The 57,671-nt window shown below is 71.0% G+C and carries 51 protein-coding genes and 1 riboswitch (2 of these 52 cut by a window edge); of the genes, 29 read left to right on the top strand and 22 right to left on the bottom strand.

Going from position 1 to position 57,671, the window contains the following annotated elements:
- The 8 genes from recN to AB0L00_RS16945 form a co-directional block, all read left to right on the top strand.
- Positions 1-1,259: the 3' portion of a DNA repair protein RecN gene (gene recN, locus AB0L00_RS16980; RefSeq protein WP_364434487.1), read on the top strand. The gene continues 439 nt to the left of window position 1, outside the view; the window shows 1,259 of its 1,698 coding nt (coding positions 440-1,698); its start codon lies beyond the left edge, outside the window; its stop codon occupies positions 1,257-1,259.
- A gap of 100 nt (positions 1,260-1,359) precedes the next feature.
- Positions 1,360-2,589: a putative cytokinetic ring protein SteA gene (gene steA, locus AB0L00_RS16975; RefSeq protein ID WP_345347384.1), complete on the top strand. Its 1,230-nt coding sequence runs from the start codon at positions 1,360-1,362 to the stop codon at positions 2,587-2,589.
- The gene (locus AB0L00_RS16970; RefSeq protein WP_345347381.1) at positions 2,586-3,557 is read left to right on the top strand and encodes a copper transporter; all 972 of its coding nucleotides are present in this window, start codon (positions 2,586-2,588) and stop codon (positions 3,555-3,557) included. The genes steA and AB0L00_RS16970 overlap by 4 nt, the downstream gene beginning before the upstream one ends.
- Before the next feature lie 6 nt (positions 3,558-3,563).
- Positions 3,564-4,460: a hypothetical protein gene (locus AB0L00_RS16965; RefSeq protein WP_364434402.1), complete on the top strand. Its 897-nt coding sequence runs from the start codon at positions 3,564-3,566 to the stop codon at positions 4,458-4,460.
- Entirely contained in the window at positions 4,457-6,106 is a 1,650-nt protein-coding gene (locus AB0L00_RS16960; protein WP_364434399.1) for a lipid II flippase MurJ, read from the top strand. The genes AB0L00_RS16965 and AB0L00_RS16960 overlap by 4 nt, the downstream gene beginning before the upstream one ends.
- Positions 6,106-7,239, top strand: coding sequence for a glycosyltransferase (locus AB0L00_RS16955; protein ID WP_364434396.1), 1,134 nt, complete (start codon positions 6,106-6,108; stop codon positions 7,237-7,239). The genes AB0L00_RS16960 and AB0L00_RS16955 overlap by 1 nt, the downstream gene beginning before the upstream one ends.
- Before the next feature lie 190 nt (positions 7,240-7,429).
- The gene (locus AB0L00_RS16950; protein WP_364434394.1) at positions 7,430-8,734 is read left to right on the top strand and encodes a TerC/Alx family metal homeostasis membrane protein; all 1,305 of its coding nucleotides are present in this window, start codon (positions 7,430-7,432) and stop codon (positions 8,732-8,734) included.
- Positions 8,735-8,824: 90 nt separating this feature from the next.
- Complete coding sequence (locus AB0L00_RS16945; RefSeq protein ID WP_364434391.1) at positions 8,825-9,328, top strand: hypothetical protein; 504 nt, start codon at positions 8,825-8,827, stop codon at positions 9,326-9,328.
- Positions 9,329-9,395: 67 nt separating this feature from the next.
- On the opposite strand, the gene AB0L00_RS16940 is transcribed toward AB0L00_RS16945, so the two are convergent.
- Both AB0L00_RS16940 and AB0L00_RS16935 read right to left on the bottom strand, forming a co-directional pair.
- Complete coding sequence (locus tag AB0L00_RS16940; RefSeq protein ID WP_364434388.1) at positions 9,396-9,851, bottom strand: MarR family transcriptional regulator; 456 nt, start codon at positions 9,849-9,851, stop codon at positions 9,396-9,398.
- Positions 9,852-10,059: 208 nt separating this feature from the next.
- Complete coding sequence (locus tag AB0L00_RS16935) at positions 10,060-10,713, bottom strand: MBL fold metallo-hydrolase (protein ID WP_345347360.1); 654 nt, start codon at positions 10,711-10,713, stop codon at positions 10,060-10,062.
- A gap of 130 nt (positions 10,714-10,843) precedes the next feature.
- Here AB0L00_RS16935 and AB0L00_RS16930 point away from each other — a divergent pair, with 130 nt between their 5' ends.
- From AB0L00_RS16930 to AB0L00_RS16915, 4 genes are all read left to right on the top strand, one after another.
- Complete coding sequence (locus AB0L00_RS16930; RefSeq protein WP_364434384.1) at positions 10,844-11,662, top strand: MBL fold metallo-hydrolase; 819 nt, start codon at positions 10,844-10,846, stop codon at positions 11,660-11,662.
- Between the two features lie 188 nt (positions 11,663-11,850).
- Positions 11,851-14,697, top strand: a complete 2,847-nt coding sequence (uvrA, locus tag AB0L00_RS16925) for an excinuclease ABC subunit UvrA (RefSeq protein ID WP_364434381.1) — start codon at positions 11,851-11,853, stop codon at positions 14,695-14,697.
- A 193-nt stretch (positions 14,698-14,890) separates the two neighbouring features.
- On the top strand, positions 14,891-15,310 hold the full coding sequence (locus AB0L00_RS16920; protein ID WP_364434378.1) for a Rieske (2Fe-2S) protein: 420 nt from the start codon (positions 14,891-14,893) through the stop codon (positions 15,308-15,310).
- A 65-nt stretch (positions 15,311-15,375) separates the two neighbouring features.
- Positions 15,376-15,864, top strand: coding sequence for a Rieske (2Fe-2S) protein (locus AB0L00_RS16915; RefSeq protein ID WP_364434374.1), 489 nt, complete (start codon positions 15,376-15,378; stop codon positions 15,862-15,864).
- A 50-nt stretch (positions 15,865-15,914) separates the two neighbouring features.
- On the opposite strand, the gene AB0L00_RS16910 is transcribed toward AB0L00_RS16915, so the two are convergent.
- Positions 15,915-16,991: a mechanosensitive ion channel domain-containing protein gene (locus AB0L00_RS16910; protein ID WP_364434484.1), complete on the bottom strand. Its 1,077-nt coding sequence runs from the start codon at positions 16,989-16,991 to the stop codon at positions 15,915-15,917.
- Between the two features lie 149 nt (positions 16,992-17,140).
- Here AB0L00_RS16910 and uvrC point away from each other — a divergent pair, with 149 nt between their 5' ends.
- The 12 genes from uvrC to glyA all read left to right on the top strand — a co-directional run bounded on the left by uvrC (position 17,141) and on the right by glyA (position 29,665).
- Positions 17,141-19,102: an excinuclease ABC subunit UvrC gene (uvrC, locus tag AB0L00_RS16905; protein ID WP_364434371.1), complete on the top strand. Its 1,962-nt coding sequence runs from the start codon at positions 17,141-17,143 to the stop codon at positions 19,100-19,102.
- A complete protein-coding gene (gene rapZ / locus AB0L00_RS16900) occupies positions 19,099-20,001 on the top strand; it encodes an RNase adapter RapZ (protein ID WP_345347342.1) in 903 nt (300 codons plus the stop codon). The genes uvrC and rapZ overlap by 4 nt, the downstream gene beginning before the upstream one ends.
- Before the next feature lie 6 nt (positions 20,002-20,007).
- Complete coding sequence (gene yvcK / locus AB0L00_RS16895; RefSeq protein WP_345347339.1) at positions 20,008-20,985, top strand: uridine diphosphate-N-acetylglucosamine-binding protein YvcK; 978 nt, start codon at positions 20,008-20,010, stop codon at positions 20,983-20,985.
- A 33-nt stretch (positions 20,986-21,018) separates the two neighbouring features.
- The gene (gene whiA / locus AB0L00_RS16890; RefSeq protein ID WP_364434367.1) at positions 21,019-21,999 is read left to right on the top strand and encodes a DNA-binding protein WhiA; all 981 of its coding nucleotides are present in this window, start codon (positions 21,019-21,021) and stop codon (positions 21,997-21,999) included.
- Between the two features lie 244 nt (positions 22,000-22,243).
- Positions 22,244-22,609, top strand: coding sequence for a YciI family protein (locus tag AB0L00_RS16885; protein ID WP_364434364.1), 366 nt, complete (start codon positions 22,244-22,246; stop codon positions 22,607-22,609).
- Positions 22,606-23,883 (top strand): DUF6596 domain-containing protein, encoded by a 1,278-nt coding sequence (locus AB0L00_RS16880; protein ID WP_364434362.1) that lies wholly within the window; start codon positions 22,606-22,608, stop codon positions 23,881-23,883. Before AB0L00_RS16885 ends, AB0L00_RS16880 begins: the two co-directional genes overlap by 4 nt.
- 359 nt (positions 23,884-24,242) lie before the next feature.
- A complete protein-coding gene (gene gap, locus AB0L00_RS16875) occupies positions 24,243-25,247 on the top strand; it encodes a type I glyceraldehyde-3-phosphate dehydrogenase (protein WP_364434359.1) in 1,005 nt (334 codons plus the stop codon).
- 137 nt (positions 25,248-25,384) lie between these two features.
- Positions 25,385-26,575 carry a phosphoglycerate kinase gene (locus tag AB0L00_RS16870; RefSeq protein ID WP_364434481.1) on the top strand — a complete coding sequence of 397 codons (1,191 nt, stop codon included), beginning with the start codon at positions 25,385-25,387 and terminating at the stop codon, positions 26,573-26,575.
- A 2-nt stretch (positions 26,576-26,577) separates the two neighbouring features.
- Positions 26,578-27,378: a triose-phosphate isomerase gene (tpiA, locus tag AB0L00_RS16865; protein ID WP_364434357.1), complete on the top strand. Its 801-nt coding sequence runs from the start codon at positions 26,578-26,580 to the stop codon at positions 27,376-27,378.
- Positions 27,379-27,507: 129 nt separating this feature from the next.
- On the top strand, positions 27,508-27,750 hold the full coding sequence (gene secG / locus AB0L00_RS16860; RefSeq protein ID WP_345347327.1) for a preprotein translocase subunit SecG: 243 nt from the start codon (positions 27,508-27,510) through the stop codon (positions 27,748-27,750).
- A gap of 74 nt (positions 27,751-27,824) precedes the next feature.
- Positions 27,825-28,196: an RNA polymerase-binding protein RbpA gene (locus AB0L00_RS16855; protein ID WP_345347324.1), complete on the top strand. Its 372-nt coding sequence runs from the start codon at positions 27,825-27,827 to the stop codon at positions 28,194-28,196.
- Positions 28,197-28,297: 101 nt separating this feature from the next.
- Positions 28,298-28,380: riboswitch (ZMP/ZTP riboswitch) on the top strand.
- Between the two features lie 19 nt (positions 28,381-28,399).
- Positions 28,400-29,665, top strand: coding sequence for a serine hydroxymethyltransferase (gene glyA, locus AB0L00_RS16850; RefSeq protein ID WP_364434355.1), 1,266 nt, complete (start codon positions 28,400-28,402; stop codon positions 29,663-29,665).
- 171 nt (positions 29,666-29,836) lie between these two features.
- Here the strand turns inward: glyA and AB0L00_RS16845 are convergent, their stop codons facing one another.
- From AB0L00_RS16845 to AB0L00_RS16825, 5 genes are all read right to left on the bottom strand, one after another.
- On the bottom strand, positions 29,837-32,431 hold the full coding sequence (locus AB0L00_RS16845) for a M20/M25/M40 family metallo-hydrolase (protein WP_364434353.1): 2,595 nt from the start codon (positions 32,429-32,431) through the stop codon (positions 29,837-29,839).
- A 30-nt stretch (positions 32,432-32,461) separates the two neighbouring features.
- Positions 32,462-33,736 (bottom strand): MFS transporter, encoded by a 1,275-nt coding sequence (locus AB0L00_RS16840; protein ID WP_364434351.1) that lies wholly within the window; start codon positions 33,734-33,736, stop codon positions 32,462-32,464.
- Positions 33,733-34,977, bottom strand: coding sequence for an ATP-grasp domain-containing protein (locus AB0L00_RS16835; protein WP_364434348.1), 1,245 nt, complete (start codon positions 34,975-34,977; stop codon positions 33,733-33,735). Before AB0L00_RS16835 ends, AB0L00_RS16840 begins: the two co-directional genes overlap by 4 nt.
- 10 nt (positions 34,978-34,987) lie before the next feature.
- Positions 34,988-36,244: an ATP-grasp domain-containing protein gene (locus AB0L00_RS16830; RefSeq protein ID WP_364434345.1), complete on the bottom strand. Its 1,257-nt coding sequence runs from the start codon at positions 36,242-36,244 to the stop codon at positions 34,988-34,990.
- A gap of 297 nt (positions 36,245-36,541) precedes the next feature.
- Positions 36,542-37,570, bottom strand: a complete 1,029-nt coding sequence (locus AB0L00_RS16825) for a class I SAM-dependent methyltransferase (protein WP_364434342.1) — start codon at positions 37,568-37,570, stop codon at positions 36,542-36,544.
- Positions 37,571-37,955: 385 nt separating this feature from the next.
- Between AB0L00_RS16825 and AB0L00_RS16820 the strand changes: the two genes are divergently transcribed.
- The gene (locus AB0L00_RS16820) at positions 37,956-38,516 is read left to right on the top strand and encodes an ABATE domain-containing protein (protein WP_364434339.1); all 561 of its coding nucleotides are present in this window, start codon (positions 37,956-37,958) and stop codon (positions 38,514-38,516) included.
- Between the two features lie 109 nt (positions 38,517-38,625).
- On the opposite strand, the gene AB0L00_RS16815 is transcribed toward AB0L00_RS16820, so the two are convergent.
- The 10 genes from AB0L00_RS16815 to AB0L00_RS16770 form a co-directional block, all read right to left on the bottom strand.
- Complete coding sequence (locus AB0L00_RS16815) at positions 38,626-40,095, bottom strand: aldehyde dehydrogenase family protein (protein ID WP_364434337.1); 1,470 nt, start codon at positions 40,093-40,095, stop codon at positions 38,626-38,628.
- Positions 40,096-40,192: 97 nt separating this feature from the next.
- The gene (locus tag AB0L00_RS16810) at positions 40,193-41,506 is read right to left on the bottom strand and encodes a hydroxyacid-oxoacid transhydrogenase (protein ID WP_364434334.1); all 1,314 of its coding nucleotides are present in this window, start codon (positions 41,504-41,506) and stop codon (positions 40,193-40,195) included.
- Complete coding sequence (locus AB0L00_RS16805; protein WP_364434331.1) at positions 41,506-42,312, bottom strand: hypothetical protein; 807 nt, start codon at positions 42,310-42,312, stop codon at positions 41,506-41,508. Before AB0L00_RS16805 ends, AB0L00_RS16810 begins: the two co-directional genes overlap by 1 nt.
- A gap of 34 nt (positions 42,313-42,346) precedes the next feature.
- Entirely contained in the window at positions 42,347-43,084 is a 738-nt protein-coding gene (locus tag AB0L00_RS16800; RefSeq protein WP_364434328.1) for a hypothetical protein, read from the bottom strand.
- 36 nt (positions 43,085-43,120) lie between these two features.
- Positions 43,121-44,236: a hypothetical protein gene (locus tag AB0L00_RS16795; RefSeq protein ID WP_364434325.1), complete on the bottom strand. Its 1,116-nt coding sequence runs from the start codon at positions 44,234-44,236 to the stop codon at positions 43,121-43,123.
- A gap of 239 nt (positions 44,237-44,475) precedes the next feature.
- Positions 44,476-45,555 (bottom strand): hypothetical protein, encoded by a 1,080-nt coding sequence (locus AB0L00_RS16790; protein WP_364434322.1) that lies wholly within the window; start codon positions 45,553-45,555, stop codon positions 44,476-44,478.
- 233 nt (positions 45,556-45,788) lie between these two features.
- Positions 45,789-47,018 (bottom strand): hypothetical protein, encoded by a 1,230-nt coding sequence (locus AB0L00_RS16785; protein WP_364434319.1) that lies wholly within the window; start codon positions 47,016-47,018, stop codon positions 45,789-45,791.
- A complete protein-coding gene (locus AB0L00_RS16780; RefSeq protein WP_364434317.1) occupies positions 47,018-48,061 on the bottom strand; it encodes an aspartate-semialdehyde dehydrogenase in 1,044 nt (347 codons plus the stop codon). The genes AB0L00_RS16785 and AB0L00_RS16780 overlap by 1 nt, the downstream gene beginning before the upstream one ends.
- Positions 48,062-48,382: 321 nt before the next feature.
- Complete coding sequence (locus AB0L00_RS16775) at positions 48,383-49,477, bottom strand: M14 family metallopeptidase (protein WP_364434314.1); 1,095 nt, start codon at positions 49,475-49,477, stop codon at positions 48,383-48,385.
- 20 nt (positions 49,478-49,497) lie between these two features.
- Entirely contained in the window at positions 49,498-50,130 is a 633-nt protein-coding gene (locus tag AB0L00_RS16770) for a hypothetical protein (RefSeq protein WP_364434312.1), read from the bottom strand.
- 331 nt (positions 50,131-50,461) lie between these two features.
- On the opposite strand from AB0L00_RS16770, the gene AB0L00_RS16765 reads away from it, so the two are divergent.
- The 3 genes from AB0L00_RS16765 (at position 50,462) to AB0L00_RS16755 (ending at position 52,787) form a co-directional block, all read left to right on the top strand.
- Positions 50,462-51,403, top strand: coding sequence for a LysR substrate-binding domain-containing protein (locus AB0L00_RS16765; RefSeq protein WP_364434310.1), 942 nt, complete (start codon positions 50,462-50,464; stop codon positions 51,401-51,403).
- 133 nt (positions 51,404-51,536) lie between these two features.
- Complete coding sequence (locus tag AB0L00_RS16760) at positions 51,537-52,070, top strand: DinB family protein (protein WP_364434307.1); 534 nt, start codon at positions 51,537-51,539, stop codon at positions 52,068-52,070.
- A gap of 78 nt (positions 52,071-52,148) precedes the next feature.
- Positions 52,149-52,787, top strand: a complete 639-nt coding sequence (locus tag AB0L00_RS16755) for an ATP-dependent Clp protease proteolytic subunit (protein ID WP_364434305.1) — start codon at positions 52,149-52,151, stop codon at positions 52,785-52,787.
- Between the two features lie 137 nt (positions 52,788-52,924).
- Here AB0L00_RS16755 and AB0L00_RS16750 read toward each other — a convergent pair whose 3' ends face one another.
- Positions 52,925-53,647 (bottom strand): (2Fe-2S)-binding protein, encoded by a 723-nt coding sequence (locus tag AB0L00_RS16750; protein ID WP_364434302.1) that lies wholly within the window; start codon positions 53,645-53,647, stop codon positions 52,925-52,927.
- Between the two features lie 35 nt (positions 53,648-53,682).
- On the opposite strand from AB0L00_RS16750, the gene AB0L00_RS16745 reads away from it, so the two are divergent.
- Positions 53,683-54,447: a class I SAM-dependent methyltransferase gene (locus AB0L00_RS16745; protein WP_364434299.1), complete on the top strand. Its 765-nt coding sequence runs from the start codon at positions 53,683-53,685 to the stop codon at positions 54,445-54,447.
- Between the two features lie 127 nt (positions 54,448-54,574).
- On the opposite strand, the gene pgl is transcribed toward AB0L00_RS16745, so the two are convergent.
- The 3 genes in view from pgl to zwf are tightly spaced (each overlapping or abutting the next) and all read right to left on the bottom strand, a layout consistent with a single transcriptional unit that may run on beyond the window.
- Positions 54,575-55,351: a 6-phosphogluconolactonase gene (gene pgl, locus AB0L00_RS16740; RefSeq protein ID WP_364434297.1), complete on the bottom strand. Its 777-nt coding sequence runs from the start codon at positions 55,349-55,351 to the stop codon at positions 54,575-54,577.
- Positions 55,348-56,346, bottom strand: a complete 999-nt coding sequence (locus tag AB0L00_RS16735) for a glucose-6-phosphate dehydrogenase assembly protein OpcA (protein ID WP_364434295.1) — start codon at positions 56,344-56,346, stop codon at positions 55,348-55,350. Before AB0L00_RS16735 ends, pgl begins: the two co-directional genes overlap by 4 nt.
- On the bottom strand, positions 56,347-57,671 hold the 3' portion of the coding sequence (gene zwf / locus AB0L00_RS16730; protein ID WP_364434293.1) for a glucose-6-phosphate dehydrogenase. Its footprint extends 211 nt past the window's final position; 1,325 of the gene's 1,536 nt are visible here — the last part of the coding sequence; its start codon lies off the right edge, out of view; its stop codon occupies positions 56,347-56,349. It abuts the gene before it with no gap.

Genomic DNA, 57,671 nt, shown 5'->3' with positions numbered 1-57,671 from the left:
TGGACCGCTTCGCCGGCGACGACCTGGCCAAGCCGCTGCGCGCCTACACCGCCGCGTACCGGCGGCACCGCGAGGTCTCCGCGCTCCTGGAGGAGCTGACCACCCGGTCCCGGGAGCGGGCCCAGGAGGCCGACCTGCTGCGGTTCGGCCTGGAGGAGATCGAGAAGGCCGACCCGAAGCCGGGGGAGGACGAGCTCCTGGCGGCTGAGGAGGAGCGGCTGGCGCACGCCGACGCGCTCCGTACGGCCGCGACGACCGCCCACGAGGCGCTGCAGGGCGATCCGACGGCCGTCACCGGCGTCGTCGACGCCATCGGGCTGCTGAGCGCGGCTCGCCAGGCCCTCGAGGCCGTCCGTGCCCACGACGAGGCGCTCGCCGGACAGGCCGACCGGCTGTCCGAGGCCGTGTACGTCGTGTCGGACGTCGCCGCCGAGCTCGCCGGTTACGCCGAGTCGGTCGAGGCCGATCCGGCCCTCCTCGCGAGCGTGCAGGAGCGCCGCGCCGCCCTGGCCGGGCTGACCCGCAAGTACGGCCCGACCATCGCCGAGGTCCTCGAATGGGCGGAGCGGTCCGCCCTGCGCCTGACCGAGCTCGACTCCGACGACGACCGCATCGACGAGCTGCGCGCCGAGCACGAGGACCTCACCCGGCAGCTCGGCGAGCTGGCCGCCGAGCTGACCGCGCTGCGCACGGCCGCCGCCGAACGTCTGTCCGAGGCGGTCACGGCGGAGCTGGCCGCGCTGGCCATGCCGCATGCCAGTGTGGTCGTCGCCGTGACGCCGCAGGAGGAGTTCGGGCCGTACGGCGTGGACGAGGTCGAACTGCGGCTCGCCTCCCACCCCGGGGCGCCGCCGCTGCCGCTGCACAAGGGCGCGTCCGGCGGTGAGCTGTCCCGGGTCATGCTGGCGATCGAGGTCGTCTTCGCCGGCGCCGACCCGGTGCCGACGTTCGTGTTCGACGAGGTCGACGCGGGGGTCGGCGGCAAGGCCGCCGTGGAGGTCGGGCGGCGGCTGGCCCGGCTCGCCCGGTCGGCCCAGGTGATCGTGGTCACTCATCTTCCGCAGGTCGCGGCGTTCGCCGACCAGCACCTGGTGGTGGAGAAGTCCAACGACGGGCGGGTGACCCGCAGCGGCGTGACCACCCTGGACGCCGGCGGCCGGGTCCGCGAGTTGTCTCGGATGCTCGCGGGCATGGAGGACTCCGAGCTGGGACGGGCGCACGCCGAAGAGCTGCTGGCCATCGCGGTCGCGGAGCGCTGAACCACGGCGTCGGTACGACCACCGGTGGTGGGCGAACGAACACGCCATAACGGTCGTCGTTACCGATGGCACTGTCCGGGCTCTGGCAGGATTGGCAGCGATGAACGACGTCTCCCCGAAGATCAAGAGCGGCGCCCGCCTGCGGGTGCCGCTTCGGCGTGGGCTGCGCCGTGACCGTCGTGACGGGGAGACCGGGCTCACCGGCGTCGCCCGCCTCGACGGCAGGACCAAGAAGCTGACCAAGCGCCTCGAACCGGGCGACATCGCGATCATCGATCACGTCGATCTCGACCGGGTCAGCGCGGAGGCGCTGGCGTCCTGCCAGGTCGCCGCGGTGATCAACGTGGCGCGCAGCATCTCCGGGCGGTATCCGAACCTCGGCCCGCAGATCCTCGTCGAGGCGGGCATCCCCCTGATCGACGACGTGGGGCCCGACGTGTTCACCAAGGTGCACGAGGGCGACGTCGTCCGCGTCGACGGCGAGGCCGTCTACCTCGGTGAGCAGGTCGCCGCCAAGGGCATCCGGCAGACCGAGGAGTCGGTCGAGGCGGCGATGACCGAGGCCAGGGCGGAGCTGCCCGCCCAGCTCGAGGCGTTCGCCGCCAACACGATGGAGTACCTCAAGCGCGAACGCGACCTGTTGCTCGACGGTGTCGGCGTGCCCGACATCACGACGGACCTGGACGGCCGGCACGTCCTGATCGTCGTGCGGGGCTACCACTACCGCGAGGACATCGCGACCCTGCGGCCCTACATCCGCGAATACCGCCCGGTCCTGATCGGAGTGGACGGCGGGGCCGACGCGCTGATGGAGGCCGGCTACCGGCCGCACATGATCGTCGGCGACATGGACTCCGTGTCGGACGAGGCGCTCACGTCGGGCGCCGAGCTCGTCGTGCACGCCTACCGCGACGGCCGGGCGCCGGGCCTGAGCCGCGTCCACGACCTGGGGCGGGAGGGCGTCGTCTTCCCCGCCACCGGGACCAGCGAGGACATCGCCATGCTCCTCGCCGACGACAAGGGCGCCACGCTGATCGTCGCCGTCGGCACCCACGCGACGCTCGTGGAGTTCCTCGACAAGGGACGCGCCGGCATGGCCAGCACGTTCCTGACGCGGCTGCGGGTGGGCAGCAAGCTGGTCGACGCCAAGGGCGTGAGCCGGCTGTACCGCAGCCGCATCAAGGGGTCCTCCCTGATCCTGCTGATCGCCGCCACGCTCGTCGCGATGGTCGCCGCGATCGTCTCCTCGCCGGCCGGAGAGGCCTTCGAGCCCGCCGTCGCCGACTGGTGGCACCAATTCGTCTACTGGCTAAACGGACTCTTCACGTGATCGATTTCCGGTACCACCTCGTCTCCATCATCGCGGTCTTCCTCGCGCTGGCGCTCGGCCTCGTCGTGGGCGCCTCGGCGCTGCGGGGCCCGCTGGTCGACCAGCTCAAGGACACCTCCAACCGCCTCAAGAACAGCAACGAGGCGCTACGGCGGCAGAACAACGCGGCCGGGCAGGTGAGCACCTACGACAACCAGGTGATCGGCGCGGCCGCCGCCCAGGTCGTCGCCGGCCGGCTCAAGGACCAGAGCGTCGTGTTCGTGGAGGCCCCCGGCGCGGACGACCAGATGCGGGCGCAGACGGCCGACATGGTGAGCAAGGCGGGCGCGCGGATCAGCGGCTACGTCACCCTGCAGAACAAGTACCTCGACCCGAACCAGCAGGCCACGCTGAACGAGCTGACCGACCGGCTCAAGCCGGCCGGCCTGACCTTCTCCGCGGACGCGACGTCGTACGACCGCACCGCCGACGAGCTGGCCTGGGTTCTGGTGACCAAGCAGGCGGCGCGCAACGGCCAGGAGGACCCGGCCGCCGGGCAGGTGCTGTCCGGGTTCAAGGAGGCGGGTTTCCTGACTTACAGCGGGCAGCCCGCGACCCGTGCGACACTCGCCATCGTGATCGCGCCCGCCGCCGCGAGCAGCGACAAGAACGCCGCCGCCGACAACAAGGCGCTCGGCGCGCTGCCCATGGCCCTCTACACCTACGGCGGGGGCACGGTCGTGGTGGGCGATCCGGACTCGGCGACCGAGGGCGGGATGATCAAGGCGCTCCGCGACGACGACGACGTGAAGGGCCACGTCGCCACGGTCGACACGGGGGACATCCCGGCCGGACGGCTCACGGCCGTCCTGGCGCTGGCCGCCGCGAAACAGGGCAAGGTCGGCGACTACGGCATCGGATCCAAGGCGGACGGCGCGCTGCCGACCCCGATCCCGACGCCCACGCCGACGATGACGAAGAAGAAGTGAGGCGGCATGCGTAAGGCAGTGGCGGGAGCCGTGCTGGGCGCGGCGGCGGCGCGGGCCGCGTACATCGCGCTGACCCGTCGCCCGCCCGGGGACGAGAAGCTCTGGGTGCGGACCAACCACCGCGATGAGCCGGTGACGCTGCTCGAAGGACCGGCGTTCGCGGTCGGCGCGGTCACCGGGATCGCCGTCGCGCCGGGCGTACCGGCGCGGATGCGGGCCGCCGCGATCCTCGCGGGCGGTGTCACCGGCGCCCTCGGCGGCTACGACGACCTCGCCGGATCGGGCGACTCCCGTGGCTTCAAGGGGCACCTGTCGGCCCTGGCCCGCGGCGAGGTGACCACCGGCGCGGTGAAGATCCTGGGCATCGGCGCCGTCGGCCTGGCGGCCGCCGTGGTCGCGGGCACCGGCGCTCCGACCCGCCGCGGCGCGGCACTCGACATCCTGATCAACGGCGCGCTCATCGCCGGCACCGCGAACCTTCTCAACCTGTTCGACCTGCGGCCCGGCCGGGCCATCAAGGCCGGGCTGCTGGCGAGCCCGCTGGTGTTCGCCCGGCCGGCGCCCGGAGCGCCGCGCGGCAGATTCGCCGGCCTGCTCAGCGGCTCGGCCGTCGCCGCCGCGCCGCTCGGCGCGGCGCTCGCGCTGCTGCCGGAGGACCTCGGCGAGCGGGCCATGCTCGGCGACGCGGGGGCGAACTCCCTCGGCGCGCTGATCGGCCTCGCCGCGACCGGCCTGAGCCGGGAATCCCGCCTCGGCGTCCTCGCCGGGGTCACGGCGCTGAACGCCGCGAGCGAGTTCGTCAGCTTCACCAAGGTCATCCAGGCGACGCCGCCGCTGAACCGGCTCGACCAGCTGGGCCGCCGACCCGTCGTGCCGGAGGCGCGCCCAGCGGACACCTCGTGACCAGACCTGATGTGACAGAGGAGGCCGAGCCCGCCACCGCCGGCCGGGGCGCGGGCATCGCGGGCGCCGCCGTGCTCATCGGCGTCATCACCGTCTTCGCCCGAGTCGTCGGCTTCTCCCGCAGCCTCGTCCTGTCCCACACGGTCGGCAACGACTGCCTCGCCACGGCGTACTTCACCGGCAACCAGGTGACGAACATCCTGTTCGAGGTCGTGGCCGGCGGAGCGCTCGCCGGTCTCGTCGTGCCCGTGCTGGCCGGACCGGCGGCGCGCGGCGCGCCCGAGGCCCGCCGGATCGCGTCCGCGCTGATGACGTGGACCGTGCTGATCCTCGTGCCGCTCAGCCTGGTCGCCGCGCTGGCGGCCCGCCCGGTGATCACGATGCTGGTCGGCGACCAGGTTCCGGGCTGCTCGCGGGAGCAGGTGATCGACGCGGGCACCCGGATGCTGGTCGTGTTCGCGCCGCAGATCCTCTTCTACGGGCTCGCCGTCGTGATGTACGGCGTCCTGCAGGCGCACCGCCGGTTCCTCGGTCCCGCGCTCGCGCCGCTCGTGTCGAGCCTCGTCGTCATCGGCGCGTACCTGATGTTCCTGTCGACCGGCGCGGCCTACCGGCAGGCCGCGAACCAGCACGACCTGTCCACCGTGACCCGGACGGCGGAGCTGACGTTGTCGGTGGGGACGACCCTCGGCGTCGTCGCCCTCGTCGCCACGGTGGTCGGCCCCGCCGCGCGGCTCCGGCTCCGGCTGCGCCCGGCCCTGACCTTCCCGCCCGGCGTCGCCGTACGCATCCGGCGGCTGGCCCTCGCCGGGCTGGCCACCCTCGTCGCCCAGCAGGCGGCCTGGGGCGTGGTGATCCTGCTGGCCAACCGAAAGGGCGGCGGCGGCGCGCTGCCGGTCTACCAGTACGCCTGGGCGCTGTTCCAGCTCCCGTACGCCGTCCTGGCGGTGCCGCTGGCGACCACCGCCTTCCCGCTCCTGTCGGCCCGCGCGAGCGAGGGGGACCACGAGGCGTTCGACCGCACCGCCGCGCGCACGACGCGGGCGATCGTGCTGCTGTCGTGCGCGGGCGCCGCGGTCCTGGCCGCGACCGCGCTCCCCGTCGCCCGGGTGTTCCTGCTCGGCGCCAAGGGGCAGGTGCCGCCCATCGACCTGGCACGGGCGATCGTGGCGTTCGCGCCCGGCCTGCTCGGCTATGGGCTGATGGCGCATGTCGGCCGCACCCTGTTCGCCGCAGGGAAGGGCCGGGCCTCGGCGGCCGCCCAGGTGACCGGGTGGGCCGCGGTGATCGCGGGCGAGGTGGCGCTGGTGCTGGCGGCCGGACGGCGCGACGCCGTCGCCGCGCTCGGGCTGGGCAACTCGATCGGCATGACGGTCGCCGGCGCCCTTCTGCTGCTGATGCTGGCGCGGACCAGGGGCGGCGCCGCGCTGCGCGGCGTCGGCCGGGCGGCGGCGACGGGGCTGGCCGGTGCGGCGGCCGGATACGCCGCGGGTGCGGGCGTGGTCGCCGTGTTCGGCGCCACCGGCCTGGCCGCCAGCCTGGGCGTGGGCGTGCTCGCCGCCACGGCGGCCGCCGTGGCGTTCGCGGTCGTCGCCTACGTGGGGGATCCGGATGATCTGCGAGGACTGATCAGGCGGAGGCTGTGATGGACGGATTGAAGGTCGCGCTCGTGCTCGCCACCAGCGCCGGCGGCGTGGGACGGCACGTCCGGTCGATGGCCGACGGCCTGCGGGCGCGCGGCGCGAAGGTCGTCGTGCTCGGGCCGGCCTCGGCCGACACGCTGTTCGGCTACACCGAGTCCGGTGCGGGCTTCGCCCCGGTGGAGATCGCCGACCGCCCGCACCCGGTCGGCGACGTGCGGGCCGTGGCCCGGATCCGGCGCCTGACCCAGGACGCCGACGTCGTTCACGCGCACGGGCTGCGGGCCGGAGGGCTGGCCGCGCTCGCCCGCCTCCGTACCGTGCCGGGCCCGCTGCGCCTCGGCTCGGCGGGCCCGCCGCTCGTCGTCACGCTGCACAACGCGTCGATCGCGGGCGGCCTGACCGGCGCGGCGTACGCGACGCTCGAACGTGTCGTCGCCCGCGGCGCGACCGAGGTCCTGGGCGTCTCCCCGGACCTGGAGGAGCGGATGCGCGCGCTCGGCGCGCGCTCGGTGGGCCCCGCCCTGGTGCCCGCCCCGGCCATGCCGCCCTCCGAGGACCCCGCGGCGCCCAAGCGGATCCGCGCGGAGCTCGCCGCCGGGGACAGCCCGCTGGTCCTCACGGTGGCGCGCCTGGCCGAGCAGAAGGGGCTGCCCACCCTGCTCGACGCCGCCGCCGGGTGGGCCCGGCTCGATCCGCCGGCGCTCGTCGTGATCGCCGGTGACGGCCCTCTGGAGGGGGAACTGCGCGACCGGATCGCGGAGGAGAAGCTCCCGGTCCGGCTGCTCGGCCGCCGTACGGACGTCCCGTCCCTCCTCGCCGCGGCCGACGTCGCCGTCCTGCCCAGCGTCTGGGAGGGCCAGCCGCTGATCGTGCAGGAGGTGCTGCGCGCCGGGCGGCCGCTCGTCGCCACGAGGGTGGGCGGCGTCCCCGGAATGGTGGACGACGCGGCGCTCCTGGTGCCTCCGGGGGACGCCGGAGAACTCGAACGCGCGGTGCGCCGGGTGCTGGAGGACCGGGCGCTCGCCGATCGGCTCGCGTCCGCCGCGGCCGAGCGGGCATCCCGGCTGCCGACCGAGGACGACGCCGTCGATCAGCTGCTGTCGGTCTACGCCCGCGTGATTCGGACCACCCGCTGACGACGTCTCGGGTACGAGAAAGGTTTGCCTTTGTATATAGTCAGTCAGCAGGAGGGGAGTATTCCTTCGCGGCAGTGTCGTCACCACGGTCCCAGGAGTCTCATGCGGCCCGGTGCTGTCGGCCCGCACCGATGAGTGAGGGCGGAAGAGACCTCCGGGGCCGTAGCCTGCCACCGGAGGAAAATCTCTCGTGAACGTCACGTTTTGGGCCTGGGGCCTCACGCTGCTGGGTCTTCTCGCGTTCATCCTGTTCGACCTGTGGGTGGTCGACCGGGGTAAGCCGCGGGACTTCTCGCTGCGGCAGGCGAGCGCCTGGGTGACGTTCTACGTGCTGTTGGCGATCATCTTCGGCATCGGCCTGTTGTTCGTCGTCGGCGCCGACTATTCGGCTCAGTTCTTCGCCGGTTACCTCACCGAGTACAGCCTCAGCGTCGACAACCTGTTCATCTTCTACGTCGTCATGGCGCGGTTCGCCGTGCCCCGCGCCAACCAGCACAAGGTGCTCCTGATCGGCATCATGATCGCGTTGGTGATGCGGGGCATCTTCATCGCGGTCGGGGCCGCCGCGCTGTCCCGCTTCGAGTGGCTGTTCTACATCTTCGGGGCCTTCCTCATCTGGACGGCCTACGGTCTGGTGCGCGGCGAGCCCGACGAGGACGAGTACGAAGAGAACGTCCTGGTCCGCTGGATCTGCCGGGTCGTCCCGACGACCGAGGACTATCACGAGCACCGGATGACCGTCCGCATCGACGGCAAGCGCCTCATGACGCCCATGCTGATCGTGATGGTCGCGATCGGGTCGACCGACCTGCTGTTCGCGCTGGACTCCATCCCGGCGATCTTCGGGCTCACCAAGGAGTCCTACCTCGTCTTCACCGCCAACGCCTTCGCGCTCATGGGGCTGCGGCAGCTCTACTTCCTCCTGCGGGGACTGCTCGACCGGCTCGTGTACCTCAGCAAGGGACTCGCGGTCATCCTGGCGTTCATCGGCGTGAAGCTCGTCATGGAGGCCATGCACACGACCTGGTTCGAGAGCGTCCCGGAGATCTCCACTCTCACCTCTCTCGCCGTCATCGGGGTGACGATGCTCGTCACCACCGTGGCCAGCCTCCTCAAGACCGAACGCCGCGCCGCGCCCGGCGGTCCGGACACCGCCGAGGACCCCGAGAAGGCTCAGGCCGGGAGGCCGGACAAGGGCGAGGAGCCCGGAGAAGCCGGGCGATCCGGAGAAGCCGGGGCGCTCGAGGACACCGAGGATGCCGGGCCGGCCGGAAAGGCCGGAGAGCCGGGGCCGTCCGGGGAGGCCGACTCCGGTGGGCCCGTCGTTCCCGGGCAGGCGCTCCCGGACGCGGCCGGACGCGAGCGGGATCCCGAACCGGACGCCGCCCCGCATCCGAACGGCAGCCTTCCCCCGGCCCCCGAGACGGAGGCCGACGCGCACGACGCCCAGGCCGACGCCGACGCCGACACGGGGGCGGGACGTACCCGTCGCTGACCGGCGGCCGTGACCTCCGCGCCTTTTCGGGCGGATCACCTTCCGACCCCTGTACCGTGATCACAGGGGATGACTCTGGGGAAGGTTCGCATGCGCTCGCCCTCGGTGGTGCCCGCGGTGACGCGGACGATCTCGGTCGTGCTGGCGGTCGCCGCCGTCGGCATCCTGGCGTTCACCGCCCTCGCCGATCGCGACGGCCGGCACGGCGGCCGCGGAGCCGCGGCGGCGCGGTCCCGACCCGCGACGCCGGTCGCCGAGTCGACGATGCCCGGCAGCATCGACCTGCCGCCCACCAGCGCACCGGCGACGCCCCGGGTACGCACCGCCGACGCCAGGACCTGGCTCCGGGCGCTCGCCGGCAAGTGGACCCAGGACACGGAGAAGAACTACTTCCAGTTCCAGCCCGACGGCACCGGTGAGTGGGTGGCGTTCGGTCAGAAGCTCTGGAGCGGCAAGGCCACCCCACGCGACGCCACGACGTTCGACCTCTCCGACCGGAGCGGCCAGGGCGCCTCGTACTGGCAGGTCAAGCTCGTCAGCGGCGGAAGGGAACTGTTCTTCGCCGGCACCCAGCGGACCTACCGCAAGGCATAGCGCGGGCCGCCGGGGCCCGGCCGGGGCGACCGGTGATCCGGCCGTGTGGGCGCCGGGGCCCCGCCGGTCAGTCGCCCGGGCTGGCGGCCAGGCTCTCGAGGACGTCGAGGGCCGCGACCAGTGCCGTGCGCTGCTCGGGCGACAGGGTGCCGAGCCGCTCGACCAGGAACGCCGACCGCTCGGTGCGCAGCCGTTCGAGCTGGCTGCGGCCCTCCGGGGTGATCTCCAGCAGGGTCGCCCGCCGGTCGTCGACGTCGGGAGTGCGACGCAGCAGGGCCTGCGCCTCCAGGGAGGCCACCAACCGGCTCTGCGTGGGCGCGCTGACGCCCTCGTGGGCGGCCAGGTCGCCGAGGCGCACCGGACCCAGCGCCTCCAGGCTCGACAGGGTCGACGCCTGGCTCGACGTCAGGGTCCGGGGGCCGTACTGGCGGACGCGACGGCTCAGCCGGCCCAGCGTCATGCGCAGCCGTGCCGCGAGCTCCACGTCCGTCATGCCCTCGGTCTCGGCCGCCGGCCTGGTCACGCCCGTCATCTGTTCCTTACCCGGCTCGCGTCCCGGACGCGCTGGTCACGCGCGTCTCCTTCCATCATCCCCGCCCCGCGGCGGCCGGCATGCCCGAACGTCCGCGAAACCATCGGGACGAGCGTCGAACACGCCGATCCGCAGAGGTCGGCGGGATGTATCCGGGCAACGTCTCAGGAACGGTGATCGTGGCGCAATGTGATCGGGATCACCATCCCCGGGCGCGCCACTCCGGAAGGTGCGGGCGTTCGCGGCCGAGGGTGGTGTCCTTGCCGTGGCCGGGGTAGACCCACGTCTCGTCCGGGAGCACGCCGAACACGCGCTTCTCCAGGTCGTCCATGAGGCGGTTGAACAGCGTCGCGTCTCCCCAGGTGTTCCCCGGGCCGCCGGGGAACAGGCTGTCGCCGGTGAACAGGTGCGGCGTGTCGCCGTCGTCGTACAGCAGCGCGATCGATCCGGGTGTGTGCCCGCGCAGGTGGATCACGGACAGGGTGTGCTGCCCGACCCGGACGGTCTCTCCGTGCCGGACCGGCTCGGTGACCGGCAACGGCAGGGCCTCGGCGTCGTCGGGGTGGGCCACGACCGACGGGTGGGTCGCGTCGACGACCGCGCCGAGCGCGCCCCAGTGGTCCTGGTGCCGATGGGTGGTGACGACCCGGGAGAGCGGGGCGTCGCCGAGGAGCTCGAGCAGGCGCTCCGGCTCGCTGGCGGCGTCGATCAGTACCTGTTCACCGGTGGCCGTGCAGCGCAGAAGGTAGGCGTTGTTGTCGAAGGGCCCGACCGCCAGCTTGGTGACGGTCAGACCGGGCAGCTCGCGTACGTCGGGCGGGCCACCGACCTCGACGTTGCCTGTGTAGGACACGCACTCTCCTCCCATCGGCGCTCGGGCGCACCGCGCCTGCCTGCCATCCTTTCACTCCCACCACGCGCCGCGCGCTCGGCGGACCCGGAAGACGCCGGCCTGCGGGTGCGCCCGGAAGTAGTCTTCGATCATGGAAGACGACCTGCCGATCTGTCGCACCTGCGGGGTGCAGTACGCCGCTCCCCGGCCGGACTGCCCGATCTGCGAGGACGAGCGGCAGTACGTCGGGTGGGACGGCCAGCGGTGGACGACCCTCGCCGAGCTCCGCGCCGCCGGGCACCGCGGCAGGGTCGCCGAGGAGGGCCCCGGCATCGCCGGGATCGGCGCCGAGCCGCCGACCTCGATCGGCCAGCGCGCGCTGCTGGTGCGGACGCCGTCGGGCAACGTCCTCTGGGACATGATCACCTATCTCGACGAGGACCTTCTCGCGCAGGTCGCCGCACTCGGCGGCGTCGACGCCATCGCGATCAGCCACCCGCATTTCTACGGCTCGATGATCGAATGGGCGCACGCGTTCGGCGCGCCCGTCTACATCCACGCCGCCGACCGGGACTGGGTGGCCCGGCCGGACGACTCGATCGTCTTCTGGGAGGGCGAGACCCGGGAGATCGGCGACGGGCTGACGCTGGTCAACGCGGGCGTGCACTTCGCGGGCGGCCAGGTGCTGCACTGGCGCGACGGCGAGGACGGCGGGGGAGCGCTGCTCACCGGCGACATCTTCACCGTCGTCCCGGACCGCCGGTACGTGAGTTTCATGTACAGCTACCCGAATCTGATCCCCGAGCGCCCTCGGATCATCCGCCGCGCGCTGCGCCGGATGGAGCCGTTCGCGTTCGAGCGCGTGTACGGCGGCTGGTGGGGACGGGTCGTCGCCGCCGACGGGGCCGCTGCCGTCCGGCGGTCGGCCGCGCGCTACCTCGAGCACGCCCTCGACGACGGGCCCGCGTGAAGCCACCGGCGTGAGGTAAAGCCACAGGGGCCTCAGGCGTTTCGGTGGCGATCTCTCTTCGAACACGTGTACGGTTTCGGTGCGACGAGGGACCGCCGTGCGAGGGCTTTCGGAAGAAAACCGGCCTGTCCGCTCGTTAGCCTGAAGCTGACTGCCTCCACCAGGCTCTAGGGGATAGCGAATACGCCGTGGCTGACCGTCTCATCGTGCGCGGAGCGCGTGAACACAACCTCAAAGACGTCTCACTCGATCTTCCGCGCGACGCGCTGATCGTCTTCACCGGCATGTCCGGCTCCGGTAAGTCGAGCCTCGCGTTCGACACGATCTTCGCGGAGGGCCAGCGCCGCTACGTCGAGTCCCTCTCGGCGTACGCCCGTCAGTTCCTCGGCCAGATGGACAAGCCCGACGTCGACTTCATCGAGGGCCTGTCCCCGGCCGTGTCGATCGACCAGAAGTCGACCTCGAAGAACCCGCGCTCGACGGTCGGCACGATCACCGAGGTCTACGACTACCTCCGGCTGCTCTGGGCCCGTATCGGCCACCCGCACTGCCCGGTCTGCGGCCGCACGATCTCCAAGCAGACGCCGCAGCAGATCGTCGACCGGGTCATGGAGTTCGACGAGGGCACCCGGTTCCAGGTGCTCGCCCCGGTGATCCGCGGACGCAAGGGCGAATACCTCGAGCTGTTCCGCGAGATGCAGACCAAGGGCTTCTCCCGCGCCCGCGTCGACGGCGCGCTCGTACGCCTCGATGAGGCGCCGAAGCTGAAGAAGTACGAGAAGCACGACATCGAGGTCGTCGTCGACCGGCTGAGCGTCAAGGAGAGCGCCCGCCGCAGGCTCGCCGACTCGATCGAGACGGCGCTCGTGCTCTCCGGGGGCACGGTCGTCCTCGACTTCGTCGACCTGCCCGAGGACGACGAGCAGCGCGAGCGGATGTTCTCCGAGCACCTCTACTGCCCGTACGACGACCTGTCGTTCGACGAGCTCGAGCCGCGGTCGTTCTCGTTCAACTCCCCGTACGGCGCCTGTCCCGACTGCACCGGCCTGGGCACCCGCATGGAGGTCGACCCGGAGCTGCTCGTCCCCGACCCGGAGAAGACCCTCGGCGAGGGCGCGATCTCGCCCTGGTCCAACGGCCACATCAGCGACTACTTCCTGCGGCTGCTCGGCGCGCTCGGCGACGCGATGGGCTTCGACCTGGACACGGCCTGGGAGCGGCTTCCCGCCAAGGCCCGCAAGGCGATCCTGCAGGGTCACGACACCCAGGTGCACGTGAGCTACCGCAACCGGTACGGCCGGCAGCGGTCGTACTACACGACGTACGAGGGCGTGATCCCCTACGTCCAGCGGCGGCACTCGGAGGCGGAGAGCGATTCCAGCCGGGAGCGGTTCGAGGGGTACATGCGGGAGATCCCCTGCCCGTCCTGCGAGGGGAAGCGGCTCAAGCCCGTCGTGCTGGCCGTCACGGTCAACGACCGGTCGATCGCCGACGTCGCCGCCATGCCGATCGGGGAGTGCGCGAAGTTCCTGCTCAACATGGAGCTGAGCGAGCGGGAGAAGCATATCGCCGAGGCGGTGCTCAAGGAGATCAACGCCCGGCTCGGCTTCCTCCTCGACGTCGGCCTCGACTACCTCAGCCTCGACCGCGCGTCGGCCACCCTGGCCGGCGGTGAGGCGCAGCGCATCCGCCTGGCCACGCAGATCGGCTCGGGTCTGGTCGGCGTGCTGTATGTGCTGGACGAGCCGTCGATCGGGTTGCACCAGCGCGACAACCACCGCCTGCTGGAGACGCTGATCCGGCTCCGCGACATCGGCAACACCCTCATCGTCGTCGAGCACGACGAGGACACCATCCGGGCCGCCGACTGGGTCGTCGACATCGGCCCCGGCGCGGGCGAGCACGGCGGCCAGGTGGTCGTCAGCGGCACAGTCAAGGAGCTGCTGGCCCACGAGGGCTCGATGACCGGCGCGTACATTTCCGGCCGCAAGGAGATCGCCGTCCCGGACAGCCGCCGCAAGCGCCAGCGCGGGCGTGAGCTGGTGGTGAAGGGGGCGCGCGAGCACAACCTGCGCGACATCGACGTGGCGTTCCCGCTCGGCATCTTCACCGCCGTCACCGGCGTGTCCGGGTCGGGCAAGTCGACGCTGGTCAACGACATCCTCTACACGTCGCTGGCCAAGCACCTGCACGGCGCGCGCACCGTGCCCGGCCGGCACAAGCGGATCAACGGCGTCGACCAGCTCGACAAGGTCGTGCACGTCGACCAGTCGCCGATCGGCCGCACCCCACGGTCCAACCCGGCGACCTACACGGGCGTGTTCGACCACGTCCGAAAGCTGTTCGCGGCGACCGCCGAGGCGAAGGTGCGCGGCTACCAACCCGGCCGCTTCTCCTTCAACGTCAAGGGCGGCCGCTGCGAGGCGTGCTCCGGCGACGGCACCATCAAGATCGAGATGCAGTTCCTACCCGACGTGTACGTCCCCTGCGAGGTCTGCCACGGCGCCCGCTACAACCGGGAGACCCTCGACGTCCACTACAAGGGCAAGACGATCTCCGAGGTCCTCGACATGCCGATCGAGGAGGCCCTGGAGTTCTTCGACGCGATCCCGGCGATCCGCCGCCACCTGCAGACGCTCAACGACGTCGGCCTCGGCTACGTCCGGCTCGGCCAGCCCGCGCCGACGCTGTCCGGCGGTGAGGCGCAGCGGGTCAAGCTCGCCTCCGAGCTGCAGCGGCGCTCCACCGGTCGCACGATCTACGTGCTCGACGAGCCCACCACCGGCCTGCACTTCGAGGACATCCGCAAGCTGCTCGGCGTGCTGAACGGTCTGGTCGACAAGGGCAACTCGGTGATCGTGATCGAGCACAACCTCGACGTCATCAAGACCGCCGACTGGATCATCGACATGGGTCCGGAGGGCGGCTCCCGCGGCGGCACCGTGGTCGCGTCCGGCACCCCGGAGGACGTCGCGCGGGTCGGAGAGAGCCACACCGGCCAGTTCCTCGCCAAGATTTTCGGTATTCAGCCGTAAGGTCCGGCCGGACGACGCAGCGGCCACCCGGCTCCCGGCGGGACGACTCGCGTCCCGCCGGAGACCGCCCCGGGCTGCCCCTTACGTCGCCCTTCCGGGGGAAGGGGGCACCCCCTCATCCCCTCCCGAACCGGGCGATAGCATGGAAGAGAAGTACTACAGCGTGTAGTAGATGATCTTTCCGGGGAGATCGATGACTGACGAAGCGGTCGGCTGTTCGCGGCGGCGGTTGCTGGGCACGGCGGGTCTGGCGGGTGCGGGGATGCTCGGCCTCGGCGCGTGCGGAACACGATCGGCGAAGGCCATCGTGCCACCTGGGATCAAGGGCAAGGTGATCGCCCGGACCGGGGAGATCCCCGTCGGCGGCGGCAAGGTCATCGACAAGTGGAAGATCGTCGTGGCGCAGCCGTCGCAGGGGACGTTCAAGGCGTTCACCGCGACCTGTACGCACCAGGGATGCACCGTCGGCAGCCCCGAGAACGGCGTGATCACCTGCCCCTGTCACGGCAGCGAGTTCAACGCGGCGGACGGCTCGGTCAAGCAGGGACCGGCCGGCGCGCCGCTGCAGGAGTTCACGGTACGGCTGCAGGGCGATGGAATAATCGTCGACTAGCGTTGAACCGAACGCATCGCTCCTTCGTGGAACCCGGATGTAGGCCCGAACACGAGGAGGACCACATGCCGTTCGATCCCTCGGCCGCGCCGGCCGACGCCGAAGAGACCCAGACCCGCGTCGAACCCGGGGCGACGCGCCGCGGAATGCTGCTCGGCGTCGGTCTGGTCGGCGTCGCCGGAACACTCGCCGCCTGCGGCGGCTCGTCGGATGACTCCGACGGCTCCGCGCACGGTGGCGGCGGAGCGACGGCCCCGGCGGGCGGCGACGGCGCGCTGGGCAAGGCCGCCGACATCCCCGTGGGCGGCGGAAAGGTCTTCAAGGACCGCAAGGTCGTCGTCACCCAGCCGAAGCAGGGGGAGTTCGCGGCGTTCAGCGCGGTCTGCACCCACCGCGGCTGCACCGTCGGCTCGGTGAGCGGCGGCACCATCAACTGCCCCTGCCACGGCAGCAAATTCAAGATCAGCGATGGATCCGTCGCGAACGGCCCGGCCGCGACGCCGCTGCCGCGCAAGTCCGTCAAGGTGGAGAACGGCGAGATCAAGCTCGCCTGAACCCGCCCGAGGCCCGGCCGGGCCTGACGCCCCGTCAGGCCCGGCCGAACTCAGGCGTGGGGGGCGGACTGATCGTCGGTCCACGCGGCGTTCTGCGGAAGGGCCCCGGTGTCGGCGCGGAAGCGGGGGAGCGCCGACGGGTACTTCTCCCGGATGTAGGCGATGAGGTGCTCGCGGACGTCGCAGCGCAGGTCGAACGCGCTGGCCGAGTCGTGCGCGCTCATCAACGCGCGTACCTGGACCAGGCCGTTCGGCAGCACGTCGGTCACCTGCAGGACCCAGTCCTTCTGGTCCCAGAGGGGATGGTCGCGCAGGAACCCGTACAGCTCCGTCCGCAGCTCCTCGACGGGAACGCTCCAGTCCACGTGCAGCAGCACCGTGCCGATCACCCGCGAGGTGTGCCGGGTCCAGTTCTCGAAGGAGTTGTGCACGAAGTACGACACGGGGAGCACGAGCCGCCGTTCGTCCCACAGCCGCAGCACGACGTACGTGAGGGTCAGCTCCTCGATGCGGCCCCACTGGCCCTCCACGACGAGGACGTCGTCGATCCGCAGGGCGTCGCTGAAGGCCAGTTGCAGTCCGGCGAAGACGTTGCTCAGCGTCGATTGGGCGGCGATGCCGGCGACGATGCCGGCGATGCCCGCCGAGGCCAGCAGGCCCGCGCCCACCGCCCGTACGGCCGGGAACGTGAACAGCATCGACGACATCGCGATGATCGCGACGACGGCCGCGGAGGTGCGGCGCAGGAGCATCACCTGCGTGCGCACCCGCCGGGCGCGGACGTTCCGGTCGCCTTCGATCTTGGTGAGGTGGTCGAGGGCCACGTCGGTCGTGGCGTAGGCCGCCTGGATGATCAGCCAGGTCAGCGACGCGATGACGAGGAGTGACAGCGCGTGGCGGACGTCGGGCGCGGACCGGCCGAGGACCTCGCGCGGCGGTAGTCCGGCCGTGGCACCGGCCGCGAACGCGAGGGTGAAGCCGGGCTTGACGCAGCGCCGGACGATCGGCGGGGCCAGCGGCCAGCGTGAGACCAGCCGGCTCGTGAGCGCACGACGAAGGATCTCCACCACCAGCAGGCCGAGCAGTACGGATCCGATCAGTACGGCCAGCGCGGTGACGGTCGACACGATCAAGGTCCCCCTTAAGATTGACTACTGAACCCTGAGCTCTCCGTGACGCCGTCGTTCCCACAAATCGCCAATCCGCACAAGTGACCCGAGTCACCACAATTCGCCACACAAGCCACCCTGTCCGTCGTGCCGACTAGGCTTACGGCGTGGCAGATCCGGCGACCTATCGACCCGCGCCCGGCTCCGTCCCCGAGTCACCCGGGGTGTACCGCTTCCGCGACGGGACCGGCCGGGTCATCTACGTGGGCAAGGCCAAGAGCCTCCGCGCCCGGCTCAACTCCTACTTCGCCGACTTCGCGGGCCTGCATCCGCGCACCCAGAGCATGCTGCAGACCGCCACGGGCGTCGACTGGACGGTCGTGGGCACCGAGGTCGAGGCGCTGCAGCTGGAGTACTCCTGGATCAAGGAGTTCGACCCGCGGTTCAACGTCAAGTACCGCGACGACAAGTCCTATCCGTACCTCGCGGTGACCATGCACGAGGACGTCCCGCGCGTGCAGGTCATGCGCGGCGCGAAGAAGAAGGGCGTCCGCTACTTCGGCCCCTACTCCCACGCGTGGGCGATCCGCGAGACCGTCGACCAGCTGCTGCGGGTCTTCCCGGTGCGCACCTGCTCGGCCGGGGTCTTCCAGCGCCAGCGCCGGATGGACCGGCCGTGCCTGCTCGGCGACATCGGCAAGTGCTCGGCGCCGTGCGTCGGCCGGGTGACCGAGCAGGCCCACCGGGAGCTCGCCGAGGACTTCTGCGACTTCATGGCGGGCGACACGGCCCGGTTCATCAAGGCGCTCGAGAAGGACATGAAGGCGGCCGCGGCCGACCAGGAGTACGAGCGCGCGGCCCGCCTGCGCGACGACATCCGGGCCCTGCAGCGGGCGCTGGAGAAGCAGTCGGTGGTGCTGGGCGACACGACCGACTGCGACGTCGTCGCCTTCGCCGACGACCAGCTCGAGGCCGCCGCCCAGGTCTTCTACGTGCGCGGCGGGCGCATCCGCGGCCAGCGCGGCTGGGTGGTCGACAAGGTCGACGACGTCACGACCGGCGAGCTCGTCGAGCAGTTCCTGCTGCAGATGTACGGCGAGGCCGCGCCGGAGGCGGTGCCCCGCGAGATCCTGGTCCCCGCGCTGCCGCCCGACACCGACGCGGTCGTGGAGCTGCTGGCCGAGCACCGGGGCGGCCGGGTCGACCTGCGGGTGCCCCAGCGGGGCGACAAGAAGACGCTGATGGAGACCGTCGAGCGCAACGCCGTCGAGGCGTTCAAGCAGCACAAGACGCGCCGCGCGACCGACCTGACGACCCGCAGCAAGGGCCTGCAGGAGCTGCAGGACGCCCTCGACCTGGACCAGGCGCCGTTGCGCATGGAGTGCTACGACGTCTCGAACCTCCAGGGCACCAACGTCGTCGCGTCGATGGTCGTCTTCGAGGACGGCCTGGCGCGCAAGAGCGAATACCGGCGATTCTCCATCAAGACGGTCGAGGGCCAGGACGACGTCCGCTCGATCCACGAGGTGATCCGCCGCCGGTTCAAGCGCTACCTGGAGGAGACCGAGAAGACCGGCGAGCTGGACGTCCTGGGTGAGCCGGAGGCCGGCGGGCCGATCGACCCGGAGACGGGCCGGCCCCGCAGGTTCGCCTATCCGCCCAACCTCGTGGTCGTCGACGGCGGCCCGCCGCAGGTCGCGGCCGCCCAGCGGGCGCTCGACGAGCTCGGCATCGACGACGTGGACGTGTGCGGCATCGCCAAGCGCCTGGAGGAGCTCTGGCTGCCCGACGAGGAGGACCCGGTCATCCTGCCGCGCAACAGCGAGGCGATGTACCTCGTTCAGCGGCTGCGGGACCAGGCGCACGACTTCGCCATCCGGTATCACCGGACCAAGCGCAGCAAGGGCATGCTCGTCAGCGAGCTCGACGACGTCCCCGGCCTGGGGCCGGGCCGCCGCCAGGCGCTGATCAAGCACTTCGGATCCGTGAAGATGCTCAAGCAGGCCGGCCCCGACCAGATCGCCGAGGTTCCTGGCATCGGGCGCCGCACGGCTGAGAACATCGTCGCGGCGCTGCACGCCCACGACGGGGCGGTGACCGGCGCGCAGGACGGGGGAGAAGAGACGTGAACCACGCGACAGGGGCCAATCTGCCGGGCGGCCCGCAAGTGCCCGACATCGTCATCATCACCGGGATGTCCGGGGCGGGGCGGAGCACGGCCGCCAAGTCACTGGAGGACCTGGACTGGTTCGTCGTCGACAACCTGCCGCCCGGCCTGCTGGCGACGATGGCCGACCTCGCCGAGCGCGGCCAGGGGGCGGTGCCGCGCATCGCGGTCGTCGTCGACGTGCGCAGCCGGGCCTTCACGACCGACCTGCAGTCGGCCTTCGACGACCTCGAGGCGCGCGGCGCGCACCCCCGGGTGGTCTACCTGGAGGCGTCCGACGACGTCCTCGTCCGCCGTTTCGAGAGCGTACGCCGGCCGCACCCGCTGCAGGGCGACGGCCGGATCGTCGACGGCATCGCCCGCGAGCGCGAGCTGCTGCGCGACGTCCGTGCCGAGGCGGATCTCGTCCTCGACAGCAGCGCGCTGAACGTCCACGAGCTGCGCGCCAAGATCGTGGAGTTCTTCGGCGGCGAGGCGGGGGAGTCGAGCCTGCGCGCGACCGTCGTCTCCTTCGGCTACAAGTACGGCCTGCCCGTCGACGCCGACCTCGTGGTCGACTGCCGGTTCCTGCCGAACCCGCACTGGATCCCCGAGCTGCGCCCGCAGAACGGACGGGACGCGGCGGTGCGCGACTACGTGCTGTCCCGGCCGGGGGCCAAGGAGTTCCTCGACGCCTACACCGAGGTGCTGCGGCTGCTCGCGGAGGGGTACGAGCGCGAGGGCAAGCACTACGTCACGCTCGCCGTCGGCTGTACCGGCGGCAAGCACCGCAGCGTCGCGATGGCCGAGCAGTTCGGCGCCCGGCTGGGCGATGAGGGGCTCGAGGTAAGGGTCGTCCACCGGGATCTGGGACGGGAATAACCACACGTGACTTCCCCCAAGGTCGTCGCCCTCGGCGGAGGGCACGGATTGTTCGCCTCGCTGTCCGCGCTGCGCCGGGTGACCGACCGGCTCACGGCCGTCGTGACCGTCGCCGACGACGGCGGCTCCAGCGGCCGGCTGCGCCGGGAGCTCGGCGTGCTGCCGCCCGGGGACCTGCGCATGGCGCTGGCCGCGCTGTGCCGCGACGACGACTGGGGGCGCACCTGGAGCGAGGTCGTCCAGCATCGCTTCCGCAGCGAGGGCGAGCTGCACGGGCACGCGATGGGCAACCTGCTCATGGTCGCGCTGTGGGAGCTGCTCGACGATCCGGTCGCGGGCCTGGACTGGATGGGACGGCTGCTGGGCGCGCAGGGCCGGGTGCTGCCCATGGCGTCCGTGCCGCTCGACATCGTCGCGGAGGTCCGGGGCGCCGACCCGGAGCGGCCGCAGGAGATCACCCACGTCCAGGGCCAGGTGGCCTGCGCCAAGACGCCGGGACAGGTGCTCAGCGTCTCGCTGGTCCCGCCGGACCCGCCCGCGTCCCCGGACGCCCTGCGCGCCATCGAGGAGGCCGACTGGGTCGTCTTCGGGCCCGGCTCCTGGTTCACCAGCGTGCTGCCCCACCTGAAGGTGCCGGAGCTGGCGAGTGCCCTGCTGCGCACGCCGGCCCGGCGGATCGTCGCGCTCAACCTCGAACCCCAGCCCGGCGAGACCGACGACTTCTCGCCGCAGCGGCACCTGGAGGTGCTGCGGGCGCACGCCCCCGACCTCAGGGTCGATATCGTCCTCGCCGACCGGAATGTCGTCGAGGAGCGCGATGTCGTTGAAAAGGCGGCACGTACCCTCGGAGGGACGCTGGTGCTGGCCGACGTGGCGGCGGGAGATGGATCTCCACGGCATGATCCGGCACGGTTGGCCCAAGCGTTCGCACAGATCTTTGTCAGCGGCCACTGTCCCCGGCAAGATTCGGCGAGACTGCCCTGACGGGATGATGGCTACAGGGGGAGGATCACATCCATGGCGATGACCGGCGTGGTGAAGGACGAGCTGAGCAGGCTGTCCGTCATGAAGCCGTGCTGCCGCAAGTCCGAGGTGTCGACGCTGCTGCGCTTCGCCGGAGGACTGCACATTGTCAGCGGGCGCATCGTGATCGAGGCGGAGCTCGACACCGGAGCCGCGGCGCGACGTCTGCGCAAGGACCTGGCGGAGGTCTTCGGGCACACCTCCGATGTGGTGGTGCTGGCGCCGAGCGGCCTGCGCAAGGGCAACCGGTACGTCGTCCGAGTGTTCCGCGACGGTGAGTCCCTGGCGCGCCAGACCGGGCTGATCGACAACAACGGCCGCCCGGTCCGCGGCCTGCCCCGGCACGTCGTGTCCGGCGGCGCCTGCGACGCCGAGTCGGCGTGGCGGGGGGCGTTCCTGGCACACGGCTCGCTGACCGAGCCCGGCCGTTCCATGTCCCTCGAGGTGACCTGCCCCGGGCCGGAGGCTGCCCTCGCGCTGGTCGGCGCGGCGCGGCGGCTGAGGATCCACGCCAAGGCGCGCGAGGTGCGGGGCGTGGACCGCGTCGTCGTCCGCGACGGCGACGCGATCTCGGCGCTGCTGACCCGGCTGGGCGCGCACGACTCGGTGCTCGCCTGGGAGGAGCGCCGGATGCGCCGGGAGGTGCGCGCGACCGCGAACCGCCTGGCTAATTTCGACGACGCGAACCTCCGCCGCTCCGCGCGGGCGGCGGTCGCGGCCGGGGCGCGGGTCGCGCGCGCCCTGGACATCCTCGCCGACGACGCGCCCGAGCACCTCGTGGCCGCCGGCCGGCTGCGGCTGGAGCACAAGCAGGCGTCGCTGGAGGAGCTCGGACAGCTCGCCGACCCGCCGTTGACCAAGGACGCCATCGCCGGCCGGATCCGGCGCCTGCTGGCCATGGCCGACAAGCGCGCCATGGATCAGGGCATCGCCGGCACCGAGGCGAACGTCACCGCCGACATGCTCGCGCCCTGATCGGTCGGGCGGATTCCCGCGGCCCACTGACGGGCCCGTGGACGCCCTGATCGGTCGCGCGGCGGTACCCGGACCTCGCCGACGGGCCGTGCGCGCCCTGATCCGGCGGATCCGCCGATCCCGGTGATCCGCGTCCGGGATCGGGTGGAGAAATCTCGGCGGAGGATGTCGAGGGCCGTCCGCCGGCTCCGACCACCTGGCGAGAGACGCCCGACGGGGGTGTCCGGAGCGAAGGGCGACGAGCATGAAGTACATGATCCTGATCTACGGCAACCAGGAGCTGTGGGAGTCGTTCCCGGAGGAGGAGTTCGCCAAGGCCGTCGCGGCGCAGGACGCGTTCAACCGGAAGTACGCCGAGACCGGCGAACTGCTGGGCGCGTACGGCAACGCGGACGCGGCCCAGGCGAAGGTCGTGCGGGTGCGCGATGGCGTGCCGGCGGTGACCGACGGCCCGTACCTGGAGACCAAGGAGTACCTGGCGAGCTGGTACCTGGTCGACGTGGACGGGGAGCGGCGCGCGCTGGAGATCGCCGCCGAGCTGCCGTTCGCCTCGACGGGCGCGGTCGAGGTCTGGCCGATCCTGCACGAGGCCGCCGGGAACACTCTGTGACCTCGGCCGGGGCGCCGTCCGACGAGCCGCTCGAGGACCTGCTGCGCCGCCTGGCGCCGCAGGTCCTCGGGGCCCTCATGCGCCGCTACGGCCGCTTCGACGGCTGCGAGGACTCCGTTCAGGAGGCGCTGCTCGCCGCCGCCGCCCAGTGGCCCGCCGAGGGCGTCCCGGACAATCCGTACGGCTGGCTGGCCACCGTCGCCACGAGGCGGTTCACCGACCGGGTCCGCAGCGACGCGGCGCGCCGGCGGCGGGAGGACGCCGACCTCCTCGCCACTCCGCCCGCCCTCCTGGTCGCGGCCGCCGCCGACCAGCGGCCTCCGGGCCGGCACGACGACAGCCTGACGCTGCTGTTCCTGTGCTGCCATCCCGCCCTCTCGCCGCCGACGCAGGTCGCGCTGACGCTGCGGGCGGTCGGCGGGCTCGGCACCGCCGAGATCGCCCGCGCCTTCTTCGTCCCCGAGCCGACCATGGCCCAGCGCATCAGCCGGGCCAAGCAGACGATCCGCAAGGCGGGCGCGAGGTTCGAGCTCCCGCCGCCGGCCGAACGCCCCGAACGGCTCCGGGCGGTGCTGCACGTCCTGTACCTGATGTTCAACGAGGGCTACACCGTCAGTGCCGGCCCCGATCTGCAGCGGCACGACCTGACCGCCGACGCCCTGCGCCTGACCCGCCTGCTGCGCCGTCTGCTGCCGGACGACGGCGAGGTCGCCGGGCTGCTGGCCCTCATGCTCCTGACCGAGGCCCGCCGCGACGCCCGTACATGCCCCGACGGCTCGCTCGTCCCCCTGGCCGAGCAGGACCGCGGCCGCTGGGACCGGGGCCTCATCGCCGAAGGCGTCGCCCTCATCACCGCGACGCTGTCCCGCACCCGCGAGCTCGGGCCGTACCAGATCCAGGCGGCCATCGCCGCGGTCCATGACGAGGCCGAGCGGGTCGAGGACACCGACTGGCCGCAGGTCCTGGCGCTGTACGAGCTCTTGGAGCGCGTCGCGCCGAACCCGATGACCACCCTGGGCCGGGCGGTCGCCGTCGCCATGGTGCACGGTCCGCGGCACGGCCTCGACCTGGTCGCCGGCCTGGAGGCCGACGACCGCATGGCGCGTCACCACCGGCTCCATGCCGTACGGGCCCACCTGCTGGAGACGGCGGGCCGCCGGCAGGAGGCCCTGAACGCGTACCGGACCGCCGCCCGGTACGCGACGAGCGTGCCGGAGAAGCGCTATCTCGACGCCCGCGCGGGCCGGCTCGCGTCCGCCGGCCCCGGCGGGTGACCCACGCCGGGTCGGCGCGGTGGTCGTACCGGCGAGGCACCGCGGTGACGGGCGATCCTCGGCGCCGTGGTGGCCGCCCGCGTCGGCGACGGCCTGGAGTGATGCGAATCACTCGGGGACGTATAGGGTGATCTGTATCGATTTGGTCTAGACCATTAGGTCTAGACCAATTACGCTGAGCATGGTCCGCCGCCCGCCATTCGGATGTTGGCTCCCGGCAGGGCGGCGGACCGGTCGTTCCGGCCCGGTGGTTACAGTCACGTCACGACGGGTTCGGTAGGGTCGACCACGAGAGCACACGTCAGGTTCACAGGCCCCTGGGTGCCTCCGGGGGCGCGAAGCATGAGGAGATCGGTGCCGTGACCATCCGGGTTGGCGTTAACGGCTTCGGCCGCATCGGCCGTAACTTCTGGCGAGCGCTGAACGCCGCCGGTGGCGATGTCGAGATCGTGGCGGTCAACGACCTCACCGACAACGCCACGCTCGCCCACCTGCTGAAGTACGACAGCATCCTCGGCCGGCTGTCCGAAGAGGTGAAGGCCGGCGCGGACGAGATCACCGTGGGCGGCAAGTCCATCAAGGCCTTCGCCGAGCGTGACCCGGCCAAGCTGCCCTGGGGCGACCTGGGCGTCGACATCGTCATCGAGTCGACCGGCCTGTTCACCGACGCCAACAAGGCGAAGGTCCACGTCGAGAACGGCGCGAAGAAGGTCATCATCTCCGCGCCGGCCAAGAACGAGGACGTCACGATCGTGATGGGCGTGAACGACGACGCCTACGACCCGGCGCTCCACACGGTCATCTCGAACGCGTCCTGCACCACCAACTGCCTGGGCCCGATGGCCAAGGTCATCCACGACACGTTCGGCATCGAGCGCGGTCTGATGACCACGATCCACGCCTACACCCAGGACCAGAACCTTCAGGACGGCCCGCACAAGGACCTGCGCCGCGCCCGCGCCGCCGCCCTGAACATCGTCCCGACCAGCACCGGCGCCGCCAAGGCCATCGGCCTCGTGCTGCCGCAGCTCAAGGGCAAGCTCGACGGCTACGCGCTGCGCGTTCCGGTGCCGACCGGCTCGGCCACCGACCTCACCGTCACGGTGGGCCGCGAGACCAGCGTCGAGGAGGTCAACGCGGCGCTGCGCGACGCGGCCGAGGGCCCGCTGCGCGGGATCCTCACCTACACCGAGGACCCGATCGTCTCCAGCGACATCGTCACCGACCCGGCGTCCTGCATCTTCGACTCCGGGCTCACCAAGGTGATCGGCGACCAGATCAAGGTCGTCGGCTGGTACGACAACGAGTGGGGCTACTCCAACCGCCTCGTCGACATCACCAAGCTGGTGGGCTCCCGTCTCTGAGCCGAGGGCGGCGGGCGCGCGCCGAGTGATCGGCGCGAGCGCGCCGTGAGCCGGTGGCGGCGAACCCACGAACGAGCGCAGCAGGTCCCGGACCTGCTGCGCTCGTTCCGACACGACCAGGAGTGCGATCAATGAGCATGTCCACGATCGACGATCTCGGCGACGTGCGCGGTAAGCGGGTGCTGGTCCGTTCGGACCTCAACGTTCCGCTGCAGGACGGCGTGATCGGGGATGACGGCCGGATCCGGGCCAGCGTCCCGACCATCAACAAGCTCGCCGACAGGGGCGCGCGCGTCATCGTCTGCGCCCACCTCGGCCGCCCCAAGGGGCAGGTGAAGCCGGAGTTCTCGCTGGCGCCCGTCGCCGAGCGGCTGGGCGAGCTGCTGGGCCGCGAGGTCCGCTTCGCCACCGACACGGTCGGCGACTCCGCGCGGGCCACCGTCGACGCGCTCCAGGACGGCGAGGTCGCCCTCCTGGAGAACCTCCGCTTCGCGGCCGGTGAGACCAGCAAGGACGACGCCGAGCGCGGCGAGTTCGCCGACCGCCTGGCCGCGCTCGCCGAGCTGTACGTCGGCGACGGCTTCGGCGCCGTGCACCGCAAGCACGCCAGCGTCTACGACGTGCCGCAGCGGCTCCCGCACGCGGCCGGCGGCCTCATCGCCGCCGAGGTCGACGTGCTCCGCCGCCTCACCGGCGACCCCGCCCGGCCGTACGTCGTCGTCCTGGGCGGCGCGAAGGTCTCCGACAAGCTCGGCGTCATCGCCAACCTCCTCGGCAAGGTCGACCGCCTGATCATCGGCGGCGGCATGGCGTACACCTTCCTGAAGGCCCAGGGCCACGAGGTCGGCAAGTCGCTGCTGCAGGAGGACCAGCTCGACCAGGTCCGCGGGTTCATCGAGGAGGCGGCCAAGCGCGACGTCGACCTCGTCCTGCCGGTCGACGTGCTGGCGGCCACCGAGTTCGCCCCCGACGCGGAGCACGAGGCCGTCGAGGCCACCGCCATCCCGGCCGACCGCGAGGGCCTGGACATCGGCCCGCGCACCCGTGAGCTGTTCGCGAGCAAGCTCGCCGACGCGGCCACCGTCTTCTGGAACGGCCCGATGGGCGTGTTCGAGTTCGACGCCTTCGCCGGCGGCACCCGCGCGGTGGCCGAGGCCCTGATCGCCTCGGACGCGTTCACCGTGGTCGGCGGCGGCGACTCGGCCGCGGCCGTGCGCAAGCTCGGCCTCGACGAGGACGGCTTCTCCCACATCTCGACCGGTGGCGGCGCGAGCCTCGAGTACCTCGAGGGCAAGACGCTGCCCGGCCTGTCCGTCCTGGAGGACTGATCGTGGCATCGAAATCCGCCCCGCAGCAACGGAAGCCACTCATCGCCGGCAACTGGAAGATGAACCTCACCCACTTCGAGGGCATCGCGCACGTCCAGAAGGTCGCCTTCGGCCTCAAGGACGCCGACTACGAGGCGGTGGACGTCGCGATGCTGCCGCCGTTCACCTTCATCCGCAGCATCCAGATGCTCGTGGACGCCGACAAGCTCAAGCTCGTGTACGGCGCGCAGGACGTCTCGCCGCACGAGAAGGGCGCCTACACCGGCGAGATCTCCGCCGCGATGCTCGCCAAGCTCGGCTGCACGTACGTCCTGGCCGGGCACTCCGAGCGCCGCCAGTACCACCACGAGGACGACACGCTCGTCAACGCCAAGGTGAAGGCGGCCCTCAAGGAGGACCTGACGCCGATCCTGTGCGTCGGCGAGGGCCTGGAGATCCGCAAGGCCGGCGAGCACCTGTCCCACACGCTCGCCCAGGTCGAGGGCGGTCTGCAGAAGGTCCCGGCCGACCAGGCACAGCGCATCGTGATCGCGTACGAGCCGGTGTGGGCGATCGGCACCGGCGAGGTCGCCACCCCCGAAGACGCGCAGGAGGTCTGCGGCGCGATCCGCACGCGGCTGGCCGAGCTGTACAGTGGAGACCTCGCCGATCAGGTCCGCGTCCTCTACGGGGGCTCCGTCAAGGGCGGCAACATCGCCGGCATCATGGCGAAGCCGGACATCGACGGAGCGCTCGTCGGTGGAGCGAGCCTGGACGCGGGGGAGTTCGTCAAGATCTGCAGGTATCGCGAGCTACCCGTGTGATCTTGCGCATCAGACTGCGCGTTTCTGCTGAACCACGCGGTGGAACGTCGTACCCTCGGTAGCGGATGACCTGAATACGCGAACATTCCCCGCGAGCAGCGGGGTGAATCACGAAAGCGCTGAACTGCTGTGATCATCACAATCTCCATCGTGCTCATCATCACGAGCGCGCTGATGGTGCTGCTCGTCCTCCTGCACAAGGGGAAGGGCGGTGGGCTGTCGGACTTGTTCGGCGGCGGCATCAGCTCGTCGCTCGGCGGGTCGTCCGTGGTCGAGCGGAACCTCGACCGGTTCACGATCGGCGCGGGCGTGATCTGGTTCGCGTCGATCATCGCGCTGGGTCTGCTGCTCAAGCACGGCCACCACGGCTGAGTACGAGCAAGATCCGCAGTGTGTTGACGGCCGCCGCTTCGCGCAGCGGCGGCAAAGGAAGCGAGGAGTAGTCCGTGGGTAGTGGCAACGCTATTCGGGGTAGCCGAGTCGGTGCTGGCCCGATGGGAGAGGCCGAGCGTGGTGAGGCGGCCCCGCGCGTCTGGGTGAGCTTCTACTGCGCGAACCGGCATGAGTCCCGGCCGAGTTTCGCGACCGACGTCGCGGTTCCCGACCAGTGGGACTGTCCCCGGTGCGGGTTCCCCGCCGGTAAGGACCCCGAGAACCCGCCGGCGCCGCCGCGCAATGAGCCCTACAAGACGCATCTCGCCTACGTGAAGGAGCGGCGCAGCGACGCCGACGGCGAGGCCATCCTCGAGGAGGCGCTGGCCAAGCTGCGCGCCGAGCGCGCCGCCATCCACGCGGCGATGCAGCGCGCTCGCAACTAGCTCCGCGTATCGCAGCACCGATCGGCCCGGTCCCGCCTCGGCGGCACCGGGCCGATCGCGTCCCGCGCGAAATCCCGATCAGCGGCGGAGCCGTCCGTTAGGATGTGATCCGCGACTGGCGCATGAGGTGGAGTTCACCACCGGGGAGCGAACAGATCTGGCACCGCGCGCCTGGGTGCTGGGAGCCCGTATCTGGAGGCCCCATGCACCAGCCGCCCCTGTCCCACCTCGCCGCCACCGATCCCGACGTGGCCGGGCTGATCGAGGCCGAGGCGCGACGGCAGCACGACAAGATCCGCCTCATCGCCTCGGAGAACTACGTCTCGCCCGCCGTGCTGGAGGCGACCGGCTCCGTCCTCACCAACAAGTACTCCGAGGGCTATCCCGGCAAGCGCTACTACGAGGGTCAGCAGGTCGTCGACCCCATCGAGGAGCTGGCCAAGGCGCGTGCCCGCGAGCTGTTCGGCGCCGCCCACGCCAACGTCCAGCCGTACTCCGGCTCGCCCGCCAACCTGGCCGCCCACCTGGCCTTCCTGAACCCGGGGGACACGTTCCTGTCGCTGGAACTCGCCCACGGCGGTCACCTCACCCACGGGTCGCCCGTGTCGATCACCGGCAAATGGCTGCGGCCGGTGCACTACGGCGTGGGCCGCGAGACCGGCCGGATCGACCTGGACGAGGTCCGCGACCTCGCTCGCGCGGAACGCCCGAAGGTCATCCTCTGCGGCGGCACCGCGATCCCGCGGACGATCGACTTCCCGGCGTTCGCCGAGATCGCCCGCGAGGTCGGCGCCGTCCTCGTCGCGGACATCGCGCACATCGCCGGGCTCGTCGCGGGCGGCGCGCACCCGTCGCCGGTCGGGCACGCGGACGTCATCACCACGACGACGCACAAGACCCTGCGCGGCCCGCGCGGCGCCATGATCCTGACGACCGAGGAGCACGCCACCGCGATCGACAAGGCGGTCTTCCCCGGTCTGCAGGGCGGCCCGCACAACCACACGACCGCAGCGATCGCGGTGGCGCTGAAAGAGGCCGCCCAGGAGGATTTCAAGGCGTACTCCCACCAGATCGTCGCGAACGCCCGGGCGCTGGCCGCCGCGCTGACCGAGCGCGGGTTCGACCTGGTCTCCGGTGGGACCGACAACCACCTCATCCTGATCGACCTCACGAACAAGGAGATCGGCGGCAAGCCGGCGGCCAAGGCGCTCGACCGCGCGGGCATCGAGCTGAACTTCAACACGGTGCCCTTCGACCCGCGCAAGCCGTGGAACCCGTCGGGCATCCGGATCGGCACCGCCGCGATCACGACCCGCGGCCTCACCGAGGAGCACATGCCGTTCGTCGCGGCGTCGATCGACCAGGCCGTCGCGTCCGCCGACGACGAGGCGGTCCTCGACAAGGTCGCCGCGGAGATCCGTGAGCTGCTCGGCGGCTTCCCCATGCCCGGCTGGGCCGCGACGCCCTGACCCACGATCGATGAGAAGGACCCGGCAGCCGACGGCATGCCGGGTCCTTCCCTCATGTCCCGAGAGAAGCGCTGATCCGGGCGCCCGCCCCCGCCTCCGCCCCGTCGCGCGGTGAGCCGACGAGCCTGGCGGCTCCGCCGTCAGGCTCGTCCTCGCCGATGGACCGGCCCGTCAGATCGCGCGGGCCGGCTGGTTCTTGTCGTTCTGGCGGGCCAGCTCGATGAGCAGCAGCACCTGGGCCAGGCAGGCGTTCTCGAAGTCGCCCAGGTGCAGGCTCTCGTCGAGGCCGTGCGCCCGGCAGTCGGGGTCGGAGCCCGCGCTGGTGACGAGGATCGCGGCGTCGGGGAAGGCGTCGGCGAACTCCGCGATGAACGGGATCGTCCCGCCGATCCCGACGTGGACGAGGTCGCCGCCGTACGCCAGGCCGTAGGCGCTGCGGGCCGCCTCGAACGCCGGGCCCGTGGTGTCGACGGCGTACGGCCGGCCGGCCTTGCCCGCGGTGACCTCGACCTCGACGCCCCAGGGAGCACGGTCGCGCAGGTGCTCGATCAGCTTCCGCTGCGCGGCCGGAGCGTCCTCGCCCGGCGCGAGGCGGAGGCTGACCTTGGCGCGCGCCTTCGCGGTGAGCGTGTTGGACGCCTTGGCGACCGGGGTCGCGTCGATGGCCAGCACGGTCAGCGCGGGCTTCGTCCAGATGCGTTCGGCGACGGTGCCGTCGCCCAGCAGCCGGACGCCGTCGAGCAGGCCCGCCTCGGCGCGGAACCGCTCCTCCGGGTAGTCCACCGCGGGCGCGGGCGCCGAGACGAGGCCCTCGACGGCGACCCGGCCCTCGTCGTCGTGGAGGGTGGCCAGCAGGCGGCACAGCGCGGTCAGGGCGTCCGGGGTGGCCCCGCCGTAGATGCCGGAGTGCACGCTGTGCTCCAGGGCCCGTACCTCGACGATGACGTCGGTCATCCCACGGAGGGTCGTCGTGAGGGACGGCGTGCCGACGTCGATGTTCGTGGAGTCGGCGAGGACGCAGACGTCCGCGGTGAGCTTGTCGCGGTGCCGTTCCAGGAACGCGCCCAGCGTCGGCGAGCCGATCTCCTCCTCACCCTCGACGAAGACCGTGACGCCGACCGGCGGCCGGCCGTCGAAGAACCGGAGCAGGGCCAGGTGGGCGGCGATGCCCGCCTTGTCGTCGGCCGAGCCACGGGCGAACAGGCGCCCGTCCCGTTCCTCCGGCTCGAACGGCGGGCTCGTCCAGCCGCCGGGGTCACCGGTCGGCTGGACGTCGTGGTGCGCGTAGAGCAGCACGGTCGGCATGTCCGGCGGCGCCGGGAAGTGCGCGACGACCGCCGGGCGGCCGCCCTCGATGTCGTCGAGGATCTCCACGTCGGCCGCGCCCGCCTCCTCCAGCAGCCGCGCGGTCAGCTCCGCCGAACGCCGTACGTCCGCCGCGTGGGCGGGATCGGCGCTGACGGAGGGGATCCGGATCAGGGCGTCGAGGTCGGACCGTACGCCGGGCAGGAGCTTGCTCAGGGTCTGCCGAACGTCGTCGCGCATGGAGGCGTCATCCTTCGCGTTCGATGCGGCCGGGATCGTCCGCATGTGGATCAGGGAGGCGGCGTGCTCGGCGATGTCGGCCGCGGCCCGCCGGTCGGGGCCGGTCGCCAGGACGTACCCGGCCCGTCCCCGGAAGTCGGTGAGGGAGGGCATCACGTCGCCGACACGGTTCAGCTCGCCGATGCGGACGACGCCGTCGACGGCGGTGGCCTCGTCCAGCCCGGTGATCGCGACGATCCGGCCGGGAGGCGGGGTCAGGAGCCGTACGGCGCACGTCGCGGCCGGCACGTCGAAGGGGACCGGCAGCCGGTCGTACGCGTAGGCCAGGGCGGTGGCCTCGGCCATGTCGACGCCGACGACCAGCTCGAGCATCTCCCAGTACCGGGCCCCGCCCCAGCGAGGGTTGATCTCGACCACGGTGGCCCGGTCGCCGTCGATCATGACCTCGGTGTTGGTGGGGCCCCACATGTAGCCGATGGCGTCGAGGGCGGCGAACACGGCCTCGGTGGCCGTCTTGACGACCTCGGGCGGGTGCTCACCCGGCATCTGGTGCGCGATCTCGACGAAGTGCGGCGGTCCCGACGTGTGCTTGGCGGGGACGATGAGCGCGCGGTGTCGCCCGCCGGCGCTCATCGTCTCGACGCTGGTCTCCAGCCCGGTGAGGAACTCCTCGGCGAGCACGCCCGCCGTGCGGGACTCGGGCGCGGTGTGCGCCCAGGCGCTCGGGATGTCGTCCGGAGTCCGGACGAGGGCGACGCCCCGGCCGCCGTTGCCGTCGGCCGGCTTCAGCAGGACGCCTCCGGGACACGTGTCGAGGAACTCGCGTACCTCCTCGACGTCGGTGCAGACGCGGTGGGCGATCGTCTCGACGCCGCGCTCGGCGAGCCGGCGCCGCATCGCCGCCTTGTCCTGCGCGAGCGTCACGGCCTCGACCGGGTTCACCCGGACACCGAGGGCCTCGCCCACGATCGCGGTGGGCAGCAGCGCGTGCTCGGTGGCCGCGATCATCGCGTCGATCGGCCGCCAGGCGTGGATCTCCCGGGCGCAGGCCAGCAGCGCGTCGACGTCGGTGACGTCGGTGCTGAACGTCCGCAGCGCGAGCTTGCGCTCGAAGGTCTCGTCGGTGCCGGTGCGCACGATGGCGGTCAGCGTGACGGGCACACCGAGGAGCTTGCCGATGATCTCGGGACGCGCCCCGACGAACACCAGGTGAGGGAACATCTTCGGTCCGGTCCAATCGTGTCGTGGAAGTCAGGGCGTGGTGGTCGTCTCCGCCGCGACGGCCGGCCGCTCGTGCCGGACGAGTTCCCGTTCGGCCCACCGCGAGACCCGCGGGGACACCGCCCCGGCGGCCGCGAGGACGATGCCGAGCACGATCCAGCCCGTACGCCCGGTGGGCAGGACGAGGGAGGTGATGATGAACGGGCCGGTCACGTCGAGGAGGGAGGTCCCGAGGTTGAAGACCGACAGGAAGCGGGTGCGGGACGCCTCGGGGGACAGCAGCAGGGACAGCCCCCAGGTGCCGGCCGCCTGCCACATCTCGGCGAAGGTCAGGGCGAGCGTGCCGACCACGAGGACGGCGCCGGCGGTCCAGGGCGCAATCGGCAGGTGACCGTCCGCCGCGACGAGCAGCAGGGCGCAGCAGAGGAGCATCCAGCCCGCGTTGCGCAGCGCCCGCGCCGCTCCGTTCGCGTCGTCGGTCTGCCGGGTCATCCGCACCTGCAGGAGGACGACGAGCACGGTGTTGATCGCGACCAGCACGCTGACCATCGGCTTGGGCACCAGGTGCCGGGAGACGATCCACAGCGGCAGGCCGATCGACAGGATGAACCGGTGCATGCTGAGCACCCCGGTCAGCACCGCCGAGACGAGGAACGCGGGGCGGGTGCGCACGCGGTCGGGCGCCTCGCCCTTCGGCTTGCGCACCGGCTTGGGCGGGTTCCGCAGCACGATGCCGCGCAGCAGCGCCGCGGCGAGGATGAAGGACGCGGCGTTGCCGAGGACGACGCACAGCAGCGAGAGGCGGCCGGGGGACAGCAGGGCGAGCGACGCGAGCAGCGCGCCGAGCGTGAACCCCGCGTTGCGGATGCTGCGCAGCGCGCCCGCCGTCTTGACCCGGTTCTGTTCTCCCACGGCGGAGGTGACGAACGACAGCAGGATCGGCTGGCTGGCCCGCTCCGCCAGACCCAGGAACACCGCGACCGCGACATATCCGGCGAAGTTGTGGATGAAGGCGTATCCGATGAAGGCCGCCGCCCGCCACAGCTGGATGCTCAGCAGGATCGCCCGCACGCCGATCCGGTCCGCGAGCGAGCCCCACAGCACGGATGAGAAGAGCCCGATGAAGGCGCCCAGCGTCAGGCCGCGTCCGATCTGCGTCGGCGTCAGGTGCAGGACGACGCTGAACAGCACGACCGACGCCGAGGTGAACGCGCCGTTGCCGGTGGAGTCGATGATCGAGACGATCAGCAGGCGCCGGGCGTTCGGGGACGCCCACGCGCCGTCCCCCAGGTTCGGCCGCCTCACCGGACCGTGACCCGGATCAGGCGGGCCGCGCTCTCGACGCGCTCCCACGCCTGGCCGGCGTCGTCGCCCACGGCCATGACGTGGCCGATCCGGTCGCGGGAGGCGCGGGGCGCGGCGACGCGGTCCCCCGGGGCGGCCGTGACCGTGGCGGCCCGCACGCCGGGCGCGGCGGTCGCCTCGTCGAGGCCGGTGACGCCGTCCAGGACACCGGGCGTGGCCGTGAGGAACTTCACCGCCGCCGCGCGTACGGGCGTGGCCGGGATCGCGCCGACCGGTCCGTCACGGCCCATCAGCGAGGCGTACGCGCCGAGGAGCGGGAAATCGTACGCGATCCGGACCAGGTCGGTGATGCGGTCGCCCGCCAGCCGCCCGGCGCACTCGATCAGTACCGGGCCGGCCGCGGTGACCATCCACTCGCAGTGCAGGATGCCGAACTCGTACCCCGACGCGTCGACCAGGGTCTGTATCCCGTCGAGCAGGTCCTTCCGCACGGCCGCGCCGACCGGGGCGGGCACCACGTGTCCGATCTCGACCGGATGGCGGCCGGGCAGCACGCGCTTGTCGGTGACGCTGCCGAAGACGACCTTCCCTCCGGCCACGAGGCACTCGACGCTGACCTCCGAGCCGTGCAGACGTTCCTCGACGAGGTAGCCCGTGAACGGCGGCGGGTCGATCCGTACGCGGCCCTCGGCCGTCGTCGTGTGCCGCCAGGCCTCGGCCAGGTCGTCCCCCGGGTCGAGGAGCACGACGCCCTGGCTGCCGGACCGCCCGGTCGGCTTGAGGACGAGCCCGTCGCCGGCCAGCTCGCGCGCAGCCCTCTCCAGACCGGCCAGGTCGTGCACCTCGCGCCACCGGGGGTTGGGAATCCCGGCGGCGTGGGCGACCTCGCGCAGCCGCAGCTTGTCCCGGAAGATCTCGGCCGCGTGTACGCCCGCGCCGGGCAGGCCGAGTTCGGCGGCGATGCGGGCCGAAGCCTCGGTCGTCATCTCGTCGATGGCCGGCAGCACCCGCTCGATCACGGTGCCGGCCGGCAGGGAGTCGATCAGGGCGCGGGGCTCGAACGGGCCGATGTAGTCGCAGGGCACGAGCGCCTCGACGGTCGGCAGGCTCTTCGCCTTCTCTCGCAGGCCGCGCTGCTCGATCACCTGCGGATGCTCGACGACCACCATGGTCTCGCCCGGCATCTGCTCCTGCAGGCTGCTGATCAGTTTGACTCCGCAGCCGATTACCAGTGTCGCCACGAGGCCCCTCTCAGCGCTCCGTCACCGGTTCGATGATGAGGCTGCGCTCCAGTTCGCGGATGCGGTGGTAGTCCTTCTCGATGGCGTCCCAGTCGGACGCTCCCTGGATGATCCAGCCCAGGCTCGTGCTCATCCCCGTCGTCTGCGGGACGACCTTGCCGTTCTCCGGCAGGGACATCGCGTAGAACGTCGGCATCTTCCGTACTTCCTCGAAGATGTCGATGTTGCGCAGCTCGCCGTCGCTTTCGGCGGCGAGCCAGACCGTCCGTACCTCCTGCTGCAGCTCGTACCACGGGACGTACTCGCCGTCGGCGTAGTGCCGCACCGTACGGTCGATCTGGTTGTCGCCGGTGGCGAGCGAGCCGGAGATCATCATGCAGCTGCCCGAGTAGCGGGCCGCGAGCTCGATCAGGCGTGGGCCGTCGGGCGTGAGCATGACCTCCGCGTGCGTGGAGCCATTGCGGATGCCGCAGGCGTGGGCGGCCTGCGCGGTGTACTCCCACAGCGGCCGCACGACCGGGTCGTCCGGGGCGAGGAAGTCGGCGACGTCGTAGATGCCGATCTCGCCGTCCCGCGTGCGCTTCTGGTAGACGCAGACGTCGACCAGGCCGTGCTGCCCGTTCACGGAGTACAGGTCGACGATGTACTCGGTGCCATCCGCGAACTCCTGAACGATCACCTTGTCGTTGACCTGGCCGTAGTGGTTGAGCGTGCCGAGCAGCCGGTCGAAGTACGGCCGCCAGTCGTCTCCCGCCTCGATCAGGCGGACGTCCTCGGCGCCGCTGCTCTTGGGGGGCTTGATGACCAGCGGGCGGCCTTCGAGCCCGGTGCTCTTGAGCCAACCGGCCACCTCCTCCGGATCGGAGGAGCAGATCGTCCGCAGGTGCGGGACCCCGTCCCTCTCAAGGGACTTGGCCATCAGGGCCTTGTCACGGTGGACGGGGGACGACCCCGGCACGTTCCCGGTGCCGGGGAGCACGGCGTCGACGAGCTCGCCGGCGAGTTCGACGCCCGGCTCGAGGCCGGGGACGATGCAGATCGGGTCGTATCCCTTCACCGTCGCGACGAGTTTCTCGAAATCGCCGTCGAAGTAGTGGATCGCGGCGAAGTCATCGGGAAACCATCGGGGAAGGAACGTCTCCATCGGTTCCGGAGTGCTCATGACGGCGATCGGCGTGACACCTCGATCCCGAAAAGCACTAGCAAATCCCCGGGAGCTTCCGAATGGGATGTGATAAGCGTCAACGATAATCGCGTAACGGTCCATCGGGATCCTTGTCGTCCGGCTTGGGCGTCCGGCGAGGAGCAGGGCCCGTGTCGGTGACCTCGCCGTTGTAACCACTATGGGAGGTTACATGGCATCCTAGGGATGGAACAGCGCGCATGCCGGATGAATGCCGAAAGTCCGCGATGGAGGCCGGCGTACCGCGTGTCGTGCCCGGTCCCCGGGCCGCCGGCGGCGTTTCGGCGCCGATCCGCGCGGGTCCCGCGGCCGGTTACGGCCTCGCCGCAAGCGCCGCAGGAAGCGACGCGGCCGGGCGGGACCCGCGCCGTGCGACGCGGATCAGAGTCTGCGGCCGACCCCGACGAGCGCCTTGCGCGGAATCGTCATCCGCCAGGACCGCAGATCGCTGTCGTATTCCAGGGTGCCGCGCAGCGGCTCGTCGTCGCCGTTGTCGTACTGGAATATCTGCTTCGCCCGGTCCAAGGCCCAGCGGAACGCCTCCTGCTCGCCCAGGCTTTCCTGAATCCGGCACAGGCCGTACATGTTCACGAGGTATTCGCCGAGGTTGAGCTCTGCCGTCTCGGGCGTCTCCCCGACCGCGGTGTACGGATCGTCGATCTCCACGACTTCGTACGTGTCGAATCCCGCCTTGATCAGGTATTCCTGGATCTCGTCGGCGGTGAAGTGGGCGAACTCGTGCCCCGTCTGCGAATAGGGGTCGACGACCGTCGTGAACCAGGTGTCCATCGGCGACCCCGCCTCGAAGTCGTGCAGCAGGAACGTTCCGCCCCGCCGGAGCACGCGGTAGGCGTCCTCGGCGACGACGCCACGGTCCTCGGCGGGGATGTGGTGGCTGCCGTAGGCGAGCAGCACCCCGTCGACGGACTCCGTCTGGAAGAGCTGCCGCTCGGCGCGTTGCAGCAGCGCCGGGATTCCCGCGGCCCACGCGGTCTGCACCATGTGCGGGGACGCGTCACAGGTCACGACCTCGACGTCGGGGATGCCGAGCCGGGCACAGACCTGCCGCACCAGGCCGTTGCCGCCCAAGAGGTCGACGATCGTGCGTCGATCCGCGGTGTCCTGCTCGCCGGGGGCCGGCCGCATCAGCTCCATCAACCGGCCGATCCCGTACGCACGCGCGTCCACATTGAGCACCTGGGCGCGGACATAGCTCGAACCCCTGCCGCCCGCCGTGTCGGCGTCGAAGTCGTCCCGGTGTGCGCCGTTCCGCGCGCGTTCGTATTCCCATGACTCGACGCGGTCCAGGTCGATGCGCCGGTAGACGCCCGGCGAATGGCGGCGCAGCTGTTCGATCTGAGCTCGAAGGTCGTTGCCGGGCACGAAGGCGCCGTTCATTTCAGCGGACATCAGTCCTCCGGTCACCGATTAATTCGGACGCTCGCCTGATGTTATTGAAGGAAGACCGAGTTGACCAGATGTAATTTTCAAAAGAGTTGATCACCGTTAGACGTCTTGTTCGGTCGCCGCCTCTGGGGTATGGCGGCGGTTTCCGGGTGAACTTACGTCTTGCCGAATTGGCGCACCATGGGCATTCTCGCCGCCGTCACCTGCGGGAAGGTCGATGAGCGGCGCCGCCGGCGGCGGGAGGCCGGGCCTGGGGGCATATTACCTCTAACGATCTTTCCGTGGGCAGGTCGCGCTGTTTCGAGCGCCTGATGAAGCCATTAGACTTAGCGATGAACGCCTCCGCGGGCCGGGCGTTGCCTAGACTGTGCTTCGGAGCTGATGACAATTGCCGCAGGATAAGTTCGAGTTCAGATTCAGGGGCGGTCGGCTCTGTCTCGATTTCGCCGCCACGCTGGGCGGGCGCTACCGGGAGCCCGTTGAGCGCCTCGCGGCCCCCGCCGACCTCGGGCGCTGGTTCCGGCTTGCGCTGTCCCTGCCGGCCGACGTGCCCGCGCAGGAGAGCGGCCTCGACGACGCCCGTGAGCTGCGCGAGGCCCTCTACCGGCTCGTCCACCCCGGTACCCGCGGCGGGCCGGCGCGCGCCGACGTCGAGCTGGTCAACGCGTGGGCGGGGCGTCCCGACTTCGCGCCCGAGCTGTCGGCGGACGCCCGATCGGTCACGCTGCGCTCGGCCCGCACCGTGGAGGCCGGCCTGGCCACCGTGGCGCGCGACGCCATCGATCTGCTGACCGGCCCCTGGCTCGAACGGGTCCGCGAGTGCGCCTTCTCCGACTGCTCGCTGCTGTTCGTCGACACGTCCCGGCCCGGTCAGCGCCAGTGGTGCGACATGAAGGCGTGCGGCAACCGCCACAAGGTGCAGCAATACCGTAAGGCCCGCGCGGGCTAGAGCCTGTCTCAAAGCCCCACTGTCCTACTACGCGGACTTCGAGACAAGCCCTAGCGCCGCCTCCAGGCCTTACGGCATTTCCCTGATTCCCGCGATTACCGTGCGGTTTCTACCGCACGGAGTGCGGTGACGGCGGACCGACGCGGATTGCGACGGCCTTGCACTGGGAGTATTCCCGGAGCGCCTCGAAACCCTTCTCCCGGCCGAACCCGGACCGTTTGTAACCGCCGAAGGGGAGTTCGACCCCGCCCGCCGCACTGTAATTGTTGACGAAGACCTGACCCACGCGCAGTTCCCGCGCCAGGTGATGGGCCAGGCCGACGTCGCGGGTCCACACGCCGGCGCTCAGCCCGTACGACGTGCGGTTGGCCAGTTCGACGGCCTCCGCGGCGTCCCGGAAGGGCAGGACGCACAGCACCGGCCCGAAGATCTCCTCCCGCACGGTGCGCGAGTCGGGGGAGATCTCGTCGAAGATGGTGGGCCGCACGAAGAAGCCGCCGGCCAGCTCCGGATCGTCCGGCGGCCCTCCGCCGGTGACGAGACGGCCGTCCTTCTTGCCCTGCTCGATGTAGCCGAGCACGCGTTCGCGCTGTTTGGCGGAGATGAGCGGGCCGAGGTCCGGGTCGGTACGCCCGGGACCGATCGACATGCGCTCGAACGCCGCCGTGAGCGCGGTGATCGTCGCGTCGTACACCACCTCGTGGACCAGCAGCCGGGATCCGGCCGAGCAGTTCTGGCCCGCGTGCTCGGTGATGGACGAGACGATCAGCGGGATCGCCGAAACCTGATCGAAGTCGGGGAAGACCAGGTGCGGTGACTTCCCGCCCAGCTCCAGGGTCACCGGGACGATGTTGGCGGCGGCGGCGTTCATCACCAGCGTCCCCACCTCCCGCGATCCGGTGAACGCCAGGTGGTCTACGCCCGGGTGCTCGATCAGCGCCGCCCCGGCCTCCTCGCCGTAACCCGGCACGACGTTGAACACGCCCGGCGGAAGCCCGGCCTCCAGGGCCAGCTCTGCGATGCGCATCGGCGTCAGCGGGGCGTCCTCCGCCGGCTTGAGCACGCAGGTGTTCCCGGCGGCCAGCGCCGGGGCGATGGTCCGGGCGACGACCTGCATCGGGTAGTTCCACGGGATGATGTGCCCGCAGACGCCGTACGGCTCCAGCAGCGTGTAGGCGACCACGTCGGGCTGGGAGAACAGCGTGTCGCCGAACAGCGCCTCGACGCACCCCGCGTAGAAGTCGAAGTAGCGCGCCGCGGCATCGGCGTCGACGTATGCCTGGGAGATCGGCTTGCCGGTGTCCAGCGTCTCCAACTCGGCGAGTTCGGCGCGGTGCTCGCGGATCGCGGCGGCGATCCGCCGGCAGGCCGTCGCGCGGTCGGCGGGGGAGGCGTGCCGCCACACGGTCTCGAAGGCGTCCCGGGCCGAGGCCACGGCGAGGTCGATCTCCTGCGGACCACCCCGGACCGTGCGCGCGCACACTTCTCCGGTCGAGGGATCCAGAACGTCGATGGTGTCGTCGGTTCCCACCGGTTTACCGCCGATGAGCGCCTGCCGTACCTGGAATGCCACGGGCATGGGCTTGTCTCCAAAGGCCGAGCGTTCGGTACTCACATCAGTCCGACAGATCGGCCGGGGTGTCAACCTCCGGCGCGATCTCGTTATGAACCGAAGATCAGTACTTCATCGACGCGTGGAAGATCCGGGTCAGGTCGTCATCGCCGACGTCGCGTGGGCATCCGACGAGCAGGCGCTGCTGCTTGGCCGCGCCGTCGACCAGGAGCGGGATGTCCTTGGCGCCGTACCCGAAGGCGCTCACCCCGCTCGGCCCGCCGGTGTCCCGCATGATGTCCAGGATCGTCTGCGGAAGCAGGTCGGCGCCGTTCCGGATCGTGACCCCGGCCGTGGACGCGCCGAGCAGTTCGGCGGCCCGCAGGTGACGCTCAGGCGCCGCCGGATAGGTGAACTCGAACGCCGCGGGCGCGGTGGCGATCACCGACTCGCCGTGCGGGACCAGCGCGTGGTCCGTGATGTAGTCCCGCGGCCGGTACTCCGTGACCATGCCGGCGATCGGGTAGGCGCAGGCGTGCGGGATGTGGGTGCCGGCGTTGCCGAAGCCCATGCCCGCGTACGCGGCCGCGTGGCTCATCGCGCTGCGCGCCTCCAAATCCGACGCGTTGAGGACGGAGCGGCGGAAGTACGTTCCGATCAGCGCGAGTGCCTTCTCCGCCCAGACGTCGCTGATCGGATTGGCCCCGATGTAGATCGGCCGGCCGGCCGGGGACGGGTACGGCGGGCGGCGGTCGTACGGGCGCGCGGTGTACGACTCGCAGGCGTGCGTCAGGACGTCGTACCCGGAGGAGGCCGCGACCGCCGACGGCATGGTCAGGGTGTTCAGCGGGTCGATGATGGAGGCCGAGGGGCGCAGCCGCAGGTCGCTGATCCCGGTCTTGACCCGCAGGTCGGTGACGCCGAGCGCGACCATCGCGGTGCACTCGCTGCCGCTTCCGGCCGTCGTCGGAATCGCCACCAGCGGCTTGAGCGCGCCGGGAATGGCCCGGCCGGCGCCGATCGGCTTGTTCAGGTAGTCGCGCAGCGGGATGTCCGGATGGCTGTGCAGGAGGTTCAGCACCTTCGCCGTGTCGATCGAGCTCCCGCCGCCGATCGCGACGTACCCGTCCACCGGCCGGTCGGCCAGCTTGCGGGCGGCCTCCTCACAGCCGGAGTCGGACGGCTCGACGTGGACGTCCTCGAAGACCGTCGCCTCGATCCCCTCCCGCTCGACCAGCTCGCGCACGCGCCGTACGGGTCCGACGCGGGCGACGTTCGGGTCGGTCACGATCAGCACCGAGCCGACGCCGAGGCGGCTCAGCTCGTACCCGATCTCCTCGGTCGCGCCGGCGCCTATGCGGATCGGCGGCGCCTGCCAGGTGATGACCGTCTCGTGCGGGTAGGGGGTGCCGTCCCGAGATGCCGTCCGGTCGTCCATCATGCTCCGTTTCCGTTATCCGCTGGATCGTCGAGCAGGGACCGCGCCAGGCGGACCTCCGGCGTCGCCGGCGTCAGTCCGAAGATCTGGAGGATCGTCGCCGCCGCCTCCGGCGTCGGAACGCCGAGCATGCACAGCATCCGGTCGCCGGGCAGCGTCGTGGCGGCGAAGTAGTCGTTGACCTTCTCTTCGCGTGACTCCGGCAGCCATGGGTAGAGGTCCGCGGGCTCCCCGGCGCCCCGGATGACGCCCGTCGAGGAGGAGAAGCTGTGACCGGGCGCGACGGTCGCGGCCACCCGCTCGGCCCGCCGTACGATGCGCGGGTCCTGCCGCTCGGCGTCGACGTCGGGATAGAACGTCACGCCCGGGACGCGGGTGAAGGACCGCATCGCGCAGTAGACGATCGGGTTGAACGTCTTGAGCACCCACAGGTCGGGGAACTCGGAGGTCTGCCCGTACACGCCCTCCAGGTGACGCCCCCACGTGCCGGCGAACGCGATGCCGTCACCCTGGCGGCGTTCGCCGACGAACTGGGTCATGATGTGCAGGAGCCGGCCGCCGGCCGGTGTGGTGCACCATCGTGACGACAGCGCACCGACCACCGAACGGCCGGAACCCTCGACCGCGAGCGTGATCAGGTCGGCGTCCCTGAGCATGTCGCGCCTGAGGTCGAACAGCGACCTCATCCGGAGCGCCGGCAACGCCTCGGTCAGGCCATCGACGATCCACTCCTCGACATCGGGTGCCAGGCCGCGGCTCGGCACCAGGTTGCTGAACTCCAGAGTCCCGGTGTCGGCCACGGCCATGGGGCTCACCTTCCGACGGTCGAGGCGATCACGGTCACGCGGGGATGGCCACCGGATCCGGGATCTCGATGGTCGCCTTCTCGTCCACGGTCAGCTTGTAGAGCTCGAGGAAGTACATCTCCCACAGGCGGGCGATGTCCTGAAGGTGCCGCAGCGCCTTGTCCTCGTCCTCGTCGCTCTTGACCAACGTCTCCAGGACGGTCCAGACGAAGTCGTCGTGGTGGTCGTCCAGGTCCGTGCCGACGTGGGCGCGCTGACCCTTGATGTTCTCCCGGCCGAGCCGCTTCTCCAGGTTGTCGAGCCACTGCGGCTGGGTGCGCGTCGTCACGTACTCGACGAAGTAGACGCTCACCAGCAGCGCGAGCGGGGTGCCCTCGTACTCGATGCCGTACTGCAGGTACCCGGTGAGGAGCTTGGTCGACAGGAGCGGCTCGGTCGAGTAGATCTGCTCCTTCGACACGCCGACCTTCTCCAGGTCCGCGGCGAACAGCCGGTCGTGCAGCATCTCGTCGTCGGTGTAGTGCGACCACGCCTTCGCGGCGACCGGGTCGACCTTGGTGAAGTACCGGATGGCGAGCGCGTCGATCGTGCGCTTGCGGCGAAGCCGCAGGATCGTCTCGATGTTGTGCCGCCGGTAGTAGTCGAGGTGGATGTCCTTGCCCTCGAGCTGGTGACGCGCGAAGGGGATCTTCTCGTAGAAGTCCGCGATGGCCGTGTCGAGGAACTTGTCGACGCGGGTCCGGAACTCCGGGCGGGTGGTCTTCAGCTGCACGGTGTCCTCCAGTCGTTGAAGATTTCGTTCGATGCCTCAGTGACAGCCGCAGCTGGCGCTCCGGACGCGGTTGACCCGCCGCCGTCCCTGCTCGCCGGCCGCGCGGTTCCCCAGGACGCGCGTTCCGGCGTCGTCGACCAGGGAGGCGGCCGGGCAGATGAAGGTCAGCGCGAACTTCGTGAACGGCGTCAGGCCCAGGCCGATGTGCACGACCCCGTCGGCGGCGCCGTAGGTCTCGTTGAGCCCGCAGTTCGCCGGGCTGACCTCCATGCCGGTGTTGATGCCGAAGCCCAGCTCCCAGATCGACCGGTAGCGGGGCTCCTCGGTGAACAGCTCGTCGAACACCGCGACGAGCGCCGCGCCCTCGGCGGTGCCGCCGGCGTCGCGGACGTCGGTGATGCTCCCGTCCTCCACGGTCAGCTTCAGCGGGTTCCTGCGCAGGGGGACGAGCCGCTCGTACAGGTCGGCCTGTTCCGCGTCGAGCGCCCGGTCGTATCCGGCGTGGACGATCGGCCAGCCCCGCAGGACGAGCGTGCCGGACAGCGCCAGGCGCCGGTCCTCGTCGAACTCGGTTATGTCCATCGGGAGCACGCTCAGCTCGCCGGCCGGAGCGATCTGCTGCTCACCGGGGCCGAGGAGGCCCGCCTGCTGGTTCCACACGTAACCGCCGGCGAAGGGGTCGAACCGGCACGATGTCCCGTGTTCGGCGTCGATGATCCTCAGGTGGGAGGCGTTCTTGACGGCCTCGAAGAACCGGTCGGCGACGGCTTCCTGGGCGGTGGGATCGGTGCGCTCGATGACGCGGAGGAAGTAGCGGATCTGGTCCGCGGTCACCGGCGTGGACGCGCAGGGCAGCACGACGATCCGCCGGCCGGCGCCGATGGTCGCCGCGTCGGGCGAGGACAGGAAGGTGTTGCGGCAGATGGCCACGACGTCCGCGGTCGCGGGGACGTCGGTGGACAGCAGTTTGCCGAGGTCACCGTCCGGCCCGATCGGGACGATCATGCACCGGGTGTACGGGGGGGCGAGGACGATGGAGAAATCGTCGATGAACTCCTCGTCGACGATGATGCAGAAGGTGTCCGCCGGCGTGCCGAACTGACGGAAGGAGCTCGGCTGCACGGTGACCTGAGGTCCATTTTCCGCGTTCATTTCGATCAAATCCATTCTTCGCCGGCGTGTTCCGGAGGAGTACGATGGGAGGGCAGGTGGACCGCTTGCGCCGGTCCACCTGCCCTACCACTGAGCCCGAAGGCTGTTACCGGCATGCTCAGCCGAGCAGCGTGCCCAGGTAGTTGCTGTTCTTGCGGACCTCGATCTTGGTGTCCTTCTCCTCCATTTTGGCACCTCCTCCCGGGGCTCGAAGGGTCACTTGCTAGCCGCGCGCGTGGCTAGGAATTGGGGAAGACGGCCAGGCGGTCCGGGGGGCCACCACCGGGATTTCCGAGGACCACTTCACCGGTGTCGGTGTAGACCGTCGTATCGGGCGAGATGATGTCCAGGTGGTATTGCGTGAACGGGGTGAGTCCGAGGCCCCAGTGCAGGCAGCCGTCGGTCCCGCCGTACACCTCGTTCATCGCGTGGTTGCCGGGAAGAATGTCCAGGCTGGTGTTCAGCGCGTGGCCCATTTCCCAGACGATTCGGTATCGGGAGTCGACCTCGAACATCGTGTTCAGCATGTCGACGGCGGACTGCGCACCGGAATTGTGGGCCCGCAGGCTCGTGATGACGCCCTTCTCGACCGTGGCGATGACGCCGTGCAGGTTCATCGACGAGAGCCGGCTGTGGAGCCGCGCCTGGTCGCGGCGCGAGAAGGACGGGGTGCCGCTGTGCAGGATGGGGTAGCCGCGGAAGCAGATCTCGCCCTCGATCGGCAGGTGCAGGTCCTCGTGGAACTCGACGATCTGCGTGGGCAGCACGCTGATCTCGCCGGACGGGACGATCTGCTGCTCGCCCCACTCGAGCGCGCCGGCCTGCTGGTTCCACACGAGCCCCGGCTGCAGGTGCTGCAACGTGGCGCGGGTGCCGTGCCGTTCGTCGACGTAGACCAGGTGGTCGGCCCTCTCGAGTTTGTCGAAGAACCCGTTGGAGAAGGCGTCCTGCTCCTCAGGCGAGGTCCGCTGCATCACGTCGATGAAATGCTTGATGGTCTTCATGGTGGTCGGCGTGGAGTTGCACGCCATTCCCATGAGCTTGCGACGCGGGCCCAGCTGCTCAGGCATGGGGGATTCGAAGAACGCCGCGGGAGAGATCGCGAGCACGTGCGCCGGCTCGGGGACCCGGTCGGGGAGGACCTCCTCGAAGCGCTCCCCCGTCTTGAAGGGGATCTTCAGGTAGTCCCGGTATCCACCGTTCTCGACGATCGAGATCTGGTCCATGTACTCCGGGTTGGTGACGAGACAGAACACGCTGTCCATCGGATCACCGAACTGACGTAGTTTCGCCGGGTCAACGACAATCGATTCAGTCATGAGATTCCCTCTCCTGGACCCGTTATGGCGGCGATCTCCGTTTGTTTTCGTGTCTTGATACTCCAATCCGGGGATTCGAGAGTCAACCCGGCTCACGATGCCATCAAGGAAAGCAATAACAGAGCCTCTGCTGTTGACACGCCTTTCGCCGCAATATATAGGTCCCGGACGTGCGGAGCGCGGCGCCGTAATCGGCGCCGCGCTCGCGTGTCACGCGTGTGTTTCCCCCGTCATCAGGTCGTCTTCTCGGGCTCCTCCGCGGTGGGGCGCTGGTCGTTGATGAGGAGGGCGCCGCCGGCGGCCGTGATGTTGGCCGGATCGGTGAGGATGCCGCTCAGCGGCGAGCGCGGCTTGGCCCCGCGGTGGTCGTTGACGTCGGGGTAGTGCCGCGCGTGCCGGCGCCGGGTCTCCTCCGCCAGTTGCGACTCCGGCACCAGATGGTGTTCCGGCTCGTGGTCGCCGTGCACCGTCGTGATCAATCGCAGCTCCGGACGGTGTGGCGCGGCGACGCAGACCCGGTGGGCGATCCCGCGCGGGTCGCCGCCGGCGATCGCCAGATGCCGGGTGCCCTCATAGTCCACGACGACCGGCACGTTCACCTGGTCGCCGTCCTCCTCCTTCGCCAGCCGTTCCTGCACGTGCTCGAGCTCGGAGACGTCGGGGAAGGCCCAGACGTCGGTCCGCTGGTCGGCGACGATCGCCACCGGCGCGGTGGACCCGGAGATGAGCGTGCCGCGCTTGGCGATCGGAGGACGCGAGCGGCACAGGATCGGCAGGGCGTGGCGTTCGGCCAGCTCGACGGCGAGCGGATGCAGCACCTTCGCGCCGGCGCGCGTCATCCGCAGCGCGGCCCCGTACCCCAGGGAGGACAGCACGCGCGCCTCGGGCAGGAGATAGGGGTCCGCCGTGTAGACGCCGGGCACGTCGGAGAAGATCTCGCAGTGGTCGGCGCCGAGCGCGACGGCGGCGGCCACCGCCGACAGGTCCGAGCTGTTGCGCCCGAGCATCACCGGGCGGCTTCCGCGGTCCACCGCCTGGCCGCCGGGGACCACGACCACCTCGCATCCGGTGAGCGCCGACCACAGGGGAGCCGGGTCGATCCTCACCACCTTCGCCCGCTCGGGCGAGCCGGTCGCGTGCAGCCCCTGCTGGTGCGCGTCGATCGCCCGGGCGCGTACGCCGAGCTCGCACAGGGCGGTGGCGAGCAGCAGTGAGCTGACGGTGTCGGCGGTCAGCAACAAGGAGGCCGCCAGCTCGGACGGTGGATCGGCGTGCAGTTCCCGCTGGGCGTTCTGCAGCGCGCCCGTCGTACCCGACATCGCGCTGACCACCGCGACGACCCGGCGTGATCCGTCCAGCCGCCCGGCGATGTAGCGGGCGACGGTGCGGTAGTCGGACAGGTCGAGGAAGCAGGCGCCGCCGAACTTGAAGACCGCCGGGCGCTCCGGGGACGGCCCGCCCATCAGCCGAGCCAGCCGTGGTCGAGCGCGGTGCGCATGATGTCGACCGCGTTGTACGCGGCACCGACCCAGAGGTTGTCCGCGACCACCCACATGGCCAGCGATCCCGGCTGCGACTCGTCGACACGGACCCGCCCCACGTGGACGAGGGCGCGGTCCGCGCCGGACGCCTCGACCGTGCGCGGCGAGGGGCAGGCCGGGTCGTCGCCGGACCGGTAGAGCCGGATGCCGTCCGTGGCGGCGAGGGCGTCCTCGGCCTCGGTGACCGAGATCGGTCGTTCGAGGTCGACGTGGACGGCCTCGGAGTGGCAGTGGAACACCGGGACCCGGACGGCGGTCGCGTCGACCCTCAGGTCGGGCAGGCCCATGATCTTCCGGGGTTCCGACCGCAGCTTGCGCTCCTCGTGGGCCGCGCCGTGGTCGTCGAGCAGGCCGATCTGGGGGACCAGATCGAACGCGAGCGGCGGGCCGAACCGGCCGGGAGCGAGATCCGCCCGCCCGTCCAGGACCGACCGGCTGTCGTCGGCGAGTTCGGCCAGCCCGCGCAGGCCACCGCCCGACGCGGCCTGGTACGTCGAGACGAACACCCGGCGCAGTGCGGCCAGCCGGTGGATCGGGTGGAGCGCCCGGACCAACTGGATGGTCGAGCAGTTCGGGTTCGCGATGATGTTGGACTCCGGGCGGTGCCGCAGGCTCTCGGGATTCACCTGAGGAACGGTGAGCGGGACGTCCTCGCGCGCCCGGAACGCCGAACTGTTGTCGATGACCAGGCAGCCGGCCGCCGCGGCCTTCTCCGCGACCTGGCGGCTCACCTCCGCACCGGCCGCGAAGAAGACCAGGTCCATGGTGGCGAAATCAATGTCGTTCAGTGCACGGACCGGTTCGATCTGTGCGTCGAGCCCTATCCGGGCGCCTATGTCAACCCCCGCTGAACGTGCGGACGCGACCGGCGACAGGCGTATGGGAGGCATACCGGGTCGGGTCAACAGGGCGAGGAGTTCACGCCCCACGGCTCCAGTCGCACCCACGACGGCTGTGCGCAGCATCGCGCACCTTCCTTTCCTGGTGGTGAGAGCGGCGACGCGCGTGCGCCACCGAGAGAGGAAGACCGGGACGTGGCCGTTCCCGGCCTAGTGGTGTACCAGGGAGAGCGTAACCGCTATAACTAGTTACATGTCGGCATATAGAAGTGGAAGCCAGGAAATATGAGCAAAGGCGACAGGCTGCTACTCCGCGCGAGCGGAGGGTTGTTTGTCGCTTTTCTGGTGTCCTGGCTATGCGCATGCCGTTTTAGGCCTGACATGCGTCACGGCCGGCCGCGCTCTGCGCACGACGGGCCGCGACGAGTTCAGGCGAGCGGACTCCGATCAGCCGACCACGGGGCGGGCGACCGAGAAGGCCTGTCCGAAGATCTCCTTGGCGCGCGACCAGACGGCGCTGCGCCAGTCGCACGCCGACGGGTAGAAGGCGTTCCGGATCTGGAGCTTGATGCTCGCCGCGAGCTCGGGGTCCGGGTCGGCCTGCAGGTGCAGCCAGTTGTCGGCGCGCAGAGCGTCGAGCACCTCGGCGCCGGAGAGGGTGCCGAACTCCAGCGTGATCGCGGTGAGCTCCTGGCCGGGGGAGAGCTCACGGGCGACCAGGCTCGCCGTGTTGCCGATGATCGGCGTCGAGCTCGACGTCCCGTCCTCGGACATCGTGAGCTGGTCGCCGTACCAGGCGCGCGCCCGGTCGAGGGCACCGCTGTCCAGCCCGCCGCGGAAGATCGGCTCGCCGTAGCCCCGTGGACCCAGGCCGGTGTGCAGATCGATGTAGGCGATCCGGGGGAACCCGATCAGGAAGTCGTGGACGATCGTGCGGAGCAGCCGGTGCGACCACGCCGGAGAAGTGCCGCCGTAGAACAGGCCGTCGGGATGACGGTACTGCCCATGGGTGATCGACTCCTGGAGGTAACGCAGCCCGTGCTCCGTGGCGACCTTGGCGAGGAAGCGGTTCGCCTCGGTCTTCTCCGGGCCGGTCCAGGAGGCCGGGACCAGCGCGGCGTGCAGTTCGTCGTACGCCGGGTTGTGCGGCGGAGCGTCGTGGTCGACGAAGTTGCGGTTGAGGTCGATATTGTCCTCATTGACTCGCCGCTGGTAGGCGAAGCCGTACGGATTAAGGGCGTGGACCATGAGGACGGCGGTTCCGGTCGGCGCTTTATCAAGGATGGATTCGCGCAAAAATCCGATCTGACAGGCGGAGCCACAGAATCCCTCGACGCCGTGGGTGCCGGAGACGAGTACGAGCACCGATTCGGCGTCGCGAGGGCCGATCCAGGCGACATCCGTGCGCAGTTCGCCGCCGTCGGGCGCTTTCCCGCAGTCATTGAGGAAAGAGGTGATGTCCGCACCGGCCAGGTCCGCCGCTTCCAGGAACATCTCGCGGGCCTGTGTGTAGGTCTGGGCGAACTGGGCCGTGTAGCTCATCCTGTGACCGCCGTTCCTTCTCAGGGGAGTATGGTGTCCAGCGCTTCGGTGGTCGGACGGCTGACGCTGCGGATCCGATCGAGCAGCCGCTGTTCCGCCGCGGCGATTTGCCGAGCGAGATCGAAGACCTTGTCGGCGTGCTCTCGCGGAAGGAAGACCACGCCATTCGGATCGGCCGCGACGGCGCATCCGGAGATCACCGGGCGGCCCTCGACGACGACGTCACCCCCCACGCCGGTGAGGGAGAGCCGTCCCCGCATGCTCGCGGGATGGGTGCCGCGAGCGAACGTCGGGAACCCGAGCGCGGCGAGTTGGTCGGCGTCGCGGGTGGCGCCGTTCACCAGGGCGGCGCGCACGCCGAAGCGCAGGGCGGCCGTCGCGAGCAGGGTGCCCCAGCACTGCACGTCCGTTCGCTCGCCCAGGTCGACGAGGACCGCGTCGTCCTCCGTATCCTCGAAGATCCGGATGAGGGAGGTCAGTCGCGTGCCGCGGCCCGGCCGGAGCGAGACCGTGGTGATCGTGCCGGCGAAGGGAGCGCATCCTGCGTAGACGGGCCTGATCTTTCCCGTGCGGACGCACGGCACACCGAGCTGATCACAGGAGTCGGATATATCGCAGACGGTCGCTACATCAAACAGATCGTCAACGTCCATGTGGTGCCCCCGGGTGGTCGTCAGTTGGCCGGATCCGGTCTGTGTTTCATGCCCTGACACCCGCTGGCCTCCTGATCCGACAAGATGGTCAGTAGTTAACGCCAAGGCCGTATATAACGGAAATTACGATACCAGGACACGTCATCACCTCAGGTGATAACGGCGGCCTGACGAGCCTCTTCATGCCGTAGACGCCGGAAAACGATCATTGACGTGTTGGAACGAAACAATCGAGCTGACACATAGTCATAAATCGGTACCTCAGAGTGCGTGGACTGTCTGTTGCATAATCGCAGCGGCAGATCATTGGTCCAGTTGTTGGGGAGTTTGCGTGGAACTTCGCCAGCTGCGTTACTTCGTTATCCTCGCTGAGGAACTACACTTCGGACGGGCGGCTCAACGTCACCACATCGGCCAATCCGCACTCAGCCAGCAGCTTCGCCTGCTGGAACGAGAGCTGGGCGTACGCCTTTTGGACCGTAGTACCCACCATGTCAAGCTCACCGGCTGCGGCAAGACCTTCCTCGCCGAGGCCAGGAAGATCCTCGCTCAGGTCGACCGCGCGGTCGCGCTCGCAAGGAGCGAACGGGAACGACCCACTCTGCGCGTCGGCATCCTCGACCCCTCGTACGACTCGATGCCCCTGGTCCTCAACGAGGTCCAGGAGCGCTTCCCGGATCTGAAGATCCACCAGGTCGGGGCCAGTCTTCCCCAGCAGTACCAGTGGCTGAGCGACGGCCGGCTCGACGTGGGCTTCGGCCGCGCCTTCCTGACGCCGCCGGAGATCGCGTCCAAGGTCTTCCGGCTGGACCGCCTCGGAGTGCTGGTCTCGGCCGACCATCGCCTCGCCGGGATGGAGACCGTCCCGGTGAAGATGCTCGCCGACGAACGCGTCATGTTGTCCGACGACGACCAGACGCCCGAGTTCAACCAGCTCGTCATTGAACTGTGCCGGTCGGCCGACGTCGTTCCCACGCCGTACCACGGCAGCAGCGACCACGTCCACGGCGCCCTCCTGCCGGTCAGTCGCGGCCGCTGCGTCTACTGCGTACCCGCGTCGGGCGTGCCTGCCTCGCCGCAGGTGGTGTGGCGGCGGCTGGTCGGGCCCGACGCGGTGTACCCGTGGTCGGTGCTGTGGCGCACCGGCGACAAGTCGTCCCATGTGCGGGCGGTGGTCGAGTGCGCCATGAAGCTCGCCCGGGAACGCGGGTGGCTGCGCGACGGCGCCGGCACCGAACGCCCCCAGCACGTATACGCGCAGGTCGGGATCTGAGGTGCCGGAGCACGGCAGACGGCCCGCTCCGGCAGGTACCCACGGCGGGCCCCGCAGGCCCGCGCCCGAACCGGCCGCTCGCCCGCTCCGTCAGGACCGTTCCAGCCGCGCCTCCGGGGAAACACTCTTAGTCATGGAGACCTGCGCGGAGTGCGGCTTCGAGCCTGCGGAGATCGAGGCGGAGGAGACGCCCGGCCTGATCCGCCGGTTCTCGGCCCTGCACCGGGACCGGCTCGTCGGCCGCGCGGCCGACGAGGGGCGGCGCGCCGAGCTCCGCGTACGTCCGCAGCGGGGAGTGTGGTCGCCACTGGAGTACGCGGGGCATCTGCGGGACGTGTACGCGCTGTTCGACCGGCGCGTGCGGGCCGTGCTCAGCGAGCCCGGAGGCGTGCTGGAGGTGATCGACCACGACGCCGTCGTCGCGCGGGGCGCGTACGACCGGCTCGATCCGGAGGCCCTCGCGGCCGATCTCGGCGCGTGCGCCGACCGGCTCGCGGCGACGCTCACGGGCGTACGCCCGGAGCAGTGGCCGTGGTGGGGCGCCCGGGCCGGGGAGAGACGCACGATCGAGGAGATCGCCAAACGAGCCGTACACGAGAGCCGTCACCACCTGATGGACGTCGAGCGCATCCTCGCGTCGAGCCCGGGAGCCTCCGTGGGGTGCTGACCCCGCACCCGGTCGGGTCCTGATCGGCGCGGTGACGCAGCGGCTATCGTCGTTAGGGAGTCCGCCGAGGAGGTGCCGATGACGATGCCGTCGTTCCCGCCGGAGTTCCCCGACGATCCGGCCCGCCCGTCAGGACCGTCCTGGCCGGGACGGCCGTTTCCGCCGGGCGGGTCACTCGCGCCGGACGAGGCCGACCCGCTCCGCGACCGGTTGCTGGAGCACCGGATCATCCTGGCCACCGGCCATTTGGACGGCGCGCGGGCCTCGGAGCTGTGCGCGAGGCTGGTGACGCTCGACGCGGCAGGGGAGGAGCCGGTCCGGCTTCACCTGCAGACGCCGGACGGGGAGCTCGAGGCGGCGTTCGCCGCCGCGGACATGGTGAACGCGGTCACCTGTCCGGTCCAGGTGGTCGTCATCGGCCAGGTCGGCGGGCCACCGCTCGCCGTGCTCACCGCCGCGCGACGGCGTGAGATGACGCCCCACGCTGTGCTGCGGCTGGCCGAGCCCGGGGCGAGCCTCGCGGGCGGCGGCGCCACGGACGTCGCGGCGCGGGAAGAGGAGTATCGGCGCCTCGTCGACGCCTTCTACATCCGGCTCGCCGAGACGACCGGCCGCGAGGTCGACGAGATCCGCGAGGACGCCCGGCGCGATCGTCTCCTGACCGCCGAGGAGGCGGTCGCCTACGGTCTGGTGCACGCCGTCGTGGCCCGGCCGTAGGCGAGCTCGGCGTCAGCCGTCCGGCGTGGCCCGGGATTCGCCCACGGCCGTCCAGGTCCTGTTGTCATCCGCGCCGCGCGTGACGGCCTCGCAGGGGCGTTCCGCTCGAGCAGCGATCGCCGGTGGTCATGCGTCTCTCACGTCAGGGCGCAGTCGGCGCATTCGCTCCCGCCGGGGACCCGGTAATAGAGGCAGCAACTCCGCCGCCGGAAGCCGTGCGGGCCCCGGTCTCCCGTTCCCCGGAGGGGAGCCGCGCCCAGCAACTCGTCCACGAGGCGCACGGCGATCCCCGAATGCGCGGGGCCGGCCATGGTCAGGACGGTCAGCGCGCCCATGAGGGCTGAGGCGGCGTTGCCCCACAGGAGCCCTTCGGCGACCGGCGTCACCGCGCGGACGGCGCTCACGAGCGGGACCAGGTGGTCGTCCACGATGACGCGGCGCAGGGTGGCCGCGTCGGCGGCGAGGGCCGGCGCGCCCGGCGCCGCCAGCAGGACCGGGCCGGGAGAGGCGGCCCGCCAGTACGTCCGGGCCGGATCGAGCTCCGGGACGCGGCCGTGGAGGACGGCGCTCGCCAGCGCCGGGGACCACAGGCGGCCCGCGACACCCTGGAAGAACAGGGAGGCCGCGACCCGGTCCTCGGTCGTGCCCAGCCGCAGGCGGACGGCCGCGACCTGGTCGGGCAGCGCCGGGCCGTACAGCGCGGTCAGCGGCCGCCACAGCGGATGGTCGGGGATGCCGGGGTCGGTGTCGACGGCGAAGTACGGTCCCACCCGGGCCACGTCGGCCAGGGCGTCGTCCATCGTCGCGTGCGCGGGGCGTTCCATCGCGTCGAGCCTGCCGGGCGCGCCGGACCCGGTCAAACCGCGTCACCCCATGGGTCTGGGAGCATGGGGTGGTGATCTACGACCATCCATGGGCGTACGAGCTGGCCTGCTCGTTCCGTGACGTGCGCGGCGAGGTGGACGTGCTGCGGCGCTGGGCCGGTGACGCGCGCGACGTCCTCGAACTCGCGGCGGGTCCCGCCGAGCACGCCCGGGAGTTCGCCCGGCAGGGCGTGGCGGCGACCGCCCTGGACCTCAGCCCGGCGATGTGCGCCTACGCCCGGGAGCGGGGGAGCGGGCTCCCCCTGGAGGTCGTCGAGGCTGACATGACCGACTTCCGGCTCGGCCGCCGCTTCGACCTCGTCATCACCATGCTCGACTCGACGGCGCACCTGATGACGCTGGACGCCTTCGTCGCGTACCTGCGGTGCGTCGCCGCGCACCTCGCCGACGACGGACTGGCGGTGATCGAGATGAGCCACCCGGCCGACCGGCTCGGCGAGACGCCCCGGGTCTCGGCGGCCTGGACGGTGGAGAAGGACGGCGTCAGCGCCCGCGTACGGTGGGGCGAGCCGTCGGACGAGATCGACCCGATCACCCAGATCGTGCGCGACCACGTGACGATCGCCATCGACGGCGGTGACGTCATCCAGGGTGTGGTGCCCTACCGGTTCTGGACGGCGACCGAGTTGGAGGCCGCCCTCCGCCTCGCCGGCGGGCTGACGGTGGAGGCGCAGTTCGGCGACTTCGACCCGGGCGTGCCGCTGGACTCTCCCGAGGCCTGGCGCATGCTCACGCTGCTGCGCAGGACGCCCGACACCGGACTCTCGTCCGGCTGACACCGGACGAGAGTCCTACGCGGCGCGAGGCGAGGGCCGGGAGAGCGCGCGGGACCCTGGTCCCGCGCGCGGCGGCAGGGCGCGAGAGCCCCGCACGCCGCTCAGGGAGAGACGAGCCGCACACGGCTCAGGGTGAGGCGATGCGGCCCATCTCGGGCGGCAGCCCGCCCGCCGCCGCCCGGTCGAGCAGGAACAGCGTGCGCTGCCGGCCGCGAGCGCCCGCGCTGGGGACCTGGATCGGACCGGCGTCGGACAGCGCGAGGTGCACCGCGCCGGCCTTCGACTCGCCCGCCGCGACGATCCAGACCTCACGCGCCGTACGGATCGCGGGCAGGGTCAGGCTGATGCGGGTCGGCGGCGGTTTGGGCGCACCGTGCACGGCGACCACCGGGCGCTCCTCCTCGTACAGCGCCGGCATGCCGGGGAACAGCGAGGCCACATGCGTGTCCGGGCCGAGGCCGAGCATCAGCACGTCGAAGGACGGGACGACCCCGTGGTCCTCCGGCCGGGTCGCGGCCCGCAGCTCCGCGGCGTACTGCTCCGCCGCGTCCTCCGGGCTCAGACCCGAGTCCGAGGAGGGCATCGGGTGCACCCGCTTCGGATCGAGGTCGACGTGGTCGAGCAGGGCCCTGCGGGCCCCGGTCTCGTTGCGCTCCTCGTGCCCCGACGGCAGGTAGCGCTCGTCGCCCCACCAGATGTCCAGGTGACCCCAGTCGACGGCGTCCCGCGCCGGGGTCGCCGCTATCTCCTCCAGCACGGCGGTGCCGACGCCACCGCCGGTGAGGACGAGATGCGCCCCTCCGGCGGCGGCCTGGACGTCGACCAGCCGGGTCACCAGGCGCGCGGCGGCGGCCTTGGCCAGCAGGGACTGGTCGCGGTGGATCAGAACGGACGGAGCGGTCACGACTTCTTGCCCCTGCCCCCGCCGCGCGAAGCCTTGGCCGGAGCGGCCGCGGCCTCGCCGGCCTCGGCGGTCTCCTTCGTCTCCGCGGGCTCGTCGAGACCCTTGGCGAACCGCAGGACGGCGTCGCGGTAGACCTCGTCCGGGTCGAGGCGGCGCAGCTCCTCCGCCAGCAGCTCGGACGTCGGCCGGCGGTGCAGCGCCACCTGACGGTCCGGCTGGTCGGGACGGGACAGCGTCGCCACGCGGCCGTCAGGGCGCGTGATGGCGATGTCGCCGGCGGTCGTGGTGAGGCGGACACCGGTGATGCCCGGCCCGTGCGACTCGGTCACCGTGCACGGCACCGCGAGGCGTACCGACAGCCATGCGGCGAGCAGCGCGGCGCTCGGGTTCTGCGACTCGGCCTCGACGGAGGCGCGCGTGATGTCGTCGTGCGGCTGGTCGAGGGTCGCGGCCAGCAGCGTGCGCCACCCGGTGATGCGGGTCCAGGCGAAGTCGGTGTCGCCCGGTTCGTACGCCCCGGCCAGCCGGTGCAGGGTGGCGAGGGGGTCGGTGCCGCCCTTGGCGTCGGTGACGCGGCGCTGTGCCAGCGCGCCGAGCGGCTCGTCGGCGGGCTTGCGCGGCGCGACGCCGGGCCACCAGGTCACGACGGGCGTGTCGGGGACCAGCAGCGGCAGGATCACCGAGTCGGCGTGGTCGATCAGCTGGCCGTACAGCCGCAGGACCACCGTCTCACCCGGGCCGGTCTCGCCGACCCGGACCTCCGCGTCGAGCCGGGACTCGCCCTGCGGGCTGCGGGGGATGGCGATGATGATCCGGCAGGGATGCTCGCGGGCGGCCTCGGTCGAGGCGCGCACGGCGTCGTACTGGGCGGCCTCCTCGGTGTAGACGACGAGGGTGAGGACCTTCCCGGTGGCGGGCCCGCCCATCCGGTGCCGGGCCGCGCTGAGCGCGTCCAGCACCTTCCGGGTCGTGGTGTTGGTGAGATCGATGTTCATCTAGAGCCGCCTCCACGCCCGGCCGTCGCGGGCCATCATCTCGTCCGCAGCCTTCGGCCCCCAGCTGCCCGCCTTGTACAGCTCGGGCTTGCCGTGCTTGTCCCAGTACTCCTCGATCGGGTCGAGGATCTCCCAGGAGAGCTCGACCTCCTCCTGCCGGGGGAACAGCGGCGGGTCGCCGATCAGCACGTCGAGCAGCAGCCGCTCGTACGCCTCGGGGGAGGACTCGGTGAACGACTCGCCGTAGTCGAAGTCCATGTTGACGTCCCGGACCTCCATCGAGGTGCCGGGGACCTTCGAGCCGAACCGCATGGTGACGCCCTCGTCCGGCTGCACGCGGATGACCAGGGCGTTCTGGCCGAGCTCCTCGGTGTCCGTCGCGGCGAACGGCAGGTGCGGGGCGCGCTGGAACACCAGCGCGACCTCGGTGGCGCGCCGCGCCAGCCGCTTGCCGGTCCGCAGGTAGAACGGCACTCCCGCCCAGCGGCGCGTGTCGACGTCCACCCGGACGGCGGCGTAGGTGTCGGTACGGGAGTTCGGCGGAATGCCCTCCTCCTCGTGGTAGCCGCGCACCTTGACGCCGCCCTGCCAGCCGGCGGCGTACTGCCCGCGCACGGTGTTGGTGCCCAGGTCCTTGGGCAGCCGCACGGCGGACAGGACCTTGGCCTTCTCCGCGCGTACGGACTCGGCCGCGAACGACACCGGCTCTTCCATCGCGGTCAGCGCCAGGAGCTGCAGCAGGTGGTTCTGGATCACGTCACGCGCGGTGCCGACGCCGTCGAAGTAACCGGCGCGGCCGCCGATGCCGATGTCCTCGGCCATCGTGATCTGCACGTGGTCGACGTAGGAGCGGTTCCAGATCGGCTCGAACAGGTTGTTGGCGAAGCGCAGCGCCAGGATGTTCTGCACCGTCTCCTTGCCGAGGTAGTGGTCGATCCGGAAGATCGACTCCTCGGGGAAGACCTCGTGCAGGATGCCGTTGAGCTCCTGCGCGCTGGCCAGGTCGTGGCCGAAGGGCTTCTCGATGACGACTCGGCGCCAGGAGCCCTCCGACGGCTGCGACAGGCCGCTGGCCTGCAGCTGCTGGACGACCTCCTGGAAGAACTTCGGCGGGATCGACAGGTAGAACGCGTAGTTGCCGCCGGTGCCGCGCTGCTCGTCCAGCTCCTTGACCGCCATCGCGAGCGTCTCGAACGCGCCCGGGTCGTCGAACGTGCCGGGCACGAAGTGGATGCCCTCGGCGAGCTGGTTCCAGACGTCCTCGCGGAACGGCGTGCGGGCGTGCTCCTTCACGGCGTCGTGCGCGAGCTGGCGGAAGTCCTGAT

The organism is Actinoallomurus sp. NPDC052308 (assembly GCF_040679195.1).
In the GTDB taxonomy this organism is placed as follows: domain Bacteria; phylum Actinomycetota; class Actinomycetes; order Streptosporangiales; family Streptosporangiaceae; genus Actinoallomurus; species Actinoallomurus liliacearum.
This window is presented reverse-complemented; position numbering and strand designations above follow the sequence as displayed.

Bases quoted from the DNA above. Each gene is read 5' to 3' on its own strand.
- steA (WP_345347384.1), top strand. From the start codon at position 1,360: ATGAACGACGTCTCCCCGAAGATCAAGAGCGGCGCCCGCCTGCGGGTG.
- AB0L00_RS16965 (WP_364434402.1), top strand. From the start codon at position 3,564: ATGCGTAAGGCAGTGGCGGGAGCCGTGCTGGGCGCGGCGGCGGCGCGG.
- AB0L00_RS16955 (WP_364434396.1), top strand. From the start codon at position 6,106: ATGGACGGATTGAAGGTCGCGCTCGTGCTCGCCACCAGCGCCGGCGGC.
- AB0L00_RS16945 (WP_364434391.1), top strand. From the start codon at position 8,825: ATGCGCTCGCCCTCGGTGGTGCCCGCGGTGACGCGGACGATCTCGGTC.
- AB0L00_RS16930 (WP_364434384.1), top strand. From the start codon at position 10,844: ATGGAAGACGACCTGCCGATCTGTCGCACCTGCGGGGTGCAGTACGCC.
- AB0L00_RS16920 (WP_364434378.1), top strand. From the start codon at position 14,891: ATGACTGACGAAGCGGTCGGCTGTTCGCGGCGGCGGTTGCTGGGCACG.
- AB0L00_RS16915 (WP_364434374.1), top strand. From the start codon at position 15,376: ATGCCGTTCGATCCCTCGGCCGCGCCGGCCGACGCCGAAGAGACCCAG.
- whiA (WP_364434367.1), top strand. From the start codon at position 21,019: ATGGCGATGACCGGCGTGGTGAAGGACGAGCTGAGCAGGCTGTCCGTC.
- AB0L00_RS16885 (WP_364434364.1), top strand. From the start codon at position 22,244: ATGAAGTACATGATCCTGATCTACGGCAACCAGGAGCTGTGGGAGTCG.
- AB0L00_RS16870 (WP_364434481.1), top strand. From the start codon at position 25,385: ATGTCCACGATCGACGATCTCGGCGACGTGCGCGGTAAGCGGGTGCTG.
- glyA (WP_364434355.1), top strand. From the start codon at position 28,400: ATGCACCAGCCGCCCCTGTCCCACCTCGCCGCCACCGATCCCGACGTG.
- AB0L00_RS16845 (WP_364434353.1), bottom strand. From the start codon at position 32,431: ATGTTCCCTCACCTGGTGTTCGTCGGGGCGCGTCCCGAGATCATCGGC.
- AB0L00_RS16830 (WP_364434345.1), bottom strand. From the start codon at position 36,244: ATGGACCGTTACGCGATTATCGTTGACGCTTATCACATCCCATTCGGA.
- AB0L00_RS16825 (WP_364434342.1), bottom strand. From the start codon at position 37,570: ATGTCCGCTGAAATGAACGGCGCCTTCGTGCCCGGCAACGACCTTCGA.
- AB0L00_RS16815 (WP_364434337.1), bottom strand. From the start codon at position 40,095: ATGCCCGTGGCATTCCAGGTACGGCAGGCGCTCATCGGCGGTAAACCG.
- AB0L00_RS16810 (WP_364434334.1), bottom strand. From the start codon at position 41,506: ATGGACGACCGGACGGCATCTCGGGACGGCACCCCCTACCCGCACGAG.
- AB0L00_RS16805 (WP_364434331.1), bottom strand. From the start codon at position 42,312: ATGGCCGTGGCCGACACCGGGACTCTGGAGTTCAGCAACCTGGTGCCG.
- AB0L00_RS16795 (WP_364434325.1), bottom strand. From the start codon at position 44,236: ATGAACGCGGAAAATGGACCTCAGGTCACCGTGCAGCCGAGCTCCTTC.
- AB0L00_RS16790 (WP_364434322.1), bottom strand. From the start codon at position 45,555: ATGACTGAATCGATTGTCGTTGACCCGGCGAAACTACGTCAGTTCGGT.
- AB0L00_RS16785 (WP_364434319.1), bottom strand. From the start codon at position 47,018: ATGGGCGGGCCGTCCCCGGAGCGCCCGGCGGTCTTCAAGTTCGGCGGC.
- AB0L00_RS16780 (WP_364434317.1), bottom strand. From the start codon at position 48,061: ATGCTGCGCACAGCCGTCGTGGGTGCGACTGGAGCCGTGGGGCGTGAA.
- AB0L00_RS16775 (WP_364434314.1), bottom strand. From the start codon at position 49,477: ATGAGCTACACGGCCCAGTTCGCCCAGACCTACACACAGGCCCGCGAG.
- AB0L00_RS16770 (WP_364434312.1), bottom strand. From the start codon at position 50,130: ATGGACGTTGACGATCTGTTTGATGTAGCGACCGTCTGCGATATATCC.
- AB0L00_RS16760 (WP_364434307.1), top strand. From the start codon at position 51,537: ATGGAGACCTGCGCGGAGTGCGGCTTCGAGCCTGCGGAGATCGAGGCG.
- AB0L00_RS16755 (WP_364434305.1), top strand. From the start codon at position 52,149: ATGACGATGCCGTCGTTCCCGCCGGAGTTCCCCGACGATCCGGCCCGC.
- AB0L00_RS16735 (WP_364434295.1), bottom strand. From the start codon at position 56,346: ATGAACATCGATCTCACCAACACCACGACCCGGAAGGTGCTGGACGCG.